This window comes from Vibrio sp. 1457 (genome assembly GCF_033340195.1).
Lineage (GTDB): Bacteria > Pseudomonadota > Gammaproteobacteria > Enterobacterales > Vibrionaceae > Vibrio > Vibrio alginolyticus.
On the sequence record NZ_JAWOWA010000026.1, the window covers coordinates 1 to 55,189 of the forward strand.

The 55,189-nt window shown below is 44.9% G+C and carries 51 protein-coding genes, 2 tRNA genes and 7 pseudogenes; 12 read left to right on the forward strand and 48 right to left on the reverse strand.

What is annotated here, in order from left to right:
- Nucleotides 1–98 precede the first annotated feature (98 nt).
- Nucleotides 99–1,016 (forward strand): annotated as a pseudogene (locus tag R7Z41_RS20120) (IS5 family transposase).
- On the opposite strand, the gene R7Z41_RS20125 reads toward R7Z41_RS20120, so the two are convergent.
- The 19 genes and pseudogenes from R7Z41_RS20125 to R7Z41_RS20215 form a co-directional block, all read right to left on the reverse strand.
- Nucleotides 1,013–1,252, reverse strand: a complete 240-nt coding sequence (locus tag R7Z41_RS20125; RefSeq protein ID WP_250154048.1) for a BREX-1 system adenine-specific DNA-methyltransferase PglX — start codon at nt 1,250–1,252, stop codon at nt 1,013–1,015. The pseudogene R7Z41_RS20120 and the gene R7Z41_RS20125 overlap by 4 nt on opposite strands.
- Before the next feature lie 15 nt (nt 1,253–1,267).
- Entirely contained in the window at nt 1,268–1,423 is a 156-nt protein-coding gene (locus R7Z41_RS20130; RefSeq protein ID WP_250154047.1) for a hypothetical protein, read from the reverse strand.
- Nucleotides 1,424–1,447: 24 nt separating this feature from the next.
- Nucleotides 1,448–2,863 carry a DUF262 domain-containing protein gene (locus R7Z41_RS20135; RefSeq protein WP_318136410.1) on the reverse strand — a complete coding sequence of 472 codons (1,416 nt, stop codon included), beginning with the start codon at nt 2,861–2,863 and terminating at the stop codon, nt 1,448–1,450.
- Nucleotides 2,864–2,989: 126 nt separating this feature from the next.
- Nucleotides 2,990–4,182: pseudogene (locus R7Z41_RS20140) on the reverse strand (IS4 family transposase).
- Between the two features lie 134 nt (nt 4,183–4,316).
- Nucleotides 4,317–4,466 carry a hypothetical protein gene (locus tag R7Z41_RS20145; RefSeq protein WP_161939216.1) on the reverse strand — a complete coding sequence of 50 codons (150 nt, stop codon included), beginning with the start codon at nt 4,464–4,466 and terminating at the stop codon, nt 4,317–4,319.
- A gap of 47 nt (nt 4,467–4,513) precedes the next feature.
- On the reverse strand, nt 4,514–5,155 hold the full coding sequence (locus tag R7Z41_RS20150) for an OmpA family protein (protein WP_064377408.1): 642 nt from the start codon (nt 5,153–5,155) through the stop codon (nt 4,514–4,516).
- A gap of 367 nt (nt 5,156–5,522) precedes the next feature.
- The gene (locus tag R7Z41_RS20155) at nt 5,523–6,812 is read right to left on the reverse strand and encodes a TadE/TadG family type IV pilus assembly protein (RefSeq protein WP_222746220.1); all 1,290 of its coding nucleotides are present in this window, start codon (nt 6,810–6,812) and stop codon (nt 5,523–5,525) included.
- Between the two features lie 2 nt (nt 6,813–6,814).
- Nucleotides 6,815–7,354: a tight adherence pilus pseudopilin TadF gene (tadF, locus tag R7Z41_RS20160; RefSeq protein ID WP_262652109.1), complete on the reverse strand. Its 540-nt coding sequence runs from the start codon at nt 7,352–7,354 to the stop codon at nt 6,815–6,817.
- A complete protein-coding gene (locus tag R7Z41_RS20165; protein WP_222773074.1) occupies nt 7,335–7,853 on the reverse strand; it encodes a TadE family protein in 519 nt (172 codons plus the stop codon). The genes tadF and R7Z41_RS20165 overlap by 20 nt, the downstream gene beginning before the upstream one ends.
- A complete protein-coding gene (locus R7Z41_RS20170) occupies nt 7,834–8,730 on the reverse strand; it encodes a tetratricopeptide repeat protein (protein ID WP_222773072.1) in 897 nt (298 codons plus the stop codon). The genes R7Z41_RS20165 and R7Z41_RS20170 overlap by 20 nt, the downstream gene beginning before the upstream one ends.
- Nucleotides 8,723–9,553, reverse strand: a complete 831-nt coding sequence (locus R7Z41_RS20175) for a type II secretion system F family protein (RefSeq protein WP_411913141.1) — start codon at nt 9,551–9,553, stop codon at nt 8,723–8,725. The genes R7Z41_RS20170 and R7Z41_RS20175 overlap by 8 nt, the downstream gene beginning before the upstream one ends.
- Before the next feature lie 67 nt (nt 9,554–9,620).
- Entirely contained in the window at nt 9,621–10,541 is a 921-nt protein-coding gene (locus R7Z41_RS20180) for a type II secretion system F family protein (protein WP_064377399.1), read from the reverse strand.
- A complete protein-coding gene (locus tag R7Z41_RS20185; protein WP_064377397.1) occupies nt 10,538–11,827 on the reverse strand; it encodes a CpaF family protein in 1,290 nt (429 codons plus the stop codon). The genes R7Z41_RS20180 and R7Z41_RS20185 overlap by 4 nt, the downstream gene beginning before the upstream one ends.
- Nucleotides 11,824–13,074 carry a CpaE family protein gene (locus R7Z41_RS20190; protein WP_064377395.1) on the reverse strand — a complete coding sequence of 417 codons (1,251 nt, stop codon included), beginning with the start codon at nt 13,072–13,074 and terminating at the stop codon, nt 11,824–11,826. The genes R7Z41_RS20185 and R7Z41_RS20190 overlap by 4 nt, the downstream gene beginning before the upstream one ends.
- 8 nt (nt 13,075–13,082) lie before the next feature.
- The gene (locus tag R7Z41_RS20195) at nt 13,083–13,613 is read right to left on the reverse strand and encodes a hypothetical protein (RefSeq protein ID WP_064377392.1); all 531 of its coding nucleotides are present in this window, start codon (nt 13,611–13,613) and stop codon (nt 13,083–13,085) included.
- Entirely contained in the window at nt 13,610–14,938 is a 1,329-nt protein-coding gene (locus R7Z41_RS20200; RefSeq protein WP_262660503.1) for a type II and III secretion system protein family protein, read from the reverse strand. The genes R7Z41_RS20195 and R7Z41_RS20200 overlap by 4 nt, the downstream gene beginning before the upstream one ends.
- A gap of 11 nt (nt 14,939–14,949) precedes the next feature.
- Nucleotides 14,950–15,756, reverse strand: a complete 807-nt coding sequence (gene cpaB / locus R7Z41_RS20205) for a Flp pilus assembly protein CpaB (protein WP_262660504.1) — start codon at nt 15,754–15,756, stop codon at nt 14,950–14,952.
- 219 nt (nt 15,757–15,975) lie between these two features.
- Complete coding sequence (locus tag R7Z41_RS20210) at nt 15,976–16,428, reverse strand: prepilin peptidase (protein ID WP_262660505.1); 453 nt, start codon at nt 16,426–16,428, stop codon at nt 15,976–15,978.
- Nucleotides 16,406–16,621: a Flp family type IVb pilin gene (locus R7Z41_RS20215; protein ID WP_262660506.1), complete on the reverse strand. Its 216-nt coding sequence runs from the start codon at nt 16,619–16,621 to the stop codon at nt 16,406–16,408. Before R7Z41_RS20215 ends, R7Z41_RS20210 begins: the two co-directional genes overlap by 23 nt.
- 278 nt (nt 16,622–16,899) lie before the next feature.
- On the opposite strand from R7Z41_RS20215, the pseudogene R7Z41_RS20220 reads away from it, so the two are divergent.
- Nucleotides 16,900–17,700 (forward strand): annotated as a pseudogene (locus R7Z41_RS20220) (IS110 family transposase); the annotation flags it as partial.
- Nucleotides 17,701–17,920: 220 nt separating this feature from the next.
- Here R7Z41_RS20220 and R7Z41_RS20225 read toward each other — a convergent pair.
- From R7Z41_RS20225 to R7Z41_RS20235, 3 pseudogenes are all read right to left on the reverse strand, one after another.
- A pseudogene (locus R7Z41_RS20225) lies at nt 17,921–18,960 on the reverse strand (IS630 family transposase).
- Nucleotides 18,961–19,063: 103 nt separating this feature from the next.
- Nucleotides 19,064–19,915: pseudogene (locus R7Z41_RS20230) on the reverse strand (IS5 family transposase); the annotation flags it as partial.
- A gap of 67 nt (nt 19,916–19,982) precedes the next feature.
- Nucleotides 19,983–20,618 (reverse strand): annotated as a pseudogene (locus tag R7Z41_RS20235) (exonuclease domain-containing protein); the annotation flags it as partial.
- 655 nt (nt 20,619–21,273) lie between these two features.
- On the opposite strand from R7Z41_RS20235, the gene umuD reads away from it, so the two are divergent.
- Both umuD and umuC read left to right on the forward strand, forming a co-directional pair.
- Nucleotides 21,274–21,723, forward strand: coding sequence for a translesion error-prone DNA polymerase V autoproteolytic subunit (umuD, locus tag R7Z41_RS20240; RefSeq protein ID WP_318136409.1), 450 nt, complete (start codon nt 21,274–21,276; stop codon nt 21,721–21,723).
- 7 nt (nt 21,724–21,730) lie between these two features.
- Nucleotides 21,731–22,999 carry a translesion error-prone DNA polymerase V subunit UmuC gene (gene umuC, locus R7Z41_RS20245; protein WP_318136408.1) on the forward strand — a complete coding sequence of 423 codons (1,269 nt, stop codon included), beginning with the start codon at nt 21,731–21,733 and terminating at the stop codon, nt 22,997–22,999.
- A 10-nt stretch (nt 23,000–23,009) separates the two neighbouring features.
- Here the strand turns inward: umuC and mobI are convergent, their stop codons facing one another.
- The gene (gene mobI / locus R7Z41_RS20250; protein WP_025574216.1) at nt 23,010–23,453 is read right to left on the reverse strand and encodes a conjugative transfer protein MobI(A/C); all 444 of its coding nucleotides are present in this window, start codon (nt 23,451–23,453) and stop codon (nt 23,010–23,012) included.
- 464 nt (nt 23,454–23,917) lie between these two features.
- Between mobI and R7Z41_RS20255 the strand changes: the two genes are divergently transcribed.
- From R7Z41_RS20255 to R7Z41_RS20265, 3 genes are read left to right on the forward strand one after another with little or no spacing between them, the layout of a single operon-like run.
- Nucleotides 23,918–24,892 carry a ParM/StbA family protein gene (locus R7Z41_RS20255; protein ID WP_064376544.1) on the forward strand — a complete coding sequence of 325 codons (975 nt, stop codon included), beginning with the start codon at nt 23,918–23,920 and terminating at the stop codon, nt 24,890–24,892.
- Between the two features lie 2 nt (nt 24,893–24,894).
- Entirely contained in the window at nt 24,895–25,164 is a 270-nt protein-coding gene (locus R7Z41_RS20260) for a hypothetical protein (RefSeq protein ID WP_064376543.1), read from the forward strand.
- Between the two features lies 1 nt (nt 25,165).
- Nucleotides 25,166–26,407, forward strand: coding sequence for a tyrosine-type recombinase/integrase (locus tag R7Z41_RS20265; RefSeq protein ID WP_064376542.1), 1,242 nt, complete (start codon nt 25,166–25,168; stop codon nt 26,405–26,407).
- Between the two features lie 11 nt (nt 26,408–26,418).
- On the opposite strand, the gene R7Z41_RS20270 is transcribed toward R7Z41_RS20265, so the two are convergent.
- The 6 genes and pseudogenes from R7Z41_RS20270 to R7Z41_RS20290 form a co-directional block, all read right to left on the reverse strand.
- The gene (locus R7Z41_RS20270) at nt 26,419–26,613 is read right to left on the reverse strand and encodes a helix-turn-helix transcriptional regulator (RefSeq protein WP_000127614.1); all 195 of its coding nucleotides are present in this window, start codon (nt 26,611–26,613) and stop codon (nt 26,419–26,421) included.
- A 225-nt stretch (nt 26,614–26,838) separates the two neighbouring features.
- Nucleotides 26,839–28,053 (reverse strand): type II toxin-antitoxin system HipA family toxin, encoded by a 1,215-nt coding sequence (locus R7Z41_RS20275; RefSeq protein WP_213870451.1) that lies wholly within the window; start codon nt 28,051–28,053, stop codon nt 26,839–26,841.
- Complete coding sequence (locus R7Z41_RS20280; RefSeq protein ID WP_022609784.1) at nt 28,046–28,366, reverse strand: helix-turn-helix domain-containing protein; 321 nt, start codon at nt 28,364–28,366, stop codon at nt 28,046–28,048. Before R7Z41_RS20280 ends, R7Z41_RS20275 begins: the two co-directional genes overlap by 8 nt.
- Nucleotides 28,367–29,146: 780 nt before the next feature.
- Nucleotides 29,147–29,224 (reverse strand): annotated as a pseudogene (locus R7Z41_RS24695) (peptide chain release factor 3); the annotation flags it as partial.
- Between the two features lie 285 nt (nt 29,225–29,509).
- Nucleotides 29,510–29,965: a ribosomal protein S18-alanine N-acetyltransferase gene (rimI, locus tag R7Z41_RS20285; RefSeq protein ID WP_005386430.1), complete on the reverse strand. Its 456-nt coding sequence runs from the start codon at nt 29,963–29,965 to the stop codon at nt 29,510–29,512.
- A gap of 12 nt (nt 29,966–29,977) precedes the next feature.
- Nucleotides 29,978–30,376, reverse strand: coding sequence for a DNA polymerase III subunit psi (locus R7Z41_RS20290; RefSeq protein WP_017635885.1), 399 nt, complete (start codon nt 30,374–30,376; stop codon nt 29,978–29,980).
- A gap of 159 nt (nt 30,377–30,535) precedes the next feature.
- Here R7Z41_RS20290 and R7Z41_RS20295 point away from each other — a divergent pair, with 159 nt between their 5' ends.
- Nucleotides 30,536–30,982 carry a hypothetical protein gene (locus tag R7Z41_RS20295; protein WP_225477699.1) on the forward strand — a complete coding sequence of 149 codons (447 nt, stop codon included), beginning with the start codon at nt 30,536–30,538 and terminating at the stop codon, nt 30,980–30,982.
- Nucleotides 30,983–31,044: 62 nt separating this feature from the next.
- Here the strand turns inward: R7Z41_RS20295 and R7Z41_RS20300 are convergent, their stop codons facing one another.
- Both R7Z41_RS20300 and R7Z41_RS20305 read right to left on the reverse strand, forming a co-directional pair.
- Nucleotides 31,045–31,548 carry a GNAT family N-acetyltransferase gene (locus tag R7Z41_RS20300; RefSeq protein ID WP_005380119.1) on the reverse strand — a complete coding sequence of 168 codons (504 nt, stop codon included), beginning with the start codon at nt 31,546–31,548 and terminating at the stop codon, nt 31,045–31,047.
- Nucleotides 31,532–32,059 carry an SCP2 domain-containing protein gene (locus tag R7Z41_RS20305; RefSeq protein ID WP_005394645.1) on the reverse strand — a complete coding sequence of 176 codons (528 nt, stop codon included), beginning with the start codon at nt 32,057–32,059 and terminating at the stop codon, nt 31,532–31,534. The genes R7Z41_RS20300 and R7Z41_RS20305 overlap by 17 nt, the downstream gene beginning before the upstream one ends.
- 363 nt (nt 32,060–32,422) lie before the next feature.
- Here R7Z41_RS20305 and R7Z41_RS20310 point away from each other — a divergent pair, with 363 nt between their 5' ends.
- From R7Z41_RS20310 to R7Z41_RS20320, 3 genes are all read left to right on the forward strand, one after another.
- Nucleotides 32,423–34,462: an EAL domain-containing protein gene (locus R7Z41_RS20310; protein ID WP_225477701.1), complete on the forward strand. Its 2,040-nt coding sequence runs from the start codon at nt 32,423–32,425 to the stop codon at nt 34,460–34,462.
- A gap of 133 nt (nt 34,463–34,595) precedes the next feature.
- Nucleotides 34,596–35,609, forward strand: coding sequence for a peptidase U32 family protein (locus R7Z41_RS20315; RefSeq protein ID WP_005386427.1), 1,014 nt, complete (start codon nt 34,596–34,598; stop codon nt 35,607–35,609).
- A gap of 20 nt (nt 35,610–35,629) precedes the next feature.
- Complete coding sequence (locus R7Z41_RS20320; protein ID WP_031781039.1) at nt 35,630–36,508, forward strand: U32 family peptidase; 879 nt, start codon at nt 35,630–35,632, stop codon at nt 36,506–36,508.
- Between the two features lie 51 nt (nt 36,509–36,559).
- Here R7Z41_RS20320 and R7Z41_RS20325 read toward each other — a convergent pair whose 3' ends face one another.
- The 17 genes from R7Z41_RS20325 to rlmE form a co-directional block, all read right to left on the reverse strand.
- Nucleotides 36,560–37,906, reverse strand: coding sequence for an MATE family efflux transporter (locus tag R7Z41_RS20325; protein ID WP_151515092.1), 1,347 nt, complete (start codon nt 37,904–37,906; stop codon nt 36,560–36,562).
- A gap of 124 nt (nt 37,907–38,030) precedes the next feature.
- Nucleotides 38,031–38,453: a MarR family winged helix-turn-helix transcriptional regulator gene (locus R7Z41_RS20330; RefSeq protein WP_318136407.1), complete on the reverse strand. Its 423-nt coding sequence runs from the start codon at nt 38,451–38,453 to the stop codon at nt 38,031–38,033.
- A 100-nt stretch (nt 38,454–38,553) separates the two neighbouring features.
- Complete coding sequence (gene nlpI, locus R7Z41_RS20335; protein ID WP_005380101.1) at nt 38,554–39,474, reverse strand: lipoprotein NlpI; 921 nt, start codon at nt 39,472–39,474, stop codon at nt 38,554–38,556.
- A gap of 178 nt (nt 39,475–39,652) precedes the next feature.
- Complete coding sequence (pnp, locus tag R7Z41_RS20340) at nt 39,653–41,788, reverse strand: polyribonucleotide nucleotidyltransferase (RefSeq protein WP_005380098.1); 2,136 nt, start codon at nt 41,786–41,788, stop codon at nt 39,653–39,655.
- A 292-nt stretch (nt 41,789–42,080) separates the two neighbouring features.
- On the reverse strand, nt 42,081–42,350 hold the full coding sequence (gene rpsO, locus R7Z41_RS20345; RefSeq protein ID WP_005380094.1) for a 30S ribosomal protein S15: 270 nt from the start codon (nt 42,348–42,350) through the stop codon (nt 42,081–42,083).
- A gap of 141 nt (nt 42,351–42,491) precedes the next feature.
- Nucleotides 42,492–43,445 (reverse strand): tRNA pseudouridine(55) synthase TruB, encoded by a 954-nt coding sequence (truB, locus tag R7Z41_RS20350; RefSeq protein ID WP_005380088.1) that lies wholly within the window; start codon nt 43,443–43,445, stop codon nt 42,492–42,494.
- Entirely contained in the window at nt 43,445–43,840 is a 396-nt protein-coding gene (rbfA, locus tag R7Z41_RS20355) for a 30S ribosome-binding factor RbfA (RefSeq protein WP_005380087.1), read from the reverse strand. The genes truB and rbfA overlap by 1 nt, the downstream gene beginning before the upstream one ends.
- Before the next feature lie 114 nt (nt 43,841–43,954).
- Nucleotides 43,955–46,666, reverse strand: coding sequence for a translation initiation factor IF-2 (infB, locus tag R7Z41_RS20360; RefSeq protein WP_005380086.1), 2,712 nt, complete (start codon nt 46,664–46,666; stop codon nt 43,955–43,957).
- Between the two features lie 22 nt (nt 46,667–46,688).
- Nucleotides 46,689–48,176 (reverse strand): transcription termination factor NusA, encoded by a 1,488-nt coding sequence (gene nusA, locus R7Z41_RS20365; RefSeq protein ID WP_053306752.1) that lies wholly within the window; start codon nt 48,174–48,176, stop codon nt 46,689–46,691.
- Between the two features lie 36 nt (nt 48,177–48,212).
- On the reverse strand, nt 48,213–48,668 hold the full coding sequence (gene rimP, locus R7Z41_RS20370) for a ribosome maturation factor RimP (protein WP_005386424.1): 456 nt from the start codon (nt 48,666–48,668) through the stop codon (nt 48,213–48,215).
- Between the two features lie 225 nt (nt 48,669–48,893).
- Nucleotides 48,894–48,970, reverse strand: a tRNA-Met gene (locus R7Z41_RS20375).
- Between the two features lie 56 nt (nt 48,971–49,026).
- Nucleotides 49,027–49,110: transfer RNA gene (locus R7Z41_RS20380), tRNA-Leu, on the reverse strand.
- A gap of 16 nt (nt 49,111–49,126) precedes the next feature.
- The gene (secG, locus tag R7Z41_RS20385; RefSeq protein ID WP_005380080.1) at nt 49,127–49,465 is read right to left on the reverse strand and encodes a preprotein translocase subunit SecG; all 339 of its coding nucleotides are present in this window, start codon (nt 49,463–49,465) and stop codon (nt 49,127–49,129) included.
- Between the two features lie 220 nt (nt 49,466–49,685).
- On the reverse strand, nt 49,686–51,026 hold the full coding sequence (glmM, locus tag R7Z41_RS20390) for a phosphoglucosamine mutase (protein WP_005388992.1): 1,341 nt from the start codon (nt 51,024–51,026) through the stop codon (nt 49,686–49,688).
- Nucleotides 51,027–51,045: 19 nt separating this feature from the next.
- Complete coding sequence (gene folP / locus R7Z41_RS20395; protein WP_017820419.1) at nt 51,046–51,876, reverse strand: dihydropteroate synthase; 831 nt, start codon at nt 51,874–51,876, stop codon at nt 51,046–51,048.
- A 52-nt stretch (nt 51,877–51,928) separates the two neighbouring features.
- Nucleotides 51,929–53,902 carry an ATP-dependent zinc metalloprotease FtsH gene (gene ftsH, locus R7Z41_RS20400; RefSeq protein WP_017635895.1) on the reverse strand — a complete coding sequence of 658 codons (1,974 nt, stop codon included), beginning with the start codon at nt 53,900–53,902 and terminating at the stop codon, nt 51,929–51,931.
- Nucleotides 53,903–54,010: 108 nt separating this feature from the next.
- A complete protein-coding gene (gene rlmE, locus R7Z41_RS20405) occupies nt 54,011–54,640 on the reverse strand; it encodes a 23S rRNA (uridine(2552)-2'-O)-methyltransferase RlmE (RefSeq protein ID WP_005388985.1) in 630 nt (209 codons plus the stop codon).
- 138 nt (nt 54,641–54,778) lie between these two features.
- On the opposite strand from rlmE, the gene yhbY reads away from it, so the two are divergent.
- On the forward strand, nt 54,779–55,075 hold the full coding sequence (gene yhbY / locus R7Z41_RS20410) for a ribosome assembly RNA-binding protein YhbY (protein ID WP_005380066.1): 297 nt from the start codon (nt 54,779–54,781) through the stop codon (nt 55,073–55,075).
- The last annotated feature ends 114 nt before the right edge of the window (nt 55,076–55,189 follow it).

A 55,189-nucleotide genomic window follows, 5' to 3' on the forward strand; every position in this document is an offset into this window, starting at 1 on the left:
CTACGAATAAACCATGTTTATATAATGTAGCTAATCCAGTGTGATAAGGGTGAGGGGTGTCCATACCATTGGCTACACCCATAACTTCATGTGGCCTCATGCCAAGACCTCGTTACAAAACAACCAACTGGAAGCAATACAATCAAGCCTTAATAAACCGTGGTTCCCTGACCTTTTGGATTGATGAGGAAACGATAGCTGAATGGCAGCAAAGCAAACAGGACAACGAGGCAGGCCTCGTCAATTCAGTGACCTAGCTATTACTACCGCACTGATGGTAAAACGCATTTTCTCTATGCCATTGAGAGCGCTACAAGGTTTCCTAGACTCCGTATTTAAGCTGGCTAACATACCGCTTGTTTGTCCGCATTACACTTGTATAAGCCGTCGAGCTAAGGAAGTTGAGGTTTCATTTAAAACCAAAACCAGAGGCGTGATACAACATCTGGCTATTGATGCCACTGGTCTCAAGGTTTATGGCGAAGGTGAATGGAAGGTCAAAAAGCATGGTACTGATGGGAAGCGCAGAGTCTGGCGTAAGCTACATTTAGCAGTAGATACCAGCACCCACGAAATAGTCGCAGCAGAACTGAGTTTATCTAACGTCACCGATGCTGAAGTTCTTCCCAATCTACTTAAGCAGACTCGTCGTAAAATCACTGAGATATCAGGTGATGGTGCTTATGACACAAGACATTGCTATTGCAATACGGATCAAGCGAGCGGTTCCGCTCATCCCACCAAGGGAAGGAGCAGCCTTCTGGGAACAAGGACATCCTCGCAATTTAGCGGTAGGTTGTCAGAAACTTTACGGCTCGAACAAGAAGTGGAAAAAGCGGTATGGCTATCATAAGCGCTCGCTATCAGAGACAGCAATGCATCGAGTGAAACAGTTGTTAGGTGGAAAGCTAAGCTTAAGAAATTACAACGCTCAGGTTGGCGAGACTTACGCAATGATCAAAGCGTTGAACAAACTTACAGGGCTAGGTATGCCCAAAACTCAGTGTGATGTTTAATAATTACTCAATTTTGGACATCTTCGCTTTCCATTTGAATTACGCAACAAAGCCAGTTTACCGTCAAAACTGTTACCGGCGATTTGAAGCACAGAACCTTGTAGATTCGCTTCTGCAATTTGTAGCTCGCCCTTTTTATTCGCGGTGATACCAAAGGTATTTAATCGTTTAGCTACCGCATCCATAAATTCGCGGCGCGCTTTTGGTGCGTATTTTTTAATGTTGTTCGTATTCATATGTTCTTGCGCCTCTTATTCTGTCTCTACGCTGCTTGCGGGTTGTAATGCAGTTCTAATGCGGGCAAGCAGTGTTTCCTGACGCTCGCGGTAAAAGTCCATAAACTGGTTTAGTTGTTCAGGTAATGATGTTATGGCTTGCGATTGCAGATGTGCTTGTCTTGCATTCACATCAGGCCACTGCTACGCATACCATTAATGGGGCATTTTTTGCCGCTTCTGGTTGTTGATTGTCTCTTCCAACAGTTGAAGGTTTGGCAGCTTGTTAGATGCCTCGATGAGTTCATCTAGCTGTTCAGCTGGGACACCAACTTTTGCAAGCTTGTTACGCGTAAACAAACCTTGAGGGTAAATGTGATCCACATGAAAGTGTCGTGAAAAATCGAATCCGGGGAACAACAAAGTTAACAAGGCAAAGGTACGCGGATTACCATAATCCAACTGCGCTAGTTCACTAATTTCCTCTGGGTCAAAGCGCAAGGATTTACCACGCTGTTGCATGGTCGCTTCAGTTTTCGCTAGCGGGAACCCCGTATCACCCGATTGTTTAATGTCTGAGCGAAGCATAATAAGCAGGGTGTCCAAACCACTTCCCCAGATGCCTGACGCTTTCAACAAGGACCTAATGAGCCAGTTTCTGATACATTCTCTATCGACCGCATATTCAACCCTGGAAAGGTAGCTTGCCGTTAACTTTCGGTGGTGCAGGTAATACGCCAACGGGAGGATGGCACTTGTTGCTCTGAGGTTTTGTGCATTAAAACCAAAACTTGCCAGCAACTGCATTGAGAGCAATAACGCATCACGAATTGGCGTCCAGTTCTTTTCCAGAATCGCCATGTTTTCCTTGTTAAAGTTCTCAACCTTAAAGCCCACGCTACCGATGTCAGAGAGCATTAAGCCTGCTTTTAAGACGAGATCTTTTGATACGTTGAATCCATCACCAACACGGTTCATCTCATCCACTAATGCATGAATTTCTTCACGGGCATCTAACGAGCTCCACTGGGCTACTGCTATTGAAAGTAGTAAGTCTGAGTAGGACAAGGTAGTACCGCCGCTATTCATGCGGATAAATATATTCAGAACACGTTCTAGGCTCTGATCACTTTCTTCGTAAAACGAAATCTTGTCTTTGTCATGGATGGTTCGATACAAGTGACGAAGAGTTGAGCGAGCCTCTTTGCGTTGCTCCGAACTCAACCTAGCATCATCAGCAACTTCACCGATAAGTGCATCTTCTTCCTCTTCCATGATCCGGCCTACACGGAACCTGTATTGTTCAGAAGCATCCAGAGAAGCTTTATCGTCGGTAAGGAACTCAAAGTCATACATCGACCCAGTTTCTAAGTCGGGCTGGCTTAACAGATTTAAGTGAAGCCTGCGCACAGGGAAGGCGTCATCATTACTCCACCATTTACCTGTCAGCTTCCACGCAAATGAGCCGCGTAAGCCGATATTCAAAGCAGTAATCCGCTGCTGTCCATCTAGGACGGCAATGAACTCGCGCTCCGGTAACTGAGTGACATTTTCACAATGGTAGTTATCTCGCTCATGGTAATGCTGCATGAACTGATAAAACTGATAGCTATCCCGGTTCCCTGGTTTTATCTTCCAGAATAGAAAGGTCCCAAACGGGTAATCTCTGTGTTAGTCGCTCAAACGCATCCGGGCTCACTTCTTCAATTAGCACATGATGCAGTTTTTCACGCTAAAGCATAGCCCTGAGAGATCCCCTCATAATTTCCCCAAAGCGTAACCATGTTTGAATAGATTTTGAGCAGGCAGGGTTGCAGCCACGAGTAAGTCTTCCCTTGTTATTGTGTAGCCAGAATGCCGCAAAACTTCCATGCCTAAGCGAACTGTTGAGAGTGCGTTTCGATTTCTGACTGTGTTAGCCTGGAAGTGCTTGTCCCAACCTTGTTTCTGAGCATGAACGCCCGCAAGCCAACATGTTAGTTGAAGCATCAGGGCGATTAGCAGCATGATATCAAAACGCTCTGAGCTGCTCGTTCGGCTATGGCGTAGGCCTAGTCCGTAGGCAGGACTTTTCAAATCTCGGAAGGCCTCTTCAATCTGCATTAGCTTCGAATAGATATTAACAAGTTGTTTAGGTGTTCGAATTTCAACAGGTAAGTTAGTTGCTAGAACCCATGGCTCTTTTGCCGACGCTGAGTAGATTTTAGGTGACGGGTGATGACAATGAGTCCGTGTCGAGCGCTGATTTTTTCGGCCTTTAGGGCGAGATTTATACAATAGAATTTGGCATGAGATTGGATTGCTTTTGGTCAGCCTCTTATCGCCTAAAGTCTTTGAGTGACTTGGTGAAATGTCGTGTAAGTTGCTGATAGGTTTCCAGTTTTCCGCTCCTAGGTCTGCATATTGTACTTTTCCTCTTACTCGACTTAACCAGTACCAACCCAGCTTCTCAACGGATTTATACCATGGCACTTTAAAGCCAGCATCACTGACAATGAGCGGTGTGGTGTTACTTGGTAGAATGCTTGCAAGGTCGGCTAGAAATTGGTCATGAGCTTTCTTTGAACACTGCTCTGAAAGCGGGAACGCTTTCTCATAAAGAGTAACAGAACGACCGTGTAGTGCGACTGAAGCTCGCAATACCATAAGCCGCTTTTGCTCACGAATATCAGACCGGTCAACAAGTACAATGGGCATCGTATTGCCCGAGCAGATAAAGCTAGCATGCCAACGGTATACAGCGAGTCGCTCTTTGTGGAGGTGACGATTACCTAACAATCGGTCGATTCGTTTGATGTTATGTTTTGTTCTCGCTTTGGTTGGCAGGTTACGGCCAAGTTCGGTAAGAGTGAGAGTTTACAGTCAAGTAATGCGTGACAAGCCAACGTTAAGCTGTTGAGTCGTTTTAAGTGTAATTCGGGGCAGAATTGGTAAAGAGAGTCGTGTAAAATATCGAGTTCGCACGTCTTGTTGTCTGATTATTGATTTTTGGCGAAACCATTTGATCATATGACAAGATGTGTATCTACCTTAACCTAATGATTTTTATAAAATCATTAGGGGATTAATCAGTACTTCGCATCATTTAATCAGGAATAGCAAAGATGTTGTACAAGAGGAAAAACAAATTGGTGACAGTCAACGCCACCAACGCCATCACTAAGAAGCAGTAATCCTTGTAACGTTCATCATCGACGCGCAGCGCAAGCCATTTTGCGATCCACTCACTCAACATGCATCTTCCTTAGTTTAAGCCAACTTATAAAATTTCATCTTAAGTTATCACTTAATTTCCACTCTTCGGTTTTGTGCTCGGCCAGTTTCACTGGCATTCGTGGTGATGGGGCGCTTTTCACCGTAAGAAACGCTTTGTAATTGCACAGGTGTTTGAGCATATTGCTTTAAGTAAGCTTCCACACTTTCAGCACGACGTAGCCCTAGGGCAAAGTTGTACTCTTCACTACCAACATCATCGGTATGCCCTTCTACCGTCAGCGTATTATTGGTTCTTAGCCGTGCCAAAAGCTGGTTGAGTAAATAGCGTGAAGCTGAAGTTAATTCGGCACTGTTAAACGAGAAGTAGACGCGCGCCAACGCTTCTTTTGATTCCCCTTGCCAAGATTTAGCGTGGCTCAAAAGATATTCAGCACAATTGCCTTGCACTCCGGCAGCAATCATCTGTTGTTCGATAAAAGTGGCACTGGCATGGTGCTCTCTGCTTTGTTCAATAAGCGGAAAAGCCGAGTGGTTAAGTAGAACGCGCCGACCCGGTGCGATTTGCACTTTCTGCTCAAACTCTAGGTCGATGCCGTTGCAGTAATGATGAAACGCGCTTTGATCTTGGTTGGGCGATGCATAGACCGAAGCAGCCCCAAAGCAAAGTAGTGATAAAGCAAGCGATAGCTGACGTTTGGTTGTGTTCATTATGGAAACTCCTTTGCTGAAGGGGACAAATAGTGGCCGAGAAAATCCGTTAATCGATAGGATTGGCGCACACCTTGGCGGCCAACCACCATGACTTGTGGGGTTTGAGTGGGTAGGTACTTAGCACTGTAAAAGCCTTGGTCATCGTGAATATATTCTGCTTCACAACGAAATGGGCGTTGCTCTTGAGCTAAATCAATAATGTAAACCGTCTCGTAACCACGAATTTTCTCTTCAAACAGCAGATGATTAAATACATTAACTTACTGTTGTTGCAGCTGATCATCACTATTAATAAAGAGCAATAAATTGTCTGCCCAGCTTGGCGTGGTGAATACGCTGATTAGCAAAAATAGGGTAATGTGTTTCATAGCGCTAAATGGCCTATTTCTTCGGTGATCAACTCAAGGATTTTGTTTTTGATATCGTCTCTGTTTTTTGCCGAAAAAACATTCTCTTCACCAACGCAGTTTTTCATCTGCGGGTAAGTAGTGATATCGTACGCAAAACCAACCGCTACCATCCTAGCTTTGACTTTCTCTCCACCAACAATTTGAGCATTCAAGGTCTCCAATATTTTCGTACACATACCTGCCGCTATCAAATTATTAGTATTCGTGGTAAAAGAATCTTCGCCATCTGACAAAATGATAATTAATCGTCTTGGGTTTACACCTGCCATGGCAAGTTGCGCACCTCGAATAATACCAGCATAAGAAGAAGTCCCGCTGATAGAACTTCCTTGTACAATAAATGTATTGACATCTTTTTTTAAAGAGTCAAAATCATTAGTAAGAGGAATATTAAAAAATGTAGAAACCCCAGACGCAGCACCATATGTAGTCAGCCTTTCAACTGAATGGGAAATATGAGACAAATTAAAGATGTTGTCAACGACTGTGTTTTTAGAAACATCACTATTCTTACCTGGTTGATAATAACTATTACATCTCTTATTAGAGCATATTATGTGATCATAATGTTTGAAAGAACCATTGGGTTGCTTTTCAACCGTAAAATAGTCAAATCCAACAACTGACAGTTTATTTTTCTTAACCATTTTTTTATTAAATTTTTCCAGTTCATCGGCAATCTCAGTAATGATCTCTTTCATCATAATATAACGTACTGGATTAGCCGAATTTTGTGGCCCGTTTTTATCCCAACGCCATGCCATAGAACCAGAGAAATCTGCAACCAAAACCACATCGACCGTTTCAGCATGAAATTTCCTTGCTGATGAATAACCACCCACCGCATAATTCTCGCCGAAACCAATAATAGCATCATTACCGGGGAACCAGGTTGGCTGGCTAATTTTGGCTGACACTTGATATTCAAAAAATCGGCGATTAGTGTTTTTACAATTGGCGTTGTCTTCACAGTTAATTTTTTTAATTTGAATGTCATTATTATTAATCGTCGCGGAGGGGAAATAGTACTCTAAATAGTTTTTTGCCAGTGCTGCATTATCGGAACCTTGCCCCGCGACAGCAAGGCTCGTCACTTCCACCGCTTCTAATAGGCGCGCTTTATCTTGCACTGCCCGAGCACCATCGGTACCTAGAGTGAATACCCCAAACAACAAAGGAATAAACAGCGCAAAAAGAATCGCGGCATGTCCGGATTGACGGTGTAAACGACAATATTGCTTCATCTTTATCTCCCCATGCTGATTGAGCGGCTGCTGACGCGAGAGAATTCTTTGCCAATTAAATTGCCATACCAACTCGGTGTCTCATAACACAATGTCACTTCGTAAAGGGTGGCATGTCGGCCAAAGGTCGTAACGAAGTCCAGCGGTTGCAGTGACTGGCTGTTATTGCAATTGATGCCTTGGGTGAAAGGCGCACGCACGTTTTTATTTTCTCGCACCATACGCACTTGAAAACCAAATTTCTCTGCATCGAAATTGCCTGAGGTTCTTTTTAACGAGGCCAGCACAATGTCATACAATTGAGTGGCTTCTGCACCAATCTGCTTTTCTGGCTCAAAAGGAAAATGATCCGCACCATAAATTTCTGTGCGCTCTTTCATAATGCTGGCGGCAGAATAAGAAAGCCGTTCTAATTTCCCTTTATAAGCAAGCTTGACCACCACATCCGCGCTAAAAACCAACAGCAAGGCAAAAAAAACGCCGACGATAGCAAATTCGACGGTAAAATTGCCCTGTTGTAACTTAGAGGGTGAATTTTTCACGCTGATACTCCTGAATCACCATCACCTCACGGGCAAACACCGTTTTATCATTCAAAAAGAAATTAAAAATCGGCGTGTAATCATAACTAATGCTATAGACAGCAATCGCCATATCTTTTGCATCACTGCAGTTCAGCTCATCGCCGTTCTCACCCAGGCAAATCTTTTCGTAATTGTGTAAATCGTCTAATTTTTTGACATATTGGATGCTAGTTTTGAAGTTTTTGGCGTCCACTACATAGCGCCATAGGCTATTTTGCTGTTGCAAAATCGTCTTGAACTGCGCTTCATAATCATCGCCATCGATTTTTTTTGTTTCCCTTGCCGCGGTGGCAATCGCTAAATCACCCAAACTCGAGACATAAGAGAGAAAGCTCATCTCAACCCAAGCCATACACATCAGCCAAAAGGCAAAGAAACCACCAACAAATTCAATCGTGGCAACACCCGATTGCTTTGATCCGCTCGCTGGCGATTGCTTAGAAAACAAACGACACATCTTTTGTCTCCTCAACGGGAATAACAACGTTTGTGTTATTGTTATTTGGCTTCAACAGATGGCTTTTTGAATTAGCCGATGCCTTTACTGGCGTGTGATTCATTAATTGCACTTCACGCAGGTTAAGATAGGCCAGATATAGTTCTTCATCGCTGTATTGCTGACCATAAAAAGAGCGTAAATGCTCATAGCTGCCAATTTTGGCCATTACCAAGGCTAAATTCGCGGTGACCATGTCATCCGCTTGGCCATTGAGATAAATCGGTAACAAACGCGCTGCAGCGCTTTGGTAATCCTGTTCCAATATATCAATCAGCGCCAAATTATTTTTGACCGTCACATCATCAAACATCAGCTCGCGGGCACGAATAAAACCTTCGCGTGCTTTTCGCCACTCCCCTTGCTGCGCATAGATGATGCTGATCGAATTTAAAGCCTTGGCACTGCTCGGATTCACTTGCAGAGCGGCTGACAGTGAACGTTGCGCCTGTTCTATCTGCCCCAGTTGATATTCTGCTCGACCTTGAAGAAAATAAAGTTCATCACGCGGCAAAGTTGTGCTGCTACTGAGTAAAGGAGTGAGCACAAATAACGTGGATTCCGGATCGTGACCATCGAAATAAGCCTGAGCCAATTTTAAACGTGTTTGTGGGCTTTCTTGCTGCTGAAGTTGAGCCTTATGCAACTCAATTAAACCCGCTTGATTCTTGGTTTTGATCAATAAAGATTCCTGATCAAACTCCAACGGCTTGTCACGATTTTGCGCCTGGCTTCCTTCGTTATTGGACGTTTGATATAAACTACTGCAGCCCGATAGTGATAAGGCACAGAGTAGCCATAGGGCATTAGCTATTTTGCTCGACACTTTATTAGGCATTGATCATCATCCTCATTACACCAGGGGCAGCAATTAAAATCACAATTGGCACCATAATAAAGACAATCAGAGGAATAGACATTTTTGCCGCCAATTTGCCAATTTTTTCTTCGATCTGCAGCATCTGAACCTCTCGAATATCCGCTGATAGGGTGGTCAAAACACTGTAAATCGAGCTGCCATATTGCAAACTTTGCTTTAAGGTGATGACGAAACTACGCATTTCATTTGAGGGCACCCTAGCGTAAAGCTCATCGAGCGCAGTCTCTAAACCGACTAAACGTGCTCTATCATCGGTTTTCACCAATAAATAGCTGATGTCTTTATCAAACCCTTTCATCTCTTTGGCAAGATAACTGATCGCGGCTTCAATCGTCATACCGGTTTGCACACATACCGCCATTAAATCCAGAAGATACGGCAGTTTATTGGAAATTTTATGGCTCAGGTTTTTTGCCCGAATCGCCAAATAGCTATCAGGTAAAATCAGACTTATCACCAACCATAGCGCCATAAATAGCAGTAGATTGTCTGCCAACCATACGGCTTTTAACGATAAAAAATAGATTCCCGCCGCGCCTAACAGCAATAGCGAATACTTGATCGGCATAAAATAGGTGGCGAACTTGGCATTATAAAAACCCGCTGCTAGCATTTTTTTCTGCTGCAAATGCTTGTCAGAGGAAAAGAGCCGATTAAGCGTTGCCGATAGTCGCTCAAGTAAGCTGACTTTTTCTGTTGTCTGCCCTGCGGTTTGATGCAGATAATAATCTTTCCAAAATTGCTTTCTTTTCTCTTTGCGCAGCGAAGCAAGCAGCAGCAATACACCGAGCATGAGTATGGCGATAGAAAAAAGTGGACCGACTTGACCAATTGAGGTCAAAGAAACATTAGCGAACACTCTTCATTAACCCCCATACAATCGCAATACCAATTGCTTCGCTGATCAATACGTAGTAAAGGATAGGGCGACCGGCAGGATCAAACATCACAAACTCGTAATTTTCAGGGCTAAGGTATTGCAGCATAAATAAGAAGAAAAACGGAATAGCGGCAACAATTTTGGCTGACGTTCGCGCTTCTGAGGTCAAGGCAAATTTCTTTTTTTCAATCGATCGAGCATTAAATAACAAGCGATTGAGGCGCAGAATCACTTCTTTCAGCTGACCGCCACGCTGCATATTGGCGCGTAAAGTAATCACAAAAAAATGAAAAGAAGGATAAGGAAAGCGCAGGCAAGCCTTACGAAACACATCATCGGGCGACTCACCAAGTTGTAAACGCTTGCCCATGATCTTAAACTCTCTACCGACATCGCTATTGAGTGTATTACCGACATACATGATCGCGTGAGTGATACTTTCGCCCGATGAGACGGCACTGCTGAGCATATTTAAGGCATCAGGAAAACTGTCTTCAAACTGAGTTTGTTCACGCTTTTGAAGCCAAAAATAGGCAAAGGTTAATCCTACGACCACGACAATGACCACGACCATCAGATCAGAGCCACGAACAAAACGCTGATTAAACTCGACGCCGAGAAAAATCAGTAAGGCAATAAAACCAAGCACCTTTAACAGCGCCAGTTTCCCTAGCTGCTTGCTCAGGCTTCTCCAGCTCTGATCTAGGCGGTCTTTTAATGTGCGATCGGAGAGTGACTTCATATCAATTGCTTGGTGCTCAGCAATCATGGAGTCGACATGCACCGTTTTAGCAAACTCAGCAAGGTAATCATATCGGGCACTTTTCCTTTGCCGCAAACCCACAAGCAGCAACAGGATGCCGATCATAAGTAGCAGCAACCACATCATGCCGATTTCTCCTCTAACGAACGAAAGGCTTGAGCGAGTTTCTCTTCCAATCCAAAAAAGCGTGCTTTTTCATACAGAACCGAGCGCTGCATTAAGCCAGAGGTAATAAAATTGCCATTGACTTTACCATCTTCACTTTGGCGCAAATTGGGTTGGAAGCGGAAAATTTCTTCCAATACGACGCTTGAACCTTCTAGCCCAATCACTTCGGTGATGCTCATCACTTTACGGCTACCATCGTGCAGGCGACTGATCTGAATAATCAGATCCACAGCGCTGACTATCGTGCGGCGGATCGCTTCCAAAGGAAGGCTACTCGTTGCCATCATCACCATCGACTCAACACGAGCCAGTGCGTCTCTTGGTGTATTGGCATGCAGAGTCGACATCGAACCATCGTGACCGGTGTTCATTGCTTGTAACATTTCAAACGCTTCTGCACCACGACACTCACCGACAATGATTCGGTCGGGTCGCATTCGCAGTGAGTTGATCACCAAATCACGCTGATTAATCATCCCGGTATTTTCTATTCCTGCGGTACGTGTTTCCAAACGGACAACGTGCGGCTGTTGTAAACGCAGCTCGGCGGCATCTTCAATGGTGATAATGCGTTCATTTTCTGAAATGAATTGTGATAACGCGTTGAGCATGGTGGTTTTACCTGAACCGGTACCGCCGGAAATCAAAATGTTGAGACGGCATCTTGCTGCCACCATCAGCACTTGCGCCATCTCGGGGCTCATGGCACCAAATTCACATAGCTTAGTAAAGTCGATACTCTGTTTTTTGAATTTACGAATCGAAATGGCAGTTCCATCAATGGCAATCGGCGGAATAACAATGTTAACTCGGCTACCATCTTGCAAACGCGCATCACAAGTGGGTGAGGATTCATCAACGCGTCGACCGACCCGTGAGGCAATTCGCTTAGCGATATCAAGTAACTGGCGTTCGTCAATAAAGTCGATCTGTGCCTTTTCCACCAAACCGCCACGTTCAATAAAGACGTTATGATGACCGTTGATCATAATGTCACTGATGGTGTCATCATCCATCAAGGTTTGTAGAGGCCCCAAGCCTATCAGTTCATCCACTAAGTTTTTGACAAACTCTGCGCGGATGATTTTAGGCACGCTTAACCGTTCGCGATCAATCAATAGCCCTACGGCACCATCCAACTGCTTAGCCAGTTGTTCTTTGGTCATCTGCGCGATCGCTTCGGGCTCTAGAGCATCGAAAATTTGATTACGAATGCCCACATATATCGCTTTTGCACCGATCATGAGCGCGACAACCTCTGCTTCAGGGAGGCGAAGAAACTGGGTGTGTTATTTATCGTCTCGCCAAGGATCATGGCGCTAAGGTTTTTCAATGGCTCCGCGGCCTTTAACTTGGAAGTCACCACTCTTTGATCTTCCAAAACGGTACGATTGATGGTTTCACAAAAAGGAATTTCAATATCAATCGCTTGTTTTAAAATCGTTTCCGCATCTTGTTTGGTGGCAGATTGCAACTTCAGTGGCAAGGTGTGATTAAACACCGTCAGTAAACGTAGAGCGCGATTGCTGTTGCATTTATTGATGCGCTCTTTTAAGCGAGCGGCTTCACGTACGGACGAGACGGTCGGTTCAATGACAACTACCACTACATCCGCCTGAGCAACGAACTTATCTGCTTCAATAGCGAAACCAACCGAAGCAGAGAGATCTTCAAGGATGAAATTCACATCCTCCGATAACTGATCAACGACAGCGTTGCTGTAATCAAGTAGGGATAGGCTGTCGAGCTGCTCTGAGGTTAGGGCTAAAATCGACAGCATGTTGCTATGCTTATAGACCATGCTCTTCGCGGAAGCAGTGTCGAGAGAAGAGGAGAGCGAGCCTTTCTGAATTCGTCGTTTTTCCATTTTGCGAATACCAAGCAAAATGTCTAAATTGCCGCCATGAAAATGCTGCTCAACGATCAAACAGGAGGTTTTGCGTACACTGGAGAGTTGATGAGCCACTTCGGAGGTAATCAAACTGGTCCCTACACCACCTTTACTGCCGAGTATCGTGATGTACTTGGCTCTGCGTTTCTGGCCTGGCCCGCGGTGGCTATTGCGTTGGCGGTTATCGTAGACACTCTTAACAAAATCAATCAGCTCTTGCTTGGTCACAGGCCAAAAGACGTAGTAAAAACCCATGCTTTTTAAATTACGAATGGTCGAAATGGCATCTTCACTGCCGACAATGATCACAGAAGCATGATTGGGCAGTAGGTGACTGATTCGTTCCGCGTCTTGGCTGATATTGAGGCTGTTATTGAGTTCCACAATCACAATTTCGATATCGGATTGACGAACATGCTCCGCTATCGCTTCATCGCTATTTTTAACAGTGACAGGCGGCACTACCCCTTCAAAGCGATAGGCTTCCATAACCAACTCTTGGCATTCACTGGTTTGATAAAACAGTACTGTCGTGATCTTCTGTTGTTCAATCACTTCGCTAGACTGTTTTTTACTTAATCGATCGACTAAATCAAACATAATAAGCGCTATTCCCCTACAGCCATCTCTGGAGATGCAATTGGATGGTTTGTTAACATTTTTTGTGGGTTGACCATAGATTGCCAACGCAACGACTCGCTCACGCAACCATTACTTTCTTGGCTAAACTGGCTAATATTTACCGCATCACACAAGGGTACGACGACACGATGAGCGACGATTTCAATTTTAAAATCGAAATGTTGGCCAAAGCCTGCCGGCATTTTTTCTACCCGAACACTTTCTGGGGCGACGCCTAGTTTGCACAGCTGTTTTTCCGCTTTTAGTGCAAAGCGTTCGCCAGCCTTGGTACTCCAATACAGCACACTGTTTTGCGTTGTCAGCTGGTGATGTTGTTGAACCAAAAATTGCTCCAAAGAGTGTTGTGCTTGAGTCACTTGTTTCGCATCGGTTTGCAAAGACAAACTGCTGTGCACGGGGTAGACATCTATTGCCGGGCCGGGCTTGTCTGGCAAACCTGAGCTGCAACCTACTAGCGCAGTACTGAGTAAAAGCACACTCAAAGTTGGATTTTTCATTGTTTAAACCCTCCCGTCGCCAGGATTTGTTGGCTAAGCTGCTGTTCGATGGCAGGACGCTCTTTAGGCAATGCAAAGAAGCGTTCCAAAGTTGAGCTGCGCTGCATGGTGGGCAGTTGAACACTCAATGGCTCAATCGGCTGAACCAAATTTACCGTCGCAATGATCACCAGTTCCGTTTTATTGCGGGTAGTTTCGGTATGACGAAACAGAGCGCCCAGAATAGGAACATCGCCAATAAAAGGAATTTTACGCAGCAATTCTGCTTCTTCTTTATTAAGCAAGCCGCCCAATACAAAGCTTTGACCATCACCGAGTTCAACCGTAGTACGAGCGCGGCGAGTTTTTAGCGCAGGTAAATTATAAGTTGAATTGGCGTATTGGGTATCGAGTGAACTGACTTCAGGCATTAAAGACAGCCTGATTTTGTCATCACGTTGCACTTTGGCCATCATCTCTAAACGTACACCAAACTCTTTATATAAAACGTTGGTGCCGCCATCGACGATGGTTACAACGGGTAACTCCCCCCCGACAAGGAAACTGGCTGTTTCACCCGAAATCACCGACAGATTTGGCTCGGCAAGTACTTGCCCGACGTTATCATCGCCAATGGCCGTGATTAAAGTGATGATATCGCTGCTGCTAAATTGCCTTAATGGGTTAACAAACACGCCACTGCTTTGACCAATACTGCCAAGTTGAATACCAAACTTCTCCATAAAGGTTTGCGAGACTTCAGCTATCGATAGTTTGACATTGATTTGCTTAGTACTGGCGACTTCAATGTTGTTGACCACCCCTTCAAAACGGCGTTTTTGCATAAAGTCCATTTTGTAACTGTTATCACCAATTTTCCATTCTACATCCGTGTCGGTTGAGGATTTTCCGAGCAGTTCACCCACCAGTAGGTTAATTTCATCGCGCTCTTTTTCAGTTGCAACGGTACCACTGAGCACCACCTGTTGACCTAGATTGTAAATCGAGACTTCAGCGTGCGGATATTTGATCGCAATTTGTTGCTGGATATGTACCATGCTGGTGTTAACGACCAAACGGCGACTGGCTAGGGTTTCACTGTTTTCGCCAAAGACCAGCAGGCTGGTATTACCAACTTGTTTACCGAAAATCACCACGGTTTTACGGTCAATGACCTGATAATCGGCGACTTTCGGATCCGAAATAAACACCGATTGGATTTCTCTATCCAAACGTAACGTTTGCGCATCCCCTTCGGCTAAATTGAGGATCCGCTGCGCTGCGGCGGGCAGGGCAATCACACTGAGCAAAACCGCGAATACGCCATACACATAACGCTGTATCATTTTCTCTATCCTTAACGTGTTGTCGCGCTGCCAGCACGAAACTCCTGAATCGCTTTATAATCGGTTAATACATCGCCTGCGTTGGCGGAAAGGTCGCTGGCTAAACTGTTTCCAGTCGAAAGATGGATCTCCAACTGGGCAATATGGCGAGCGATGGTTAACGTTGCAACTTGCTTACGGGTTAGCTCAACAATCACATTGGCTTGGCTGGTCAACTCTTCGTTACGCCCAGAGCTAGATTTAGTTGGCTGTTGATTGACTTGCAACACTTTGACACCCATTAGCACTGGGGTAAGCGAAACGGTTTCAAAACTACGCACCGTTTCTTCGGTCGCCAGATTCTGCTTTAAAGAAGAAAGAGCAAGAATATCGACCAAAATACCAGGGCGAATTACACCACCAATCACCGATTGAGGATTAACCTGAATGGCAAATGGCACATGGTTCGGGGTTAAAATCAGATCCAAATACGCTGGCTGTTCAGGGGTTATCAACCACTCGGGCCAAACCACTTCACCAGCAGCCAAATCTCTCTCGATACGTAGATCGGCCACAAAAGTGAGTTCAATATCTTGATTCACCCCCAGACTGAGCGCTTGATCCTCATCGACACGTCGCAGCTCAAGATCAGTACGGGAGACTAATTGGCCTTTTTGTAGCGGCTGTTTTGCCAGCCACACTTGATATTGCTTGATGGGCGTGTTAGATGTGGCCTCTTCAATTGGCGCAGAAGCGATCGGTGTTGAAGGAGTAAGCAATCCATACCCGCCAATACCAATAACCATCAGTGCTAATGCAATTAAAAGCTTGGAATTCATATCACCGTCCCAAGTAAGAAAAATTGCTTATCTTGACTTTCTCTAAACATCGCCATTGATGAGTCAAAGCAAAATATGGCGGTGATTTTGCAGATAAGCAGGTTGTGACTAAATTGCCATTGGATATCAAAGTTATTGAATATAAAATTATTCAGACTTTATGTAAAAGTTATAAAATTTCATTTTTTGCTCGCCTCTCAAGCAATAACTCAACGGCGATCAAAGCGCAGAAACGACAATGGCTAAGCCACCGACCAAACAGATCGGCACTCCATAAGGAATACCGCGTTGGCGTACTTTGGCTAAATCTGTAAATAAGCCGTAAAACAAATATCCTATCGCCATTACACCGCCAAAGAAAACGATGCCTAATAAGGTTAACGGCATATAAATAGGGTCAATGCCTAAGCTTAGTATGGCTAATAGCTTGGCATCGCCCGCCGCTAGAATACCGAATCGAAACAGCAGAAGACCAATAATTAATATAGCCAAAGTGTAAGGCCAGACTTGCCAATTAGGCTGGACTAGCCAGCCTAGAAATAGCACGATTGTAAGTATAGAAAGATAAAAATTACTAATTGTCCTATACATAAAATCATTAAGACATATCAGCAACAATATCGAAAAAATTACTATATACAACAATTGACTATTTGATATCGTTTGCCGCACCGATTTTAGTGGTAATATTTGAAATGGCTGTTGTTAAAGCCGTTTTTAGTCCATTATCCCCATTGAAAACTGCTAGCACAATTGCAGAGATCGCTACACCAATAATTGCGTATTCAATCGCTGTTACACCGCGTTGGTCTTTGGCAAACGATTCCAGCAGCAGACGAGTTTTTACATAAACTTTCGTTAACATGATTTTTCCTTTTCATAATTAAATATTTTTTGAAAAAGTCTTACCTCAAACCAGACTTCCCAGATTTCAGTCTTTATCATAACGAAAAAACTCTTGATGTCTATCGTAAATATTACAATTTGTTTTTCAACTCAACACACTCACTAGCATCATCTCAAAAATGAGGCATATTGCACTGAATTTACATTACTCTCGGCTTTGATGTGATGGACGCATCTCCCTTCTAGCACCGATGTACCAAACTAATGGTGCAACCAGTAAGAACAGGAGTAATCATCATGTCTATTAAAGTTGTCGGTATCGATATAGCCAAAAACCTCTTTCAAGTATGCGTGTTGAGTGCTGATGGGCAAATCTTGTCAAACCGAAAGGTAAAGCGTGACAAGCTTCTTGATACAGTACGTCAATTTCCAGAGCAAACAGCTATTGCGATGGAATCATGCGCAACTTCGCATCATTGGGGAAGAATATTTCAAGAGCTGGGCAATAGGGTCGCTCTTATCCCAGCTCAGCACGTAAAACCATTTGTTGGGCGACAAAAGAACGATGCCAACGATGCGAGAGCTATTTGCGAGGCCTTTTCAAGACCCGATATTCATTTTGTTCCCGTTAAGTCTGTTGAGCAACAAGACCTCAAAGCTATACGCAGTGTTCGTAAACGTTTAGTGGAAAACAGAACAGCGCTTGCTAATCAGATCAGAGGACTTGCTGCTGAGTACGGAGTGGTTTTCCCTTTGTCTATTAAATCACTGCGGAGTCATTTGCCGTTAGCGATTGAAGATGCTGAGAATCAGTTGTCCCATGTTATGAGAAGCTTACTTCAAACGCTGTACTGTAAATTTATCAATATCAGCGACGAAATTGATAAAGTTACTCAAAGTATAACCAGATTGAGCCAACAACATCCAAGGTATGAGGCAGTTAAGAATATCTCTGGTTTTGGTCCGATTTTGACTGCTGCAATTATTAGTGAAGTAGGCTCTGGCAAACAGTTTCAAAATGGTCGGCAATTCTCAGCTTGGTGTGGATTAGTTCCCAAACAAAATAGCTCGGGTGGAAAAAGTAGCCTAGGGAAGGTGCGAATAAGTCCTGCAATTTAGGTCTTGATCAAGCCCTTCTCTTTACCAGCCTAAATTTTAAACGCTAAATTTCGAATTTAAGCCAATTAATGGGCGTTTTAGGCCAGATTTTAGCCCTATTCCAGGCTATTCCCGGATTTCAGACAGATCTTGGCTGTCGTCACAACATCTGGTCTACTTTAAACAGGTTTGCCAACGTGAATAACATGGCTATACCCATTCAACTTGAAGATACAGGTTTCAATATCTGAAAGTTATCCGTAATTCTGGATGACAATGAGCCTGCAACTTCTGGTAGCGTTACATCGAAAAACTCTTTGATGGCTGAAGTAAATTCTGGCTTGGAGGAGAAGTAAATATTGTTCCTCACATGTTCATTCATCACTTTCCAAAGCCGCTCGATTGGATTTAAATTTGGACTGTAAGGTGGTAAGTAATGAAGCTCAATATTGAGCACTTTTGCCGCATTTCTCACCAGCTCTGACTGATGATAGGCGGCGCCATCAAGAACTAGGTGAACTTTTTGCTCCAACGGGTAATGCTCCTTTTTGAGCTTCCAGAAGAAGCGAACGATGCTCTCGCTGTTTATCGTCTCATACGTTTCTGTCACCGTTGCGCCAATATTTTGAAGCGGTAACGCACCGATAATATTAAGACGAGTTTGACTGCCTGTTGTCTCAATCACTTTGCCTTGGCCTTTTCGTATCCAGCCATAACTGAGTTTTTTGACTGCGTAGGATGAACGGCATCCATGAACAGCACTGGGTCTTCGCTGCTTTTTAGCGTCTCGTTATAGTATTCGATAAAGGCTTGCTGCATCTCTGGATTAAACTTGTGCGGTACACCTTTCGGCTTCTTATATGAGAAACCGTGATGATGTAACCACTTGTTCATTCCAGCAACGGTATAACGGATACCAAACTCTGCTTGTACATAAGCGACAATTTGATGGATATGAAAGTACGTGTTTTCAGCCAGATGTTCGATAAGCTGCACGGTTTGCCCAGCAGAAAGTCGGCTTTGACTACCGCCATTTTCAGGCTTGAGTTTTTCAGAGAGAACATAATCACTGAGATGACGAGCGACGGTCGATTCGTGAATACGAAGAGCTTGAGAAATCATCATCTGACTCCAACCTTCAGAGGCAAGTAAAACTGCTTTGATGCGGTCGCAAACTCGACTATCACGTTCAATGTCGTGCATTTGTTCGAGTTGCAGTTTCTGTTGTGGAGTCAGTGTAATTTTCATGGTTCGTAGCATGATCCTGCTTTAAGGAAAAATCAAGCACCTTCAATGATCACGGGTATAACTGTGAGTCATTTTTCATCAGTCCCTTATAACGCGTTTTGATGAACCCGAACTAGCACTTGATGATGCGAAATGGGTGTTCCACTTTTGCACGGATACTGGCTTTCAGGTATTCAATCCTGATGACAGTTTTGTTCTTACGGGGATGCTTTTTCAATGCGCGAATTTTGCTGGGGCGCTCGGCGATTAACCATTCCACATCAGCGTCTTCCAGCTCTTCCCGTTTCTGTGCGCCCTGATAACCGGCATCGCCGGAAACGAATTCCTCTTCACCGTGCAGCAACTTATTCAATGGGTTTAGGCCATGTTCGTTGGCGGCAGTAGTGACTAGCGTATGGGTGAGACCGCTGTTGGCATCAACGCCAATATGGGCTTTCATGCCGAAGTGCCATTCATTGCCTTTCTTGGTCTGATGCATATCTGGGTCACGTTGTTTGTCTTTGTTCTTGGTGGAACTTGGGGCTTCGATAATCGTGGCATCCACCAAGGTGCCCTGTGTCATCATCACGCTGCAGTCAGACAGCCATTGATTGACTGTTTTGAACAGCTTGCGTGCCAGTTGGTGTTTTTCGAGTAAATGCCGGAAGTTCATGATGATGGTGCAGTCTGGGAGCGCTTTATCCAGTGATAATCGTGCAAACTGACGCATTGAAGCAATTTCGTATAACGCATCTTCGGTCGCTTCGTCACCAAGACTGTACCATTGCTGCATACAATGAATGCGGAACATTGTCTCAAGTGGATACGGGCGGCGGCCGTTGCCGGCTTTTGGGTAAAAGGGTTCAATCACTTCGAGCAGTTGAGACCACGGCAACAGGTTGTCCATCCGGGATAAAAAAATCTCTTTACGTGTTTGGCGGCGCTTGCTGGAAAACTCACTATCGGCAAAGGTGAATTGTTGGCTCATGGGTGTTGGTCGTTGTGATGGACTGTACCACTATGATCTCACATTAGGGACTTATTCGCACCTTCCCTAACACAGTTCGCCTGTCTGCTTCAGACAACAAGTTTGCAACGGACTCGGGCAACAAATGGAACAACCAAGCCATCGCCAAACAATCGGTTGCAGCTCGGTGTCCTTCATAAAACCAACCTAAGCGAAGCAGCAGGTACTCAAGCTTTCGACTTTCAAAACCCAATGCTTTCCAATCTATGCCACTGGCTGAACAGGCCCAAGATAGATGGCCTAATGTGACAAACCGCTTTTCAAAGAAAGGACGATCAAACTGTGCATTGTGCGCGACCACCAGCGGATCATCGGATAACCAACTCGCAACCAGTGCATCATCAATGCGCTGGCGTTGCACCATGTCATCGGTGATACCGGTTAACTCGGTAATCAGCTCAGGGATTGGCTTGCCGGGATCTTCATACAAACTGATCACATCAACAATCGACACAATCCGCTTAGCAGAGGGGCTGTAAAGCACCTTAACCAAATAGTAGAGAACCACCATTGGCTGTTCATCACCGACCACAGCAGAAAGTTCAAGTGGCCAGGACTGCGGTTTACGCGTTAATGGAATGCGCTCCAGCAATCTAAAATCTTCTGGTCTTTCTGGGATATCCGCGAGGCGCTCTAGCGGAAATGGTGCAGGGGCTCTTGTCATTGATGGTTCCTCTTCAATTCTGTTGTTCGCTTTGGGTTATTTCACTGTGCCCTGTTCGTTTATAAACGCGTTTGTACAAAATGCACCTTGGATACCTCAGCGTTTTTTTAATCTTTCTACTGGGTGAACCCATGTATGAAGGCTTTGGCTAAGCCTTTCAGAAAGTCTTAGCTAAACCGTTTAGGCAACCCTTACCGATACCCTTTACGTATGGCTTAGCCAACCCCTTTTCAAACGGTTGCAAAAGGCTTGAACCGAGTTCGACTGAGCATTTTAATGATTCTCCTGACTTCGCTTTAAGCCAGTAAATTCAATACGAAGCAGAATTTTACTAACTGTTTTGAAACCCTTTGCGAAGGGTTCAACAAGCCTTGTCTGACGGTTACCTAACCCATGCGTTAACCAGTAGCAGTAACAGGATCAGTAACAGAAACAAGAGCAGTAGGCAGAAGCAGTATTGTCCAAGCCTTGCAGGCTTTGACGAGGGCGAGCGATCCCCCACATCTAGTTTTTCATCACAAAAAATAAATCACCGACAACACAGCGTCTTACTCGAACAACTACAATTTTACCTACAATTTTACTTGTAGAAATCAGCATAGCATTAGATACTGTATAAACAAACAGTATTGATTATAATTTTTCGAGGTTCGTCATGAGTATCTCGCTGATAGGCCGTAGCGGCGCACTTGCCTTCATCAAAGCCAAGCGCCTTCGTATTCCATTGTTTATGGAACGTGTTTCTGCTGGTTTTCCCTCACCAGCGCAGGATTATGTTGAGCAAACGCTCGACCTCAACGAGCTGTGCATCAAGCGACCGGCTGCAACGTTCTTTGTGCGTGTTGAAGGTGATTCAATGATTGATGCCGGGATTCACCCAGATGATATTTTGGTGGTTGATCGCTCTGTCCAAGCAGAACACGGTGACATTGTCATCGCTGGTATCCATGGTGAACTCACGGTAAAGGAGCTTCAACTAAGGCCGTGTGTCATGCTGATCCCAAGAAACCAGGGGTATGAACCCATCCATATTCCCGAAGGGACAGAGTTAGAGATATTTGGTGTGGTCACCAATGTGGTGCGAAACATGCGCCGTAAGTCGTGACTGTCCCATGCCTGTATTTGCCTTGGTGGACTGCAACAACTTTTACGCCAGTTGTGAGAAGCTGTTTCGTCCAGATTTAAAAAATACGCCGGTTGTGGTGCTGTCCAACAATGACGGCTGCGTGGTTGCACGGTCGCGTGAAGCTAAGTTACTCGGTATTAAAATGGGCGTACCCGTCTTTCAGATCAAATCTGAAATGCAGCGCCATGGCATTTTGGCTTTTTCATCCAACTATGCGCTGTATGCAGATTTAAGCAGTCGAGTGATGCGCACTTTGGAAGAGATGGCACCACGAGTAGAGGTTTACTCCATTGACGAAGCGTTTTTGGATTTAACCGGTATTGAGTCTGCCATATCCCTTGTCGAGTTCGGACAACAAGTGCGAGAGCGCATAGGCCACTGGATTGGGATCACCGTCTGTGTAGGCATTGCACCGACTAAAACACTCGCCAAACTGGCAAACCATGCCGCTAAAAAGTATCCAGCCACTCAGGGCGTTGTAGACCTGACCAATCCAGATCGGCAACGTCGATTACTCGCATTAGTCCCAGTTGATGATGTTTGGGGCGTTGGTAGACGGCTTTCTAAGCGTTTAAATGCTTTGGGTATCACCACAGCCCTAGACCTAGCCAATGCCTCTCCTAGAGCCATCAGAGACCAGTTTTCAGTGGTTTTAGAGAGAACCGTCCGAGAGCTCAATGGTGACTCGTGCATTGAACTTGAAGAGATCCCGCCAGCTAAGAAACAAATTGTCTGTAGCCGTTCATTTGGCGTAAAAGTAACGCACTTTGAATTGTTACGTGAGGCCGTCTGCGAATACGCAACCCGCGCCACTGAGAAGCTACGCAAAGAACAGCAGCAAGCCAAAGTGCTGACCGTGCTCATACGTACCAGCCCCTTTAAGGACAACGAGCCGCAGTACAGCAACTCTGCATCGGGTGAATTGCTAATCCCCAGTTGCGACACGCGGGATTTTATCGAGCTGGCCAATCACTTACTCAAGCGGATTTGGAAGGATGGTTTTCGTTATGCCAAAGCGGGCGTCATGCTATCTGACTTTTACGATCTTGGCATGTTTCAGTCAGGACTATTCGATGACGTATCGACCCGCTCAAATAGCCAACAGTTAATGTCTGTATTGGACACCATTAATCAAAACGGTGCCGGAAAGGTTTTCTTTGCTGGACAAGGTACGAAGAAAGATTGGTCAATGAAGCGAGAGCATTTATCTCCCGCCTATACAACACGCTGGGACCAGTTACCACGAGTGAAGTAGACCCTGCGATTCAATAGGCATTCACTCTGCGACGCAGCATGTTGAGCTTATCAACCTGGCGTCGAATATCACTGAAAAATTCCTCTTTCTCCATGGCCAGCGCTAGCTCCCACTCTTTGGCCAAACCTTGGCAGTCCAAAAATGAGTATCTGAGCTTCGTCTTGGAAATACGCAGCCCCTTGCTAAAGACCACGCGTTTGCCTCGTTGACCGTGAAAACTGTTGATGTACCACTCAATGCCAAAGCCATACTTAAAGTCTCTGATACGGACACCAAGCAGCCCCCAATCTTTAAAGGGCTCATTCTCACGAACCTTGTAATGGGTAACCCAAAAGTCATCAACTTCAGCTCGTGCCAGCGCTTTTAGCCTGTCCGTTTCTTGCTGAAGTAAATCTGATACCTCTGCTTTCCATTGTTCATTGACGATTTCTACCAAACCAATTTCCCCATCCAATTAACCCCAAAAGCCAAAACCACTATCCGTTTGGCTTTTGGATCGAAACGCCAAACGTAAAACTGCCGTAACAATCACTGTTTGGCGTCTCGATATAAATCAACTCGCGCAATCCCATACATGACAAGGGATACAGGCCGATTTCACTTAAAAGCGCCTAAAAAGACGTATCGCCATGAAGATACAAACCGTTTGGCGAGTTCAGGCCAGAATGCAAACGACGTTTGGCGTCTCGATTTTTTTGACTCAGTCATTCGCCGCCAAACAGAGCCTATTCTCATACTTTTGCGAAAATGCAATAGGCAGATAGATGAAAGGATTTGTCACCTTTCTGCCCACCGCCAGTGCACCGAATCCTGATAATGACATTTGAGTGAACCGCCAGAGTACTTGGAAATGCCCAAGCGTGGTCAGTGCGGTTGATTGAAAACCGTTAGAGCACTTTGAGTGCACAGGAGATAAGTATGTTTGTACTAGGCGTAGATATCGGTTACTCAAACCTGAAGCTGGCCATTGGCCAATCAGGCAGTGAACCGAAAACCATTATTCTGCCTGCGGGTGCCGGTCCTGCGGATCGTATGCCGGATCGTATCAGTGGAGGCGATGATGAAACCTGTTTGTATGTGTCTGTCGATAATGAGCGTTGGGCCGCCGGTGTGCCAGCTGGACGCCTTCAAGGCTGGGAACGAGAGCTTAACCCCGAATATCCCACCACAAAAACCTATAAGGCGCTTTTTCATGCTGCCTTGTTAATGGCTGAAACTGACTCCATCGATTTGGTTGTCACTGGATTACCGGTTTCCCAGTTTCATGAACCACAACGTAAGTCAGACCTTGTGCAGCGTTTAAAAGGTGTCCATCAAGTGACGCCTAAGCGCAGCATCACTGTTCATGACGTCAAAGTGCTGCCGCAGCCTGCCGGTGCCTATATGGATCTGGTTCAAACAGGTGGTGATTTGGGCTTGATTGAAGAAGGTCGCGTCGTCGTCATCGATCCAGGCTTCTTTTCTGTTGACTGGGTTGCCCTTGAGGCCGGAGAAATTCGCTACAGCTCATCAGGAACCAGTCTTCAGGCAATGTCCGTGCTACTGGAAACGATTGATAAGCTGATTTCGGAAGATCACGGTGCCAAAGTGGGTATGGATCGACTTGAAAAAGCCATGAGAACCGGCGACTTGCAGGTGCTGCTATTTGGAGAAAAAGTCGATGTTTCACCTTGTCTGAATACTGCCATGAAAAAGGTAGCGCCTGTTGCTCTTACAGCCATGCGCCAATCCATGCGTGACGAAAGCATTAACGCGGACTTGGTATTGATCGCCGGAGGTGGGGCCTTGACTTATAAGGAAGCGGCCAAGGAGATTTTTTCACGAAGCAAGATCATCGTGCCGGAGCAGTCTGTTTTGGCGAACGTCCGAGGCTTCTGGTTTTATGGGGCCTGATCATGAGAGTCGTCGTCAACATTCCCCCAGGGAGCCACCCTGAACTGCTCAAAGAATTAGAAAAGACGCCGCCACGGGAACGCGCTGAGCGTCTGCGGATGCTGGCCACCTTTGGCCTAATTCACATGAGCCAAACCAATCTATCGACGACATCTGCACCGGTGGATGGCCATGCACCAGATGGTGAAGTGACTTTTATGAGTACAGCGCCAGAACCCGAAGCAGAATCACGTAAGCAATCATTAAAATCAAAACTAGGGCTGGGCTTATAACATGGCGTTATCAGTTAGCTGGCTCGATGCCAGGTTAAATAAAGAAGCAAAAGAAACCGTAGTAAAAGCCGACCGAGACGGGCTAAGCGCTCGGGTATCGCCCAAGGGCAAAATTGTTTTTCAGTTTCGTTATCGTTTCGATGGCAAGCAACAGCGAGTAGACATAGGTACTTACCCACTTATGAAGCTTGCTGAAGCCAGGAATGAGCTGGATAGGTTAAGGGCGGTACTCGACCAGGGCAGAAACCCCAAGCTCTACCTACAGCAGGAACGGGCCAAGTATTCTGCCAACCAAAGCTTCGAATCGATTTTTCGAGACTGGATAGACTCTGCCGGTAAGCAAAGGCTAAAGGAGAAAACGTGGCACTACCAAAAACGCAGCAGTGAAATATATTTGCTGCCTCGACTTGGCAAGTACCCATTAACTGACATCAATGAATTATCCTTACGAAACTGTCTTCGTGAGGTTTCGGAGTCGTCCCCTTCAAACACAGAACGCCTGGTGTCTGTGCTGCACAAGTTTTATGACTGGCTGATTGATGAACAAATTTTGGAAATTAACGCTGCCGCTGGGATCACAGCAAAAAAAGTTGGCGGTAAGAAAGGCAAACGAACTCGGGTGCTAAATGACAACGAGATCAGGATACTTTGGCGCTATTTGCACGAGTCAAAAATCACTGAGAAGAACCGCATCTACATAAAGCTGCTTCTGCTATTGGGCGGTCGCAAGGGCGAACTCATTCAAGCTGAAAAGCATCACTTTGATTTGCAATCTGCAATGTGGACAGTGCCTATAGAGATCCGCAAACAAGGTGAGAAAATAGGAGCGCCGATCATGCGGCCATTAATCAAACCAGCTATCGAGCTGATTGAACTGGCGATGCAGATGAGTAAATCAACTTACTTGTTTCCCGCGAACGGACAAGAAGCACTTGCCACAAATGGCTTTGATACCACTATTCCTAACAATGTGAAAATCTGGGCTCGCAGGTCGCTTGGTATTGAGATGGAACATTGGTCTATGCATGATCTACGCAGAACGATGCGAACACGAATGTCGGCCATCACGACGCAAGAAGTTGCCGAGTTGATGATTGGCCACAGCAAAAAAGGGTTGGATGCTATCTACAACCAATATCAGTACCTGGATGAAATGCGTCATGCTTACGACGTTTGGTATCAACAACTAGAAACCATCATCGAGCCGACAGGCTTTCCATTCAACTGGCGTTTCGGACAGTAAAAGAAAGAGGCTCAGTCCTCTTTCTTCTCATACTCTTCCAAGTCTTCAATGTGCCACAGCTTGTTTCGTGTATTTCGGTTGATACGAGGTTGCGGCAAGCTGCCATCTTTTATTCTTCGCCAGAGCGTCGTATAGCTAATGTGGTAACGAGCCATCACTTCGTAAGACGTGAGAAAAGGGGTTACTTGGTGCGCTACTGCTGTCATCTGCATTCTCCTGAAAATCAATGTAAAGCTATCATCGCCTGATTCATCACTTGTTGATGGTCAGAAAGATGCATGATTTGTTCAGAAGATCAGCCGTATAAAAACACTGGTATCATTATTCAGTTTACCAAACGTCCAATTTTCGGCGCAAAGCGCCGTAAATTAGCGTGAAGTTAAACCATCATTACGACAAACATCGATATTCACACTCTAGCTTCCAGAAATTCAGCGTAGCGGTATGCTTCGTAAGTGTGTTTCGATTGCTTCAATCATCGATTTGGTAAGCGGTAAATGCGCTTTTTCTTTCGCCCATACCTCATGAAAGCCTGCTACGGTTTGTTTGGCGGTATCTAACACCAATTTTTCTGGCAGCATGGCTTTAGCTGCTAGGTGTGATAACTCATCTAACGTGAAATCACTGAATTTCTTGCTACGGCTCACCTTCAGCGACGCACTATCATCGGAGATATAAGGAATGGTCGAGACAAAGTCATAAGCAGGTGCTATTGATGCTGTGCGCTTATCTTTATAGATCACAGACCAATTCTTCAAATGCATATCTGCATTTCCAATTAGCGTATTGAACACCAATCGGCGAGTAAATTCTGCGATATCATCGTCTTGGCCTTCGATGCCGATAACCTGAGCAATATTGCGCATACTGGCTTTTTTGTATTTATCTTGAGGATAAACGCCAAACACTTGCGCAAAGTCCTCAATGTGCACAGCTTGACCATCTGCACGATCAAAACGTTTGATCACAAACGCACTGTCACCAAATTTGCCAATGCCATTTGGGATATTAGCAATCTGATTAATAGGGAGTAACTGCGTTTCTGGCACATTCATTCCCAACATTCGAGCCAGTTCCATCATTGAATATTCATTTTCTGGCACAGCTTCAAATCGAGACGACGGTAATTTTACAATCCAAGAACCACCTTGACCGGTTGCTGGGATCGTCAAACCGCCATTTGCCTGCTGCACCGCTGAAAACTTCAATTGCACTCCCGCCAATGAAAAACGCATTGGCCCATCAGTCTTCTTTTCATCTTCTATGTCTTGATACACATTCGGTGGTAAGGATTCACCATTCGCAGGCTCAACCGTGATCGCGCCAGCCAGATCCCGTCCCAGTGCCCACAATAGAAAAAATTCTCTCGCGGGGTTCACTCCGGCACGCTCTGCTAGGTAATTTCTCATCGTTTCTTCTGGCAAAAGGTTAGAGAAAAGCGGGGTTAACTTAGTTTGGGTCGGTTTGAAGCTAGTCAGCAGGCCACCTAGCGAATCTTTAAAGCTAAGTCCTAACACGGGCCGCGATTCATCATGAATGTACGAATCCATAAAGGCAAAAAGCGTTCTGTCATTGCCCACGTTGGTGATAGTGGCAATGGGTTCACCGTACAGCAACACGTTGAGCGTAGAGACATGGTTAGTCATCGTCGTCTTCCTCTAACTGATACGCGGGCGACATTGACTCACCCTCATCGCTAATGCCGTTAATACCTTGGCCACTTCGAATGATCGACTTGATGGCAGGTACAGACTTTTTAGGCGCAACCAATAGCTCTAGGTCTAGTACACGGGCAAGTGCAATCAAACTGGATATTCTTAAATCAACACTGCCAGACTCGATTTTCGAAATATGGCTTTGAGGCACACCCGAACGAGCACTTAACTCTCTCTGGCTAAACCCCTTTCGTACCCGAGCTTCTCGAAGACTTTCTAGTATCTGCTCTGTTACATAGCTCATTTCGATATGCCTTAATGCATCAATTAAGAATAATTATATACAAAAACATATCACAGTACCTTAAATAACACAAATTTGATTAGCCATTACATATCAAAAGCCATGACCAGATACATAATTACATATAAGTAGAAGGAGATTTTTGTCATCGACAAAAGAGCGATACTCTCGCTGATAATCGCCAACTGACGCATCAAACTCCCTAAGTACTTTTGTAGCTCAGCCCTTATACAGCAAGGGCTACAGAAGAACTCGCGTCAAATCGCCAGAAGATAAGTGCAACAAAGAGGAAGTTTGTACACAGTTACAGGAAATTTTGTACACACAAGTCGAAAAACAAGTGCAAAATGATGGTGTAAACAGCAACTAAATTTGAAGGTAAGTCTGATATCTCAATTAGAAATAACCGTATTGGTTCGCTTCAAGCATCTTCAAAAACGAACACTAAAGCGAAAATCACGCCAACAATAAACTCCCTCATTAAATTTTGTAATTTGGTACAGAAGAAAACATTTACCAAAAAAAGAGACTCTTTTTAACGGTAGTACTTTTTACGCCAAACCCAGTAACCACAAGGCCTACAGCCAGGTTTGTGTCATGGAATTTTCGCAAAAGGCCTCTAAAACGGAATTTGTACTCAAGTTTGTACACACTTTCCGAGGTTACGCTTGAACATCATTGAAAAGCAAAGAAACGAGAAAAGGACAAAAAGCCTTTAAATTCAGTAAGTAGAGATGTAATTGTGGTGTGCAATGAAAGGTGGTTTTAAGCGTTGAAAGGCTGGGCGGCATCAGGGTGAGAAATAATAGCGAACGTTCTGCGCTTAGACACTTCGCCTAAAAAAAGGGGATTTGACATTAGTTAATCTTCTAAATTACTTTCATGCTCACAAAATAGGCAAGCATATCTACTATTCGATATTGTGCGGTATTCTCGCTTATTATCGCTGTGCTAGCAAACTGGAAAGACATGAGCTGAATTTACTCGGCTCACCAGCCTTTACCTGCAACTAACAAGGGAAAGCCAGCTCCACACAAAGAGATGTAAAAATTCAAAAAATTGTTATTACATATTCAAAAGCCTCGAATCCGGATACGCATTTAAAGCATAAGTGTTGATGAGGTAATTAGTAACGGCCTAAAACTAACTCAAAAATAAGTAACTCATGATAATGGCGTCTTCCTTACCATTTCCCGATTTAGCTGGGTAATAGTTGTAACGACGGTCCACTTCATTAAAACCTGCTTGCTCATAAATATGGATAGCTGGGTGATTACTTTCACGCACTTCTAACCAAGCACTCTCTGCTTTGGCTTGTTCACAGTGTTCAATAAACGCGTCCAGCAATTTTTGCCCTAGCCCTCTGCCCTGTTGAGAAGGCGCTACTGCAATATTTAATAGTGTCACTTCTCCAACAATATTCTGTCCATAGAAGTAACCAACCACTTGAGAGCCTTCCAGCATCACATGATGGCAAGCACCGCGACTGGATAAGTCACGAACCAAAGATTCAGCCCAAGGGTGAGAATGTGCTTGCTGCTCGATTTGCCAAACTTGGTCGAGGTGCTCTGCACGCATCGGCGTAATTTCAATTGTCACGCATTAGCTCCGTTAAGAGTACGAACAGATTTGTTGCCACAATGCGCGGCGCTGTTCGTTATTACCATCAATATCTTGTAATAGTGGCGAGGTCAGGTGCTTTGCCTTGATGCTTTTATCAGCCTCACAGCCTGCAAACCACACCCACTCTAGCTGATGTTCACCCAGCATGGATAAGCGCTCAGGCTCTAGGTGTAGCGCATCATCAAGCGTGAGCTTAATGCTTTTTAATACGCGCTCAAACATCAATGCCGTCTCGTTTTCTGGACATATTGGCGATACCAATAGGAGTTTACATGAACTTTGCAAATCCAATAATGGCGATTGATAGCCTTCCAGTCTTTCAGGGTGTACCAGCTCCCATGTGCTGATCCCCATTTCACGTAAATACTGTTTCTCGTTAATTGACATTTTCCGTCACCTATTTGAACGAGGGCAATCCTATCAAATTATCGCGATTATACCTAAAGGACTTCAAGGAACACCTGAACACAATGAGATGATTTGGATATTCCTGAACATAGCGTTTTGCCAACGGCCACACATTGGGTATGACATATGAGGTACATTATGAAATTCTTAAATACGCTACGACTTTGCACACTGGTAGCCGCCACCAGCATGAGTGTTTTTGCTAATAACAGCGATGAGTGGGAGCTGATTGCAACGAAAACCGTTAACTTTCATACAGAAACAGATACCGTGACACCAAATAGCCTATTCCGAAACCGAAGCTTCAGTAAAATAAAACTAAAATGTGTGCAAGGAACGGTAGACATTAATGGTTTAAAAGTCGTCATGACAGATGGTAGTGAGAAAAAGCTTTCCTCTATGGGCGTACTAACAAGCGGATTGTCGACTCGTGCCTGGAGCCTTCCAGGTACAAAAGAAGCCAAGCTAAAACAGATTGAAATGACTTACAGTAGCTGGGGAAGCACAAAACTCAGCCTGCTAGGGGTAAGTAAAAAAGCGAAAATAGAGGTCTGGGGCAAAAAGAAAAGTAACCAGTCATCCTAACCTCCCTATCTCAGTTTTCAGTGAATAAGAAAGAAGCCCACTTAGTCGTGGGCTTCTTTCATTTACAGTTCAGAGAACTCTGGCGCATAGTCTATGCGTCCGGAGCGTCCAGCACATTGACCTTCGACCAACTCTGCGACTCGAAATGCACCTTTAGGGACATCCCAAGCACATTCAAAGCCCATCTCGTCGCATGATTGAAAACCCTGGCGCGCGTAATAATCAGGATCGCCCAACACCACACACACTGGATAGCCAAAGTCACGCAGTGAATCAAAACCTTCTTTGATCAACTCTGCAGCGATGCCTTGGCGACGGTAATCTTCATGAACAGCCAATGGCGCTAGCCCTTGCCATGACAAATCTTCACCATTTAAGGTCACAGGGCTAAATAAAGCATGGCCTATCACCTCTCCCTCATCTGTACACGCGACTAAGGAAAGCGTGAATTTGCTGTTTTCGCGCAAACGCATCACAAGCTCAGCTTCAGCTTCCGTCGGGAAGGCGTGTTTCAATAAGCGGTCAATGGTAAGAATGTCCGCTGGGGCTTCAGTTCGAATAAGCATTCGCTACTCCGGTTGGTTGTGCAGGCGCTTGAACTCCTTTCTGAACAAAATCAGCCAATTGATTCAAAGCGACTTGCATTGCTTTCGGTAACTGCTCTAAGTCGACACTGTCCATTAAGTTTTTCACTTCTAAGCCAAGCTCAGTATCACCTTCAATTGAAAGGCGACGTTGGAAGAACAGTGTGTCAGGGTCTTCTTTACGACCAGCAATCAGTACTAGGTCGTTTAGATTACCACTAAAACTCACATCTTCCTGAACTGGTTTTTCAGCTACCACCAATTTTTCGTCTTGATAGCTGATGTACCATGCTAAGTTCAAGTCTTTAATCGCAACTTTTAACCACTTGTCTTCAAGGAACTCAAAGTCACCATCTTCCAAGGCTTCTTTAAACACCATTTTTAGCCCTTCTAGCAACGCTTTTTGCTGAATTGGCTGTGGTAATAACTGGACTGGAGAACGCAAAATATTAGCTGCGTTCTTTACTAGTTGACTGCGAATCTTGTTTAACACGTTCATTATCCGTTACTTTGTCATTAGGTTGCTTATATTAAGCAATCGTGGCGATGAGATTACTGTTATGTATCAATAAAGTGCTTATTTTAGATTGGTGGTTTATTGCTCACTAACGCTTCTTTTTTTGAACTTACGTGTATTATTGATGCGAACAGGTGGATAAACACTTTTACAACCGTATTTTCAAAGTTATAGTTATCTGAGCGTATCCATGTGATTGTCGACTGCACAGCTAAAACCGCGAGCCCTTTAATGGCAGGTAACACTTTAGCTTGGTGGTAGACCGCCGCAGGCTTATCAGGGTGTCGCTTTTTATACACGGACGAATAATCTGGCTCATTGGAGATCGGTAATACCCTAATGCCTTCCCAGCAATTAAAACATTGGTTTGCCACGCTAACCTCAAATAGCCCTTTCTTCTTTGCCATTCTTGATAAAAAACACAATTATCGAATGGTAAGTGACCGTTACTGCGATATCGCAGGTTTAAGTCATGAGGAAATCGTCGGCTTAAACGATTGCCAAGTGCTGGGTGAACAGTTTTATAAGAAGCTTGCACCATACTATCAGCGCGCGTTCAAAGGGGCACATGTCGAAGCCGAAATCACGCTCGATGAAACCGACCTTGAAACCAGTCTTCACTTTAGTCTTTCGCCAGTTTTTGAAGATAACGACATTCGCTTTGTTGTTTTTCACGCTGTCGATACTTCAGAAAAGCAGATACTCGTTCGCTCCTTAGAAGAGTCCGAAAGTAAGTTTGCGAAGTTAACACAACTGCTACCAGACGGCTTACTGCTTATCGAGGATGATATTGTCATCTCTGCGAACCCCGCATCAGCGCGCCTTCTCGGACTTAACTCTCCTCATGAATTGTTGGGCGAAGAGCTAAGTCGTTTATTCATCGATGAAAACAGTAAAAAGGTATTTAGTCATCGATTGAGTACATTAATTTCTGACAAACCTTTTGTCTGCTTAACCAGCGCAAGATGCGGCTTTGAACGGAAAGTTCAGCTACACGCGGATTCCACGGCGATATTAGGTAGCGAATCTCAAATTATCCTAATCCAAGATGCTGATGATGCGCCCAAAAACCTGTCTTCTGCATCGAATGAAGACATACACATTGACTCGCTCACCAAACTCTACAACCGCTTTGGCTTCACCAAACGTTTGGAACAGCTGATCAAAAAGCAAACACCGCTTCTGGTGTTCTATTTGGATATCGATAACTTCAAAAACATTAATGACTCACTTGGTCACCATATTGGCGATAAAGTGATTCAAGAGGTATCGGCCCGTCTTAAACGGTTACTGCCAAACCAAGCGATTATTGGTCATTTGGGTGGCGATGAGTTTGGCGTCATTCTGCCGGAGCCAGAAAACACCCGCATGGCTGAAATTTTGTCCGATCGCATTATCTCATTGATCAACCAACCTTTCGACTTGCACCACTTCAGTAAACGCCTTGCGTGTTCAATTGGTAGCGTTCGATACCCTGAAGACGGACAAGATGCGCGAATCCTACTACAAAATGCCGATACTGCGATGTATGAAGCCAAAGATCGTGGTAGAAATCGTCTGATCAAATTTAACGATCAAATGAACAAAGAAGCGCGTATGCGTTTGTGGCTTGAAATCGAACTGCAAAAAGCATTGCAGCAGAACGGTTTGGAAGTGTGGTATCAACCTAAGGTTAACGCGCGAGACTTCAGTATCAACGGCGCAGAAGCGCTCGTTCGTTGGAAGCATCCAGTCGAAGGGTACATTAGTCCTGGCTCATTCATTCCTGTCGCCGAGCGCGCTGGGTTAATCGAACACCTTGGACGTGTCGTGATGCGTGATGTTTTCAATACGGTAAAACGTTGGAAGCAACAAGGCATACTGCCAGGCCGTGTCGCCATCAACCTCTCTCCCGAGCAATTTGGCAACCCACAGCTGATCGACTTTATGGAAAAGCTGCTTCGCACTACCGAGCTTGATCCAAGCTGCATTACCTTCGAGCTAACCGAAAGTGCCGTGATGAGTGATAGCGAACATACACTGCAAATGTTGAATGCGATTAAAAAACTTGGCTTCGCTCTCTCTATAGATGACTTTGGTACCGGCTACTCTTCTCTTTCTTACTTAGCGCGTTTCCCTATTGACGAGCTAAAAATCGACCGCACTTTTATTAATGATATCGACACACTACCGAAACAAGTCACTGTGATTGAAAACATCATCAACCTAGGTAAGTCGCTCGACTTAACTGTCGTTGCCGAGGGGGTGGAAACCCATCAGCAAGCGACCCTGCTCTCTAACCTTCAATGTAATGCGATTCAAGGATTCCATTTTTATCGCCCACAGCCAAAACATGAAATTGAAGAGCTGTTTGTACAGAATCGTCGTCACAAGAACTAACCCCGACCCAATGCCCTTACTCGCAAGGGGTAAATATCGACTTTATTGAGCTAAACCTAACTTAGGTCAATTTCGCTATTCATAATTCTTCATAAAATGCGGACACCTTTTTATTCTCAATGATTGTGAGCATATGGAACTCTTGTGTCCCGCGGGTAACCTGCCTGCGTTAAAAACTGCGATTGATTGCGGTGCCGATGCCGTCTACATTGGTTTCAAAGATGATACCAACGCCCGTCACTTTGCTGGCCTCAACTTTAACGGCAAGAAATTAGAAAAAGCGGTGCAATACGTTCATGACCGCAATAAAAAAATTCATGTCGCGTTGAATACCTTCGCTCATCCCAATGGCTTCGAGCGCTGGACGAACGCAGTAGACAATGCAGCGGCACTGGGTGTAGACGCGCTGATTGTTGCAGACATTGCAGTGCTGGAGTACGCGGCTCGCAAATATCCCGATCTGGAACTACACCTTTCAGTGCAAGCATCAGCGACCAACGTCGCAGCCATTGATTTTTACAAACAAAACTTCAACGTAAAACGGGTAGTATTACCTCGCGTTTTATCGATTCATCAGGTCAAACAGCTTTCACGCAACATCACTAGCGATGTCGAGTTAGAAGTCTTTGCTTTTGGTAGCCTTTGCATCATGTCTGAAGGTCGCTGCTACCTATCGTCATATATGACAGGCGAGTCTCCAAACACTGTGGGAGCATGCTCTCCAGCTAAGTACGTTCGCTGGCAAGAAACAGAAAATGGTCTGGAATCCCGCCTTAACGACATTTTGATCGATCGCTACAGCGCCGGTGAAAATGCGGGCTACCCTACCTTGTGTAAAGGTCGTTTCGAAGCAGAAATCGAAGGCGAGAAAAAACGCTACCACGCACTGGAAGAACCAACCAGTTTGAACACCCTCTCTATGCTGCCAGAACTATTTGCTGCAAATGTGGCGTCTGTAAAAATTGAAGGTCGCCAACGTAGCCCAGCTTACGTAGAACAAGTCACTCGAACATGGCGAGCCGCGATTGACCGTTACCAAGCAAACCCAGAAGCTTATCAAGTCGAAGCGGCTTGGGATGCCGCATTGGCAAACGTGTCTGAAGGTACGCAGACCACACTTGGTGCTTATCACCGCAAATGGCAGTAGAGGTTAAGATGGATAATTCAATGAAATACGCGCTTGGCCCGCTGTTGTACTTCTGGCCAAAACAAGACATCGAAGCGTTTTATGAACAAGCGAAATCAAGCTCCGCGGACATCATCTATCTTGGGGAAACCGTATGTTCAAAACGTCGAGAAATGAAGCCTTCGCATTGGCTTGAAATCGCAAAAGAGCTGTCCGCATCTGGCAAGCAAGTGGTGCTATCAACAATGGCACTACTGGAAGCTCCGAGTGAAGTAAACATAATGAGGAAGTACATCGACAACGGTGACTTCGCGATTGAAGCAAATGACGTATCTGCTGTTCAATTGGCATCAGAGCATAAAGTGCCTTTCGTCGTTGGCCCTGCAATCAATACTTATAACGCACACACGCTCAACTTATTTTTGAAGCAAGGTATGATGCGTTGGTGCATGCCTGTCGAGCTCTCTCGCGAATGGTTAAACGATACTTTGGTTCAGTGTGACGAGCTTGGTATTCGTAACAAGTTTGAAGTTGAGGTATTTAGCCACGGTTATTTGCCTTTAGCGTATTCCGCTCGCTGTTTCACAGCCCGAGCTGAAAACCGAGCGAAAGACGATTGCGAAACCTGCTGTATCAAATACCCTACGGGTATCCAGGTCAGCAGCCAAGAAGGACAAGAAGTCTTTAACCTTAACGGCATTCAGACACAATCAGGGTATTGCTACAACCTCATCAATGACTTACCAAGTATGAAAGGACTGGTTGATGTGATCCGATTAAGCCCTCTTGGTATCGATACTTTTTCAGAGTTAGAGCGTTTTCGCTCAAACGAATACGGCGATAATCCTGAAAAGCTCGAAAGCCGCCAATGCAATGGCTATTGGCATCAACTAGCGGGCTTAGAAGTAAAAAACATTTAATCCTTAAAGAAAAAAGCGAGGTCTACCCTCGCTTTTATCTGTTAGCTTTTGTTAGCAGGCTTGCACCCTTGGTTCGACAGAACTCTCATTAAGCAGCTTTTTCACATCTCGCCACAACATACTGATCACGACCAAACTCAATGCAATGTTAGACAATGGGAAAGCTAACCAAATGCCTGTCACGCCGAAAAGTTTCGGCATAATGAATAAGAATGGCAACTGGACCAGCATGTTGCCTAGTGTTACAAACATGGCTTTGCTGCCTTTGTTTACTGATTGATAGTACGCGGCCGCCACAACTAAAAAACCATCTAAGAACAACGCAAACATGTGTAAACGAATCCCGATCACCGTGCTATCAATCAACTGTTGGTCTGCATTATTAAACACCGCAACCAGTTCGTACGGGAAAAGGTTCATCAAAACAACGAACGCCACCCCACCAAGCACAGATGTCCCCATCGCGACCTTTAATAACTTTCTAATGTTATCCTGATTACGTGCACCGTGGTTGAAGCTCACTAAAGGCTGCATACCATTCGCAATTCCTTCGGCTATCAGATAGTAAACCGTCACGATGTACCCCAAAATCGCGTACGCTCCGATCAACATTGCACTTCCGTATTGAGCAAATAACGCGTTGTGCAGTGCCACCATCACAGAGCCGTAGGCATACATAAAGAAACTTGATGTACCTATCATGATAATCTTTGGTGCAGCATCAACCTGAACTTTGAAGTCGCGGATACGAAGGCGTAATGTTGCTTTTGAAGTAAAGAAGTAACCAATACCGAGCACAGTGACTACTAATTGTGCAAGTGCAGTGGCAATAGCGGCTCCGGTTAACTCCCACTCCAACCAAGCAATAAATACGTAGTCTAATACGATGTTAATAACGGCACCGATGACCATCAAAATCGTTGCTAAGTTCGGGCTGTCGTCATTGCGTAACAGAAACGGAACCGCGATAGAACCCAACGTGAATACGCACGCGACAATCAGAATATGCAAATATTGCAGCGCAAGTTCAAACACTCGCCCTTCCGCTCCTTGCCAGCGAATAAATTCATCCGAAAACAAGAACAATATTGTAGCAACGATTGGCATCAATGCCGCTAACAACGTCAATCCGGTCGTTAGGATTCGCTTAGCGCCTTCATGATCATTCTCTCCTTGCTTGATCGAGGTCAGTGCACCAGTCCCCACCCCAATCATCATTCCTATACCGAGGATCGAACCGATAATAGGCCACGCAACATTGATCCCAGCTAATCCGTCAGCGCCAACATAACGGCCAATAAAAATGCCATCAACTATTTGATACAAACCGTTTACGAGCATTGCTGCGACGGTTGGAATCGTATATTTCCAAAACTGTCTATAAATTGAGTTTTGCATGACTGCCACCAGTAGTTAGCAAAGCTAACCATTTAATTAGCAAGGCTAACTAAATGGTTAAATTAAATAAAAGAAAAATGAAACACCAAAGGCTAATGCGTACAGCGGAGGCCTTTGGTTTAGTTTAAAATGACTTATTGCTCAATGCTTTATTCAGTAAAGCTTGTAACTGCTCAGCTTCTTGCTGATTTAATTGTTGCATCATTTGTTCAGAGATATCTTTGTACACTACCTGCTCCAAAGACATTTTTTCTGCGACTTCTTCTGTAAGCAACACACGCTTAGCACGAGCATCCTCATTACATGCGATGCGTTTCACCAAACCCTTTTTTTCCAGACGCACAACCATTGTCGACGCGGAAGGCTTAGTCACATGCAGCTCTTCTGCAAGATCGGTTATTCGCACACCCTCAGGGTAAACCTGAATCACACGTAAATAATCGAACTCATTAAAGCTTAGATGTGATAATGGATCTTCTTTGGCATAGACACGCCAAGCTTTGGCGCAAAAACGCTCTAAATCAATCAAGCTTTCTTCTAATGCCATAAAAGCCACCACCACTTAGTTAGCAAGACTAACTATTTTAAATGAGTCACTCATCAAGTTCAATCATAAAAAAAAGCCGCTCTCATCGAGCGGCTCTAAATCATTCAATTTCCAGCTTCTTGGCAGCCTTTAACTTGGCCAATCTATCTTGCTGTAATTGATCGTAGATTTGCGCCAATTCCAAGAAAGAATAGCGATGCTCAACATAATCGTAAACGTTGAACGAAATCGCGAGCTTATAAAGTGAGATGGCACTTGCGATATCACCTTCAAGCTGATTACGCTTTCCAAGGTAGAAATACGTTTCCGTCAATCGTTCAGCTAGGCGATAATTCTCTCTTGTTCCATCCATAATTGCTTTAAGCGCGTCTTCGTCCGAGACATCTCGCAGCATGATAGCAACAAGAACCCACCCCCACTCTTCACTGCGATCACGTAAATAACGCTGTTGAAGATTGGCTTTTGCTTGCTCTGGATTTTGCTCAGCTTCGATGATGTACAGCCATAATGAACGAAAAGGATCCGTTGGCATTTCTTGATAATGCTTGGTCATATCTTCTAAAGCGAGATCGATTCGGCCACCATAATACAGTGCAATCGCACGGTTGCGCTCAGCATAGGTATTATCAGGAGCCAACTCTATGGTCGAGTCAAACGCTTCATATGCCGCATCAAACTCTCCTACTTGGGTAAAGTATACCCCCAAGAGATTGAAGATGTCCGGCTGAGCGGGATTCAACTGCAAAGACTGGTTAAAGTCCAAACGGGCAAGATCACGCAAACCAACGCTGTCGTAGTAGCTACCGCGCTCATAATGCATTTTAGCGCGCACTTCATCACTAAGGTCGGGACGTTGTAGCAACTGCGATAGACGCGCGATTTGTACTTCTTGTTGAACACTAGGCTGAAGTGGCACCGCCATCGGTGGATATAACCACTTTTGTGCTGATTGTTGAGAAGTATTTGCACAACCGGTCAGCGCGATAGCAACACATAAAATTGCGGTTTGAAACCATTTCACTAATTGATACTCCTGTTTGGACCGCTCAAGATTTGTTTCTCTTAATGCAATATAGGCGATAACCTCGTTTGAGGTTAATACATCGAAACAAACCAAAAAAGGGGAGCGAAAATGCTCCCCTTTTATAACATGCTTTCAGGCCCTTAATCTAATAAAAGGCTGAAAGTCTCATTTTGTCTTACTCGTCTTTAGCAGCCGGTGCTTCAGCAGCAGCTTCTTCAGCTGGCTTTTCTACCGCTTCTTTCATGCTTAGACGTACACGGCCTTGGCGGTCGATTTCAAGAACTTTAACTTGAACTTCTTGACCTTCAGCTAGGTAGTCAGACACTTTCTCTACGCGTTTTTCTGCGATTTGAGAAATGTGTACAAGACCATCTTTGCCTGGAAGAACCGTTACGAATGCACCGAAGTCAGCTAGACGTGCAACTTTACCTGTGTAGATACGGCCCACTTCCACTTCAGCAGTGATCTCTTCGATACGGCGGATAGCTTCTTTCGCAGCAGTGCCTTCAGTTGCCGCAATCTTGATAGTACCGTCGTCTTCGATTTCGATAGTTGTACCAGTCTCTTCAGTTAGAGCACGGATAACTGCACCACCTTTACCGATAACGTCTTTGATCTTCTCAGCGCTGATCTTCATCGTGTGAATACGCGGAGCAAATTCAGAGATGTCTTCACGAGCACCAGAGATAGCTTCATCCATTACAGATAGGATGTGCTTACGTGCGCCTTGAGCTTGGTTAAGCGCAATTTGCATGATTTCTTTAGTGATGCCTTCGATCTTGATGTCCATTTGAAGTGCAGTGATACCAGTGTTAGTACCTGCTACTTTAAAGTCCATGTCACCTAGGTGGTCTTCATCGCCAAGGATGTCAGAAAGTACAACGAAATCGTCACCTTCTTTAACAAGACCCATTGCGATACCAGCAACAGATGCTTTGATTGGTACACCTGCGTCCATAAGCGCAAGAGAAGTACCACATACTGAAGCCATTGAAGATGAACCGTTAGATTCAGTGATTTCCGATACAACACGTACTGTGTATGGGAACTCATCAACAGAAGGCATTACTGCAGCAATACCACGCTTCGCCAGTTTACCGTGGCCGATTTCACGACGCTTAGGAGAACCTACAAAACCAGTTTCACCTACACAGTATGGAGGGAAGTTGTAGTGCAGTAGGAAGTGATCTTTACGCTCACCAGTTAGCTCATCGATGATTTGAGCATCACGCTGAGTACCTAGCGTTGCCGTAACGATCGCCTGAGTTTCACCACGAGTGAATAGCGCGCTACCGTGAGTACGAGGAAGAACACCAGTACGTACATCTAGTGCACGAACCATGTCTTTTTCACGACCATCGATACGAGGGTTACCTGCAATAATACGGCTACGTACTACTGTCTTCTCTAGATCATGGAAGATAGTGTGGATTTCTTTTGTGTCTGCTTCAGGATCTTCAGCAAGAAGAACTTCATTTACTTCCGCAGCGATCTCATGGATGCGGTCGTAACGAGCCATTTTCTCAGTAATTTGGTAAGCTTCAACAAGTTTAGCTTCTGCTAGATCAGCAATCTTATTTTTAAGCGCTGTGTTCTCTTCAGGAGCAACCCAATCCCAAGCAGGAGTTGCAACTTCTGCTTTGAATTCGTTGATAGCTTGAATAGCAACTTGTTGTTGGTCATGACCATAAACAACCGCCGCTAGCATTTCTTCTTCAGTTAGGTTGTCCGCTTCTGACTCAACCATCAGTACTGCTGACTCTGTACCTGCAACAACAAGGTCAAGCTTAGAAGTTTCTAGTTCAGTTTGGCTAGGGTTAAGTACAAGCTGACCATCGATATGACCAACACGCGCCGCACCGATAGGGCCGTTGAATGGAATGCCAGAGATAGCAAGAGCAGCAGAAGTACCGATCATTGTAACGATATCTGGCTGAACATCTGGGTTTACAGACATTACTGTCGCGATAACCTGAACTTCGTTTTTAAACGCGTCTGGGAATAGCGGACGGATTGGACGGTCGATTAGACGAGCTGTTAGCGTTTCGCCTTCAGAAGGACGACCTTCACGTTTGAAGAAGCCGCCTGGGATTTTACCCGCAGCGTAAGTACGCTCTTGGTAGTTAACCGTTAGTGGGAAGAAGTCTTGACCTGCAACGGCTTCTTTTTTACCTACAACAGATACGAATACAGACGTATCATCCATTGTGACCATAACTGCTGCTGTAGCTTGACGTGCAATAACGCCAGTTTCTAAAGTAACTGTGTGGTTACCGTACTGGAACGTTTTAACAACTGGTTTTTCGAACATTGTTATTCCTTGTTTCTAATCTTCCTTTAGTGCTTAAAGAAATCTTAGATGTGTTAATTGACACTCAAGGCATTACGAATCGCGACTAGTAAAAAGAAACTCGGAAATTCCTTTTGAATAGTCGCGACCTTTTGGTCGACGTGGTTGACTGTAATGCTATGAGCTTTTGAGAAAACCTCTTACAAGGTTTAGCCGCCAGTATTATAACGGCATAAGTCTAATTTGGCTAAATTTAGGCAACAAAAAAGGGGCATAAAGCCCCTTTTTAGACAAACTGCTATGCAGTCGCTGATTAGCGACGTAGGCCTAGACGTTTGATTAGGTCTTGGTAGCGAGCTAGGTTTTTACCTTTTAGGTAATCTAGAAGCTTACGACGACGAGAAACCATGCGTAGAAGACCACGACGGCTGTGGTGATCGCCTTTGTGCGCTTTGAAGTGACCTTGTAGGTGGTTGATAGAAGCTGTAAGTAGAGCTACTTGAACTTCTGGTGAACCAGTGTCGCCTTCGCCTTGTGCGTATTCTGCAACGATTGCTGCTTTAGTTTCTGCATTCAGAGACATAATTCTCTCCTAATAAGAGTAGGTTTAAAGTTGTAGCAGCCAATCTCTGATTCAGCCGCTACGCGAAGCGCGGATTATAGGGAAATTTCCTATCTCGTGCAATATAAAAATACCGACACTCAGGTCGGTATTTTCAATCATTTACTTGGATGCAACGTCATCTCGGAACACGACCAATCGCTTAGGAGCGATTTTGCCATCTTCGTTCATTTCGCCAACGCCAATAAACAAGCGTTCTTCACCCATAGTAAGGCGAAGTGAGCCCTCAGTCGGAGCACCAAATACTTGAACGGGCTGCCCATGTTGGACCATATTCGCCAGTTCAGGCACCAAGTTGACTTCTGGTAAGTCTTCTACCGCTGTATCCATTGGCAAAAGCAGTGGGTCCAGTAGTTCTCGAGGCGCTCGTTCCTCGCGGTGAGCTTGCTCTAGCAACTCATTTAGTTGCTCAAGTGTTACCATATTCTCGTAAGGGTATTTAGCAACACCAGTACGACGAAGCATAGTTACGTGCGCACCACAACCTAACATTTCGCCCAGATCATCAACGATAGTACGAATATAGGTACCTTTAGAGCAGTGCACTTCCATCTCTACTTCATCGCCTTCAAAACGGTGAAGAACAATCTCATATACCGTGATCTTACGAGATTCACGCGGAACTTCGATGCCTTTACGAGCGTATTCATACAAGGGTTTACCTTGATACTTCAACGCAGAGAACATGGAAGGCACTTGATCAGATTCACCACGGAACTGATCGATGCACGCTTCTAGCTTGTCTAACGTAACATCGACTGGACGCGTCTCTACAACTTCACCATCCGAGTCAGACGTATTGGTACGTTCACCCAGCTTTGCGATCACGCGGTAGCGTTTATCAGAATCAAGAAGAAACTGAGAAAATTTTGTCGCTTCACCCAAGCAAATTGGCAGCATGCCTGTCGCTAATGGGTCCAAGGCTCCAGTGTGGCCTGCTTTCTCAGCAAAGTAGATTCGCTTTACTTTTTGCAGTGCATCATTGGAAGAGATACCTGTTGGTTTGTCCAACAGTATAACGCCATTAATTGGACGACCTTTACGACGACGAGCCATTATTCTTCGTCCTCACGACCAGAATCTTTTTGCTTTTGTTTGTCTGAACTAACGACTTCAGACACTAGGTTAGACATACGCATACCTTCAACAAGCGTATTGTCATAGTGGAAGCGGATTTCTGGCGTTAAACGTAGACGAATACGCTTACCTAACATCATGCGAATGTGCACTTCGTGCTCACGTAGCGCTGCTAGACATGATTCTGGTGTTTGCTCACCCACACACAGGAAGGTCACAAATACTTTTGCGTAAGCTAGGTCACGAGAGACTTCTACGTCTGAGATCGTCACCATGCCAAGGCGAGAGTCACGAACTTCACGTTGAAGGATCATCGCTAGTTCTTTTTGCAGCTGCTGTGCAACGCGCTGCGTGCGGCTAAATTCTTTTGACATATCTTTACTCTTATATAGAAAGAATGGGGGGTTGGTCAAAGCCAGCCCCCCATGGTGTATTCAACAACCAATTACTACTTATCTTTCAAAGACAATATTAGTAATTTTAGTCAATTAGTCTAGAGTACGTTTAATTTCAACGATTTCGAAGACTTCGATTTGGTCACCAACGCGAACATCATTGTAGTTCTTAACGCCGATACCACATTCGTAGCCATTCTTAACTTCTTGAACGTCATCTTTGAAACGACGTAGTGACTCTAGTTCACCTTCGTAAATAACAACGTTATCACGTAGTACACGGATTGGGTTGTTACGCTTGATCACACCTTCTGTAACCATACAACCAGCGATAGCGCCCAGTTTCGGTGACTTAAACACGTCACGAACTTCAGCAAGACCAATGATCTCTTGCTTGAATTCTGGAGCAAGCATACCGCCCATTGCTTGTTTCACTTCATCAATCAATTGGTAAATGATTGAGTAGTAACGTAAGTCAACAGCTGCGGCTTCAACAGCACGGCGAGCAGAAGCATCTGCACGAACGTTAAAGCCAAGGATGATTGCGTTTGAAGCTTCCGCTAGTACTACGTCAGTTTCCGTAATACCACCTACACCAGAACCAACGATGTTCACTTTAACTTCGTCAGTAGATAGCTTAACTAGTGAGTCTGCGATTGCTTCTACAGAACCTTGAACGTCTGCTTTAAGTACAACGTTAAGTTCAGCAACTTCACCAGCAGTCATGTTAGAGAACATGTTCTCTAGTTTAGATTTCTGCTGACGAGCAAGTTTCACTTCACGGAACTTACCAGCACGGTAGTTAGCTACTTCACGCGCTTTACGCTCGTCACGAACTACTGTTGCTTCATCACCTGAAGATGGTACACCTGAAAGACCTAGGATCTCTACAGGGATAGATGGGCCAGCCGAAGTAATTTCTTTACCTAGCTCATCACGCATTGCACGAACACGGCCGTATTCTTGACCACAAAGAACGATGTCGCCTTTGTTTAGTGTACCTGATTGAACAAGTACTGTTGCAACTGGACCACGACCTTTATCTAGGCGAGATTCAACAACAACACCAGATGCCATGCCTTCAGCTACAGCTGTAAGTTCAAGAACTTCAGACTGAAGAAGGATTGCTTCTAGAAGACCATCGATGTTTGTACCCTGTTTAGCAGAGATGTGAACGAACATGTTCTCACCGCCCCACTCTTCAGGAATAACGTCGTATTGAGCAAGCTCGTTCTTAACGTTATCTGGGTTCGCGTCTTCTTTATCGATCTTGTTCACAGCAACAATTAGAGGAACGCCTGCCGCTTTCGCGTGCTGAATCGCTTCTACTGTTTGTGGCATTACGCCATCGTCTGCTGCAACTACAAGAACAACGATATCTGTTGCTTGAGCACCACGAGCACGCATTGCAGTAAACGCTGCGTGTCCAGGAGTATCAAGGAACGTGATCATGCCGTTGTCTGTTTCAACGTGGTACGCACCAATGTGCTGAGTAATACCACCCGCTTCGCCAGAAGCAACGTGTGTGCGACGGATGTAGTCAAGTGTTGACGTTTTACCGTGGTCAACGTGACCCATGATAGTAACAACTGGAGCACGTGGAACTGCTTCCGCGTTAGTGTCACGGTCAGATAGTACCGCTTCTTCCAGTTCGTTCTCTTTACGAAGAACTACTTTATGGCCCATTTCTTCAGCAACAAGTTGTGCTGTTTCTTGGTCGATCACTTGGTTGATAGTCGCCATAGCGCCCATCTTCATCATTACTTTGATAACTTCTGTCGCTTTAACCGACATCTTGTTAGCAAGTTCTGATAGAACGATCGTTTCGCCAATTACAACGTCTTGCTTAGCAACCGTTGCTGACTTATCAAACCCGTGCTGCATTGAAGTCGGCTTAGCAAGTTTGCCCTTACGACCTCTACCGCCACGTTGGTTGTTACGGCCACCGCGAGCTTGGTCGTCTTTACCCGAAGCTGCTTTTTTCTTCTTACGACGACCGCCTTCTACTTTGCGATCTGCTTCATCTTCGGCTTCACGTGCGTATTGTGAAGTCGTTACATGGTAATCTGTATCTTCCATATCACCCTTTTTCTCTTCTGCAGCAGACCAACGCTCTTTATTCTTTTCAGCCAATTCGCGAGCTTCTTCAAGCTTGCGCTGACTTTCCTCTTCAGCCTTACGCTTAGCTTCTTCTTCCTGACGACGTTTAAGCTCGTCGGCCTCTTTTCGCGCTGCTTCTTGCTTAATTTTCTCTTCAGCATCACGCTTTGCTTTTTCTTCAGCATTACGTTGTGCATTCGTATCTACGTCTCGCTTCGCTTTTTCTTCAGCTTCACGTTTCGCTTTTTCTTCCGCTTCACGTTTTGCAGCTTCTTCAGCTTCACGTTTCGCAGCTTCTTCAGCTTCACGTTTTGCAGCTTCTTCTGCTGCACGTTTTGCTGCTTCTTCTGCTTCACGTTGTGCTGCTTCTTCAGCTTCACGTTTCGCTTCATCTTCAATTGTGCTGCGCTTCACGTATGTACGTTTTTTGCGCACCTCAACCTGAACATTCTTACTCTTACCACCACCCGCGTTCACACTAAGTGTACTACGAGTTTTACGCTGAAGCGTAAGGCGAGTCGGCTCTGAATCACCTGATTTATCACCGTGTTCTTTCTTTAAATGAGAGAGAAGCTTCTGCTTCTCTTCATCAGTAACATTGTCAGAGCTCGCCTTTTTAATGCCAGCGTCAGCAAGTTGTTCAATCAAGCGGTCGACTGGCGTACCAATCTCATCACTCAGTGCTTTAACTGTTAATTGTGTCATGCCGCTTCCTCCTTGCCGAAAATTATGCTTCTTCGCCGAACCAACAGATGTTACGTGCGGCCATAATTAGCTCACCTGCACGTTCTTCGGTCAGGCCTTCGATACCTTCTAAATCGTCAATACCTTGGTCAGCAAGATCTTCCAGTGTCGCTACACCTTTCGCTGCCAATTTAAATGCCATCTCACGCTCAAGACCTTCAAGTGCAAGTAGGTCCTCAGCTGGTTCTAGACCTTCAAAAGACTCTTCTTGTGCTAGTGCGATCGTCGTTAGTGCATCTTTTGCACGTCCACGAAGCTCTTCGATTAGTTCTTCATTCAAACCATCGATTTCTAGTAGCTCGTTAACTGGCACGTATGCGATTTCTTCTAGCGTTGAGAAACCTTCTTCAACAAGAAGTTGAGCGAAGTCTTCTTCAATATCTAGGTACTTCATGAAGTTTTCAATAGATGCTTGTGATTCTTCAGCGTGTTTCTTCTGAAGATCAGCAACTGTCATAACATTCAGTTCCCAACCGGTTAGTTGAGATGCTAGACGCACGTTTTGACCGTTACGACCAATAGCTTGCGCTAGGTTGTCAGCTTCAACTGCGATGTCCATTGAGTGTGCATCCTCATCAACGATGATAGAAGCAACATCAGCTGGCGCCATTGCGTTGATAACGAATTGAGCTGGGTTATCATCCCAAAGAACGATATCGATACGCTCCCCACCAAGTTCGCCAGAAACAGCTTGTACACGTGCACCACGCATACCAACACACGCACCTACAGGGTCGATACGTTTGTCATTTGTTTTGACAGCGATCTTAGCGCGAGAACCAGGATCACGTGCTGCGCCTTTAAGCTCGATAATATCTTCTGCGATTTCAGGCACTTCAACACGGAACAGTTCTGCCAACATTTCTGGCTTAGAACGAGTGATGAACAATTGGAAACCACGTGCTTCAGGCGCGACTTTGTAAAGAAGGCCACGTACGCGGTCGCCTGGACGGAAGTTTTCACGAGGAAGTTGGTCATCACGCAGGATTACCGCTTCAGCGTTATTACCAAGATCAAGCACGATTGTGTCACGGTTTACTTTTTTCACGACACCAGTGATTAGATCACCTTCATTGTCGATGAACTGTTCAACGATTTGTGCGCGCTCAGCTTCACGAACTTTTTGAACGATAACTTGTTTAGCAGTTTGAGTCGTAATACGGTCAAACGTTACAGATTCGATTTCGTCTTCTACGTAGTCGCCAAGCCCGATTGAGTCATCTTCGTATTGCGCTGCTTCTAGTGAGATCTCTTTTGTAGGGTTCTCAACGTCATCAACAACTAACCAACGGCGGTAAGTGACAAACTCACCGGTTTTACGGTCAATGGCAACACGTACGTCGATTTCGATTTCGTATTTTTTCTTTGTAGAAGTTGCTAGAGCAATCTCAAGAGCCTCAAAGATACGCTCACGAGGTACCGCTTTTTCGTTCGATACCGCTTCTGCTACCGCTAAAATTTCTTTACTCATTGTATTTAGCCTCTAAGCTTAAACTTTTTTAGGGAACTAAAATTTAGGGATCAGGTTAGCTTTGGAAATGTTACTTAGAGCAAACTCTTCTTGCTGACCGTCTACAGTAATTGTCACTGTTTCGCCATCAACACCGTGGATAATACCTTTCCACTTACGACGGTTTGCTACAGCCATTTTCAATACGATGCTGACCTCGTGACCAATAAATTGCTCGTAATGTGCTGCTTTAAAAAGTGGTCTTTCTAAACCTGGAGAAGACACTTCTAGGCTGTAAGCAACAGAAATTGGATCTTCAACGTCTAAAACTGCACTAACTTGGTGGCTAACTTCTGCACAGTCGTCTACGTTAATACCATTTTCATGGTCAATGTAGATACGTAACGTTGAGTGCGCGCCTGCACGAATGAATTCTAATCCAACTAACTCATAACCTGATGCCGCTACTGGCGCGTCAAGCATTTCAGTAAGTTGTCTTTCTAAACCAGTCATTTAACCACTCCAGAAACAAAAAAAGGGCTCAGAGCCCAATCAAAAAACCAAGCAGTATCTGAGCTATTTCAAAAAGCTCAGATAACAAAAAACCCCGATAGTCGGGGTTTTATGCTGCTGGACCCTGATACGTTAAGAATAGCCAACAATTGCTTTTCTTAACTCGTAGTGTGGTTAGCACTACGCAAACTTGCCAATCTACGATTTCCTTTTAAAGAAAGAGATTGGTTGCGGGGGCCGGATTTGAACCGACGACCTTCGGGTTATGAGCCCGACGAGCTACCAAGCTGCTCCACCCCGCGTCCGACTTGCTGAGCATTATACTCGCAAACAAGTGATTTACAAGTTTGTAAATACATGGTGCCGAGAGAGGGACTCGAACCCTCACACCTAAGGCACTAGCACCTCATGCTAGCGTGTCTACCAATTTCACCATCTCGGCATCAAAACCTTACAGCTTATTGAGGAATTTCATCACCCGCTGGGGCAGGAACTTCACTCGCTGCATCCTTAACTTGTTCAACAACTGGTTGACCTAACGTTGGGTCTACCCATTGTGATTCAGTCTGGTGCGTAGACATACGACCAAGTAACAAGCTAACGATAAAGAATACGGTTGCTAAAATAGCAGTTGTTCGGGTTAAGAAATTACCTGAGCCGCCAGCACCAAACACTGTGTTTGAAGCACCAGCACCGAACGAGGCTCCCATATCTGCGCCTTTACCTTGTTGAATCAACACAAGGCCAATCACACCAAGCGCTGCCAACAGGTAAATCACAAGTAGAACTGAAAACATTTTTTCCACCTATGTTCCAAATTGTTGAGCCAGCGCCGTTCAAAAGAATAAATCATTATGAACAAGGCTAGCGACCTCCTAACGGGAGGCGGAGCAATACTAGCGAAAGCCAGTAACGCTGACAAGGGAAAATTAGTAAAAAATCAATGCCAATGCGTTAAGCGCTCAAAAAAAGGGCAAAAGATGCCCTTTTCATTCAAGACATGCTTTAACGCAATGATTAACAACTTGCTTTAACAGCCTCAGCGATTTTCAATGCTGAGTGTTGAACTAGTTCACCATCTTCGCCTTCCACCATAACGCGGATCAAAGGCTCAGTGCCAGACTTACGCAGCAGTACACGCCCTTTATCACCAAGTGTCGCCTCTACTTCAGCGACAGCGTTTAATACAGCTGTAGCTTCAAGAGGGTTACTTTCTCCTGAGAAACGGACATTTTCTAAAACCTGAGGATATAGTGTCATTCCTTGCGATAGTTCATATAAAGACATATCGCTGCCAATTACAGAAGCAAGTACTTGAAGTGCAGCAACAATCGCATCGCCGGTTGTGACTTTATCTAATAAGATCACATGGCCTGAGTTTTCAGCACCAATTTTCCAACCTTTTTCTAGCAGTTGCTCCATGACATAACGGTCACCAACAGCGGCACGTACAAACGGAATGCCTAGCTGCTTTAAACCATTTTCCATACCCAAGTTAGTCATTAGTGTACCAACAACACCACCCTTTAGCTCACCACGACGAAGAGCATCACGAGCGATGATATAAGCAATTTGGTCACCATCAACTTTGTTACCTAGGTGATCGACCATAATGATGCGGTCACCATCACCATCAAATGCGAGACCAAGGTGCGCTTGCTCTTCAACAACACGCTGTTGAAGTGCTCGTACGTCTGTTGCGCCCACTTTTTCATTAATGTTGATGCCGTTAGGCTCTACGCCCATAGCGATAACTTCTGCCCCAAGTTCTTTGAAGACATTTGGAGCGATGTGGTACGTTGCACCGTGCGCACAGTCTACTACGATCTTAAAGTTCGCAAGGCTCAACTCAGATGGGAAAGTACTCTTACAGAATTCGATGTAACGACCAGCTGCATCATTTAGACGGGTTGCTTTACCAAGCTCAGCAGACTCCACACATTCAATTTCTTTATCTAACTCAGCTTCGATCGCCAATTCGATATCGTCAGGTAGCTTAGTACCCTCAGAAGAAAAGAATTTAATTCCGTTGTCGTAATATGGGTTATGTGATGCAGAAATCACAATACCAGCCTCGGCACGGAAAGTCTGAGTTAAATATGCCACAGCTGGAGTTGGCATGGGACCAGTAAATGTTGCTTTAAGTCCCGCAGCTGCAAGGCCTGCCTCTAGTGCAGATTCAAGCATATAACCTGAAATACGTGTATCTTTACCTATGATAACTTTCTTTGTGCCTTGTTTCGCTAGTACACGACCAGCAGCCCAGCCAAGCTTAAGTACGAAGTCTGGAGTGATTGGGTATTGTCCTACTTTACCGCGCACACCGTCAGTACCAAAGTAACGTCTTTCATTCGACATAAACTTTCCTTTATTATTTTTAAATATTGTTTTTCGTCATCTCAACAACTTTCATTGCTTCGATTGTCTCTTCAAAGTCATGCACGCGAATGATCTGCGCGCCTTTCATCGCGGCAATCGTAGCACAAACAACACTTGCGTTCGTACACTCTGCCGCTGGCTTGTCTAACAGTTTGAAGATCATGGATTTACGAGACATGCCAGCCAAAATAGGCAGGCCGAATTCATGAAACTTTTCAAGATGAGCAAGCATATGATAATTGTGTTCGATTGTTTTGCCAAAGCCAAACCCAGGATCGAGAATCAGTTGAGATTTATCAATCCCTGCTGCTTCACACGCCGCGATACGTTCTTCTAGAAAAGCCGACACGTCCCCCATTAAATCATCATAATGAGGGTCAACTTGCATGGTCCTAGGCTGACCTTTCATATGCATCAGACAAATTGGAAGGTTTGCTTCTGCTGCGACTTCCAGAGCACCTGGCTCTTGCAGCGAGCGGATGTCATTGATCAAATCAGCCCCAGCATCAATTGCTTGACGCATCACTTCTGCTTTACTGGTGTCAACGGAAATCCACACATCATACTTTTCACGAATGGCTTTGATTACTGGGACAACACGCCTAAGCTCTTCTTCCAAAGACACATCCGGTGCACCAGGTCTTGTCGATTCACCACCAACATCAACAATACTTACACCAGCCTTTATCATTTTATCAACTTGAGCAAGAGCAAGTTCAATTGAGTTGTATTTACCGCCATCCGAAAAGGAATCCGGTGTCACATTTAGAATGGCCATGACATGTGGACGCGAAAGGTCCAAAGATTTGTTATTTGCTGTAATCATCATCATAAACACAAAAACCCCGAGATAACTCGGGGTTTAATATTATCGATACTCTTTATTCAGAGTCTTTCTTTTCAGGCGCTTCGTTAGAAGTTGTTTCAGAAGAGCTAGGCTGTTCTGCATCTTTCGCAGTCTCCGTTGCTTCTTCTTTAACTTCTTGCTTTGCTTGAGGCTTGTCGCTGTCTTCTGGTTTGCTTGCTGAGTTATCACTCCAGCCCGCAGGCTCACGAATTTCAGCTTTGCGCTCCATTAAGTCATCAATCTGGCGAGCATCAATGGTTTCATACTTCATCAGCGCATCTTTCATCGCATGCATGATATCCATGTTCTCTTGAAGAATCTTCTTCGCACGATCGTAGTTGCGGTCAATGATCTGACGAACTTCGTCATCAATCAACTTCGCTGTATCGTCAGACACATGTTTAGTCTGAGTTACACTACGCCCTAAGAACACTTCGCCTTCATCTTCTGCATACAGCAGAGGGCCAAGCTTTTCAGAGAAACCCCATTGAGTAACCATCTTACGAGCAATATCTGTTGCGCGCTCGATATCATTAGAAGCACCGGTTGATACTTTGTCAGCACCGTAGATAAGTTCTTCTGCTAAACGACCACCGTACAAGCTAGAAATCATTGATTCTAGGTGTTGGCGAGACATACTCACGCGGTCCTGCTCTGGAAGGTACATTGTTACACCCAACGCACGACCACGTGGAATGATAGACACTTTGTACACTGGATCGTGTTCAGGAACCAAGCGACCAACAATCGCGTGACCCGCTTCGTGGTATGCGGTTGACTCTTTCACTTCCTCAGACATCACCATTGAACGGCGCTCGGCACCCATCATGATTTTGTCTTTCGCAAGTTCAAACTCAACCATAGAAACGTTGCGCTTGTTACCACGCGCAGCAAACAGAGCTGCTTCGTTAACTAAGTTTGCTAGGTCAGCACCAGAAAAGCCTGGAGTACCACGTGCGATGAGAGAAGGCTCTACATCACCCGCTAGAGGGACCTTACGCATGTGAACTTTTAGGATCTGTTCACGGCCACGTACATCTGGAAGACCAACTACCACTTGACGGTCAAAACGACCAGGACGCAGTAGCGCAGGGTCTAGCACGTCCGGACGGTTAGTCGCAGCGATAACGATAATACCTTCGTTACCTTCGAAACCATCCATCTCAACGAGCATTTGGTTTAGTGTTTGTTCACGTTCATCATGACCACCACCAACACCTGCGCCACGTTGACGGCCTACCGCATCGATCTCATCGATAAAGATGATACAAGGTGCAGCTTTCTTTGCTTGTTCAAACATGTCACGCACACGAGATGCACCAACACCAACGAACATTTCTACGAAATCAGAACCAGAGATAGTAAAGAATGGTACTTTCGCCTCACCGGCAATGGCTTTCGCTAGAAGCGTTTTACCCGTACCAGGAGGACCAACCATTAGAACACCCGTTGGAATCTTACCGCCCAGTTTTTGGAAGCGGCTTGGATCGCGTAGGTAGTCCACCAGTTCTTTCACGTCTTCTTTTGCTTCGTCACAACCAGCAACGTCAGCAAAAGTTGTCTTGATTTGTTCTTCGCTCATCATTCGAGCTTTGCTCTTACCAAAAGACATGGCGCCTTTACCACCGCCGCCTTGCATTTGACGCATGAAGAAAATCCACACACCAATTAGTAAGATCATTGGGAACCAAGAGATGAAGATAGTACCAAGCAAGCTTTGCTCTTCTGGAGGCGTGCCTTGTACTTTCACGTTTTGGTTAATTAGGTCATCTAGAAGCTTTTGGTCATACACTGGCATGTAAGTGACCATTTTGGCACCGCCGCCACGACGAACAAAGCTAATTTCACCGTCTTTAAAAGTTGCTTCTTGAATCTGGCCTTGGCCAACTTCCTGTACAAACGTGGTGTAATCCACGGTTCTGCCATTGCTTTCTCCAGGGCCAAAGCTCTGGAATACCGACATCAATACGACGGCGATAACAAGCCACAGAATTAAATTTTTTGCCATGTCACTCAAGGTGTAAGCCTCTCGATAACTAATTGTAATTAAAGGTAGGGTACTACAGTTCATTAACTGTAGCTATAGTGTTAACACGCTCTCAAGAGAGCAAAATGGTTAACCTTTGTAACCAGTGGCTACGACGAAGACCTCTCGAGAGCGAGCTCGCGATGAGTCTGGTTTTCTAATTTTTACGGCTTTAAACATGTCTCGGACTTCTTTCACATACTGATCGAAGCCTTCCCCTTGGAAAACCTTTACGACAAAGCTACCATTAGGCGCTAGAACTTGTCGACACATATCTAAAGCTAATTCAACTAAATACATAGCGCGAGGTTGATCAACAGAATTGTTTCCCGCGATGTTAGGCGCCATATCAGACATTACTACGTCTACCATGGAAGGTTGGATCCTTTCTAGCAAAGCTTCCAATACCGCATCATCACGAAAGTCGCCTTGTAAAAAGCTAACGCCAGCAATCGGGTCCATAGGAAGCAAGTCACACGCAATGATCTGACCACTGTCCCCTACTATCTTAGCAGCATATTGAGACCATCCGCCCGGCGCGGCCCCCAAGTCGACGACTGTCATTCCAGGCTTTAACAATTTATCTTTCGTTTGAATCTCATCGATCTTGAAATAAGCACGTGAGCGGTAGCCTTTTTTTCGGGCTTCATTCGCGTATTTATCATCAAAGTGTTCTTTCAACCAACGACCAGAACTAGCCGAATGTTTTTGTTTACTCATTTTAATCCCAACAAGGCACAAATTGGAGCTATTGTTTTAATAGGCGCTACCTATTACTCAATAAATTATAGTCTTCAGCAATAGATGGCGTTAAAATAGCTTTTTTCAACCCTTATTTTAAAGAAAATTGGCCGCGTAATGAACCTAAGCACCAAACAAAAGCAGCACCTTAAAGGCCTAGCTCACAGTTTAAAACCTGTTGTGCTAATGGGCGCAAATGGACTTACAGAAGCCGTGCTAGCAGAAATTGAAATCGCTCTTAACCATCACGAACTTATCAAAGTAAAAGTTGCTTCGGAAGATCGTGAAACAAAACAGCTAATCATCGACGCTATCGTACGTGAGACGGGCGCTGAAAAAGTTCAGACTATTGGTAAAGTGCTTGTGCTATACCGCCAGTCTGAAGAGCGTAAAATCGAAATCCCTCGTAAGTAACTCTACTTACGTTGCTGAAGAAAAAAGGTCGCCTGAGGCGCAATGTAGTTCACTTAAGAGGAGCCGCGTAGCGATTAACAGGGTATCGGGTCTTTGATATTTTTACCGCCCTAG

Coding starts and splice junctions, on each gene's coding strand:
- folP (WP_017820419.1), bottom strand. CDS start 51,876: ATGATGATTACAGCAAATAACAAATCTTTGGACCTTTCGCGTCCACAT.
- R7Z41_RS20150 (WP_064377408.1), bottom strand. CDS start 5,155: ATGAACACAACCAAACGTCAGCTATCGCTTGCTTTATCACTACTTTGC.
- yhbY (WP_005380066.1), top strand. CDS start 54,779: ATGAACCTAAGCACCAAACAAAAGCAGCACCTTAAAGGCCTAGCTCAC.
- R7Z41_RS20215 (WP_262660506.1), bottom strand. CDS start 16,621: ATGTTAACGAAAGTTTATGTAAAAACTCGTCTGCTGCTGGAATCGTTT.
- R7Z41_RS20310 (WP_225477701.1), top strand. CDS start 32,423: ATGCCTTCCCAGCAATTAAAACATTGGTTTGCCACGCTAACCTCAAAT.
- glmM (WP_005388992.1), bottom strand. CDS start 51,026: ATGTCGAATGAAAGACGTTACTTTGGTACTGACGGTGTGCGCGGTAAA.
- R7Z41_RS20195 (WP_064377392.1), bottom strand. CDS start 13,613: ATGAAAAATCCAACTTTGAGTGTGCTTTTACTCAGTACTGCGCTAGTA.
- R7Z41_RS20270 (WP_000127614.1), bottom strand. CDS start 26,613: ATGACAGCAGTAGCGCACCAAGTAACCCCTTTTCTCACGTCTTACGAA.
- R7Z41_RS20255 (WP_064376544.1), top strand. CDS start 23,918: ATGTTTGTACTAGGCGTAGATATCGGTTACTCAAACCTGAAGCTGGCC.
- R7Z41_RS20265 (WP_064376542.1), top strand. CDS start 25,166: ATGGCGTTATCAGTTAGCTGGCTCGATGCCAGGTTAAATAAAGAAGCA.
- R7Z41_RS20315 (WP_005386427.1), top strand. CDS start 34,596: ATGGAACTCTTGTGTCCCGCGGGTAACCTGCCTGCGTTAAAAACTGCG.
- truB (WP_005380088.1), bottom strand. CDS start 43,445: ATGGCTCGTCGTCGTAAAGGTCGTCCAATTAATGGCGTTATACTGTTG.
- R7Z41_RS20185 (WP_064377397.1), bottom strand. CDS start 11,827: ATGATCGGTGCAAAAGCGATATATGTGGGCATTCGTAATCAAATTTTC.
- R7Z41_RS20200 (WP_262660503.1), bottom strand. CDS start 14,938: ATGATACAGCGTTATGTGTATGGCGTATTCGCGGTTTTGCTCAGTGTG.
- R7Z41_RS20290 (WP_017635885.1), bottom strand. CDS start 30,376: ATGTCAATTAACGAGAAACAGTATTTACGTGAAATGGGGATCAGCACA.
- rimP (WP_005386424.1), bottom strand. CDS start 48,668: ATGACTGGTTTAGAAAGACAACTTACTGAAATGCTTGACGCGCCAGTA.
- rlmE (WP_005388985.1), bottom strand. CDS start 54,640: ATGAGTAAACAAAAACATTCGGCTAGTTCTGGTCGTTGGTTGAAAGAA.
- pnp (WP_005380098.1), bottom strand. CDS start 41,788: ATGTTCGAAAAACCAGTTGTTAAAACGTTCCAGTACGGTAACCACACA.
- R7Z41_RS20275 (WP_213870451.1), bottom strand. CDS start 28,053: ATGACTAACCATGTCTCTACGCTCAACGTGTTGCTGTACGGTGAACCC.
- R7Z41_RS20320 (WP_031781039.1), top strand. CDS start 35,630: ATGAAATACGCGCTTGGCCCGCTGTTGTACTTCTGGCCAAAACAAGAC.
- secG (WP_005380080.1), bottom strand. CDS start 49,465: ATGTTTTCAGTTCTACTTGTGATTTACCTGTTGGCAGCGCTTGGTGTG.
- R7Z41_RS20280 (WP_022609784.1), bottom strand. CDS start 28,366: ATGAGCTATGTAACAGAGCAGATACTAGAAAGTCTTCGAGAAGCTCGG.
- nusA (WP_053306752.1), bottom strand. CDS start 48,176: ATGAGTAAAGAAATTTTAGCGGTAGCAGAAGCGGTATCGAACGAAAAA.
- R7Z41_RS20325 (WP_151515092.1), bottom strand. CDS start 37,906: ATGCAAAACTCAATTTATAGACAGTTTTGGAAATATACGATTCCAACC.
- cpaB (WP_262660504.1), bottom strand. CDS start 15,756: ATGAATTCCAAGCTTTTAATTGCATTAGCACTGATGGTTATTGGTATT.
- ftsH (WP_017635895.1), bottom strand. CDS start 53,902: ATGGCAAAAAATTTAATTCTGTGGCTTGTTATCGCCGTCGTATTGATG.
- R7Z41_RS20190 (WP_064377395.1), bottom strand. CDS start 13,074: ATGTTTGATTTAGTCGATCGATTAAGTAAAAAACAGTCTAGCGAAGTG.
- R7Z41_RS20180 (WP_064377399.1), bottom strand. CDS start 10,541: ATGATGTGGTTGCTGCTACTTATGATCGGCATCCTGTTGCTGCTTGTG.
- R7Z41_RS20155 (WP_222746220.1), bottom strand. CDS start 6,812: ATGAAGCAATATTGTCGTTTACACCGTCAATCCGGACATGCCGCGATT.
- rbfA (WP_005380087.1), bottom strand. CDS start 43,840: ATGTCAAAAGAATTTAGCCGCACGCAGCGCGTTGCACAGCAGCTGCAA.
- infB (WP_005380086.1), bottom strand. CDS start 46,666: ATGACACAATTAACAGTTAAAGCACTGAGTGATGAGATTGGTACGCCA.
- rpsO (WP_005380094.1), bottom strand. CDS start 42,350: ATGTCTCTGAATGCAGAAACTAAAGCAGCAATCGTTGCAGAATACGCA.
- R7Z41_RS20300 (WP_005380119.1), bottom strand. CDS start 31,548: ATGCTTATTCGAACTGAAGCCCCAGCGGACATTCTTACCATTGACCGC.
- R7Z41_RS20165 (WP_222773074.1), bottom strand. CDS start 7,853: ATGTGTCGTTTGTTTTCTAAGCAATCGCCAGCGAGCGGATCAAAGCAA.
- R7Z41_RS20295 (WP_225477699.1), top strand. CDS start 30,536: ATGAAATTCTTAAATACGCTACGACTTTGCACACTGGTAGCCGCCACC.
- R7Z41_RS20330 (WP_318136407.1), bottom strand. CDS start 38,453: ATGGCATTAGAAGAAAGCTTGATTGATTTAGAGCGTTTTTGCGCCAAA.
- umuD (WP_318136409.1), top strand. CDS start 21,274: ATGAGTATCTCGCTGATAGGCCGTAGCGGCGCACTTGCCTTCATCAAA.
- R7Z41_RS20260 (WP_064376543.1), top strand. CDS start 24,895: ATGAGAGTCGTCGTCAACATTCCCCCAGGGAGCCACCCTGAACTGCTC.
- R7Z41_RS20125 (WP_250154048.1), bottom strand. CDS start 1,252: ATGAATACGAACAACATTAAAAAATACGCACCAAAAGCGCGCCGCGAA.
- R7Z41_RS20145 (WP_161939216.1), bottom strand. CDS start 4,466: ATGTTGAGTGAGTGGATCGCAAAATGGCTTGCGCTGCGCGTCGATGAT.
- R7Z41_RS20170 (WP_222773072.1), bottom strand. CDS start 8,730: ATGCCTAATAAAGTGTCGAGCAAAATAGCTAATGCCCTATGGCTACTC.
- umuC (WP_318136408.1), top strand. CDS start 21,731: ATGCCTGTATTTGCCTTGGTGGACTGCAACAACTTTTACGCCAGTTGT.